We start from the raw sequence: 55,950 nt of genomic DNA on the forward strand, positions 1-55,950 counted from the left end.
CAGGAGGACGGCGCCTTCAAGTCCGACCGCGCCACGCTCGGCGCGGGCGTCACCATCGGCGTGGGGGCCCTCGTCCACTACGGCACCACGATCGGCGACCGGGCACAGCTCGCCCCCGACTCCTTCCTGATGAAGGGCGAGGAAGTTCCCCCTGAGACACGGTGGGAGGGAAATCCCGCCCAGGAAGCAGATACCCTCCGCGAACGGCAGACCGACGGGCTGATCCGCGGCTGACCGTCCAGGCCGTGTTTCAGCGGCCAGGGCAGAGGTGGAAGCCGATGCAGGCACTGGTGATCAACCAGCCCCTGAGGACCGCGCCGAAACGAGGTTCGCCAAGCTTGCGATGTCGCCGCCTTCAGCCGAGCGGGGCGGTCAGCCGCCAGCCCTCTTGAAGCAGCCGGTCGATTGCCTCCAGGGCGAGTCGTAGCCGGGTCGAGCGGTCGCCGCGCACTTCCTGCCAGGGCACACCGCGCCCGGACAGCACCTTGCGGAACCGCTCGGTCATCCAGGGCCGCAACTCCTCACCGTCGCGCAGGCCGTCGTCGTGGAACGGCACATCCTCATGGTCGGTGAGCAGATACAGCGCCCTGGGCGGCATGGCGTTGGCGAGACCGTGCACCGCCTCGGTGGCCCGGCCGACGTAGCGCTCCTGCCAGACGGTGGTGGCCAGCGCGTCGGTGTCGCACACCAATACCGGCCCGCCGGTTCGGGCGGCGCGTTCCTCCTCGGCCGTTTGACGGGCCGCGACGGCCTCGAAATCGGCGTCACTCCACTCCAGGTCGAAAACGGTGGGCTCCGGCAGGCCGCGGCGGGCGGCCAGCGCGCGGGCCACCGCGAGCTTGGCGACGGTCAGTTCGCGCCCGTACTCGGGAACCCAACGGGTGAGCGAATGGGGACCGCCACGCTTGCGCAGTGCCTCCGCGAGATCGCGGGAGAGCGTGGTGGTGCCGGTGGATTCGGCGCCGAGTACCACCACCCGCCGGGCGAACCAGGCCCGCACCGGCGGCTCCAGCGCGTCCCAGCGGCCCACCGGATCGCTGCGGACCGCGGTGGCGGAGACCGCGAACGTCTCTCGCGCCGCGTCCAGGCGGACGTCCGCCGCGCTGAACCGGCGCGCCAGTTCGGCGCCGTACGGCTCTGAGGTGAACACCGCGTCCACCGGGATGGCCGTATGCGCTCCGGCGGCCACCGCCTCACGCATCAGGGCGACGTGCCCTGCCCAGGCGTTGTCGCTGTCGTAGTCCACCGGGATGTTGTCGACGACACCGGCGATGGCCACCTGGGGTCGGCCCGCGTACGCCTCGCGCAGCCAGCCGACCCGGTCGGCCAGTGGTATCGACTCCACGTCGGCTGCCATCACCACGACCGTGACGCGCCGACAGCTGTCCGCCGCGGTGCGCACCAGGAAGTGGTGGCCGGCGTGAGGGGGATAGAACTTGCCGATGACCAGTCCGTGGTCGAAGGGGGCGGTCACGCGCGCACCAGGTCCGCTGCGGCGGTCGACCGGCCGGCGGCCAGCTCACGGTGCCAGCTGCGCAGTCCGATCAGGCACATCGTCAAGAAGAGGACGTAGACGATGCCGGTCAGGTAGAGCGCCTTGGCGAAGTACAGCGGGATGTAGACCACGTCCGCGGCGATCCAGAAGTACCAGTTCTCGTAGCACTTGGTGTTGAGCAGCCACTGGGCGACCAGCGACAGTGCGGTGGTGAGGGCGTCCCAGAACGGTGCGATGTCCTGGGCGCGGGTCAAGACCACCGTCAGACCCCAGGTCGCGGGGACGGCGAGCAGCAGCAGGAAGGCGACGGTGCGCGTGGAGGCATGGCCCATCGGGCGGGGAGAGCGGCGCTCGCCGCCACGCAGCCAGGTCCACCAGCCGACGGCCGCCAGCATCAGGTAGACGACCTGCAACAGGGCGTCGGCGTACAACTGGGCGCTCCAGAACAGGACCAGAAAGAAGAGGTTGTTGGCGATGCCGACGGGAAAGTTGGCGATTCGCGCCCTGACGGTCAGCCAGACGCAGGCAGCACCAGTGGCGAAGCCGAGCAGCTCCGCCCAGGTCACCGCATCGCGGCCGAAGTCGAACAACACGGTGTTCAGGGGCGCGACGATGTCGCCCAGGACGTCGCTGACAGCCATGGAGAGCTCCTTGCCCAGTAAATGTCAGCATGACGATAAATGGTGGCAGCGTCGCGTGCCAAGCCCTTCTGATGGGTCCGCTCGCCACCGGCGAGCTTGATGTCGGTGCCGCCGCGTCCTCCCCTTGTACCGGATGTTTGACACAAGATTCCAGCTGAGGCATCTTGTGCTTGCTGCTTGATACAAGATGATCCGAGGGGGACTCTCTGTGCTCGATACCGCCCCGTTCCAGCGCTGTTTTCTCGACCACGCGAACTACTACGCCCGCTGGTCCGGACTGGCCATCGGCATCGTGGCCGCACAGGCGCTGTCCACACTGGGGCACGTCGAGTTCGAGCAGCGCGTCGTGTTCTGCATCACGGCCTTCGGCCTGTGCGCGGTGGCCGGCGTCCTTCTTGCCGACGCGCTGACCCTGCTCCCGCAGGACGCGGTACGCACCGCGAGTCTCGCCCCGCGCCTGGTCAGAGATCATGTGCCACCCCGCATGGGCCCTCTGATCGCCCTTCAGGGAGTCTCGCTCGCCGTCCTGCTGGCCATCACCGCCGCCACGGCCTCCGTCGACCCTCACCGTATCTTCAGCACGGGTAAGGTCATCGCCGTCTCCTGCAACGGGATGCCGGCAAGCCTGGGCCCCTGGCCAGGGATGTACTACAGCCTTCCGACGTTCGGCGCCCTGGCCATAGCCACCCCGACCTGCGTGTGGGCCCTGCGCCGCATCGCACACGGACCGGGCGGGGCGCAGCAGCGTCGCGACCGCGCGTGGGCCGTCACCGGGGCGTGGGGCCTGCTGGTGTCGAGCCAGCAGCTGTACGCAGTGCTGATGATCTCCATCTCACTCACGGAGACGGGCTGCGCCGGTGCGATGGGCGCGCTCACCTTCTGGGTGTTCTATCCCTTGGCCCTGCTGAACCTGTTCACCGTCATCTGGTCCCTGATCACCGTGGTGGCCCCCCGGGCCGTAGACGACGATGCGGCGAAGGGATCCCTCGACGATGAATGAGCCCGCCGTCCGCGTCGACACTGCCAGCCAGGTACCGCCGTACGCGCAGATCCGTGCGCAACTCGGCGCGCTGATCGTCACCGGCCGGCTGGCCGAGGGCGACCGGCTGCCGACCGTGCGCCAACTGGCCACGGACCTCGGCCTCGCACCAGGCACCGTGGCGCGCGCCTACCGCGAACTGGAGGCCGCCGGGTTGATCCGCACCCGCCGCGGGGCGGGCTCCCGGGTCGCGGTACCCCCAGCCGACCCGGCCCGCCCATTCGCCTCTGTACTAGCCACTCTTGCCCGCGATTTCACCTCCTCCGCCCGCGCACTGGGCGCCGATACCGAGGCCATCATGGCCGCCGTCCGCGAAGCCCTCGGGCCGGACCGCTCCTAGCTACTTGCCCCTGGACAGCGGCCGGCGGAGCAGGCGTAGATGCCATCAAGGTCGGCATCGAGGCCTTCAGCGCATGCCGTGCCCTCGACCGGGCCAACTCCGCGGTCCAGTACGCCGAAGACGCCGCCAAAGTCGCGGCTTTACTGTTCGCGCTCGCGGCGACTGACCTTGTCCACGAGAAGCGCATCACCTGGACGCGCGATTGGGCAGCAGCACCCGAAGCACCGCGGGAATCGCCCGGTTCATCGCCGGCGGCAGCGTGGGCCCCTGCCGAGTTGGCAGCGGCCCACGGCGTGGACAGCAGAGGAGTGCCGGGACCTGCCGTTGACGATCGGCACCCTGGCCGAGATGGCTTGGCGTCTGCTGATGACCTGGCGGCTCGGCCCTACTTCAGGTGCCGGGTGAAGAACTGGGCCGCGGCGTCCCCCGCGAACTGCGGGACGCCGGCGTGCCCGCCCATATTGGCGTGGAGGGACTTCTCCTTGGAGCCGAAGGCGTCGAACAGGTCCAGGGACGCCTGCCGATGGTTGCCTTCGTCGTCCCACTGCAGCAGGACGTGCAGCGGAATGGTGACCTGGCGGGCTTCCTCGAACATGGCGCGTGGTACGAAACTCCCGGCGAAAAGACCCGCGGCCACGATCAGCGGCTCGACCACCGCAAGTCGAACACCGATGGAGATCACTCCCCCCGAGTACCCGACCGGGCCGCCGATCTCGGGCAGCAACAGGAGGGCGTCGAGGGCGGCTTGCCATTCCGGGACCGCTTTGTCGACGAGCGGGAGGACGAGAGCGTCGATGATCTCGTCGCTGACCGGCTCGCCCGCTTCCATGGCCCGGCGCAGGTCGGCGCGGGCCTGCTCGGCGGCGGCCCATCGGGGTCGGTCGCCGCTGCCGGGAAGCTCGATGGTGGCCGCGGCGAAGCCATCCGCCGCGGCGCGCCGGGCCCGCGCCACCAGCCGGGGGTACATCTTGTGCAGTCCGAGCGGAGGGTGGCCGAGCAGGATCAGCGGCACCGGCGCGGATGCGGGTGTCCACAGGATGCCGGGGATCTCGCCGAGGGTGAATTCGCGTTCCAGGACGCCGTCGTCGAGGCGCCGTTCGGAAGTGAAGTGAAGGGCCATGGTCGTGCCTTTCGGGAGTGCGCTTGAACGGCGCTCCCGGACGACCTATCGCCCGACCGTGACCCCGAAGGAGAGCACCCATGTCGATTCGTTCACGGGTACCACCTCCTTGTTCTCTCGCACGGCCTCCGCGAAGGTAGCAGCGACCGTCGCGGTCCCGCCAACCTATTTCTGCGCGGGCTCCGGGGCCGGATGCCAAGGGGCCGGAACATCGCACAGAGCCACCGGGATGGTGCCAACTTGACGCGCCGGCCTTGAGCAGGCCGTGCTGTTCTTGCGCGCGGCCGAAGGGCCGCTCCTGGGCCGACCAGCTTGCTCCTGCGCCTGCGGGTGGTCCTGCGGCGTTGAGCGCTGGGCGCTGCTCCAGGTCCCGAGCCGGATTTCCCGTACCGTCCGGTCGTGAAAATGGAGGTGCCCACACCTGGGTGCTTGTTACCAAATGCGGACAGACCCGGGGGAACGCCACTCATCCCGGCGTCATCTCACGGGGTGCAGCGAAACAGTCGATGCGGCCGCCTCGCCTTGCGGGAGCGGGCGGAGGTGCCGCGTTCCGACAGGCCATGGGGGAGCTCATCATGACCACGCATCGTGTCCGCCGTACCGCTCGTTCCACCGCCCTGGCCGCCGTCACCGCCGCGCTGGCGCTGGGTCTGACACCCTGTGGTGGTGCCGGCGATGGCTCGAAGACGGCGGGCGCAGACCATGCCGCTGGTACCGCGCGGAGCCGGTCCGCGGCCACCGGGGACGGCACGGGCGGTGCGGAGCAGGCCCACCGTGGTGACACGAAGGTGGGGGCGCGCTCGGCGGCCGTCTTGGGCGGGAGGGACGGGACCGCGAGCAAGAGCGCAACGGCCGGCGCCCAGCAGTGCCGCGGAGACGAGATGCTGGTCACCGCGGTGCACCGGTTCGCCGGCCAGCAGGGCGACCACCTGCTGGTCACCGCGTCGAACGAGGGCACCAAGCCGTGCTGGGTCACCTCGTACCCGGCCGTGAAGCTCGGCGGGGACGTCGATGGCCCTGCACTGCCGCACTCGAAGAAGGACAATCCGGGTGGCGCCAAGCACATCACGCTCCGCCCCGGAGACAAGGCATACAGCGCGGTGAACCTCTTCGACTACGGCTCGAAGAACCACACGGCGCACTCGTTCGCCATCGCGCTGCGCGGCGCGGACGGTATCGTCGGCCCCTTCTACTCGGTCGACGCCAAGGGCCAGAAGCCGCAGTTCAGCTGGAACGAGGCCGATGTGCTGAACTGGAACACCGACAAGCCGTACGACTTCTGACGGTTCGTCGGTCAGTGATGCGTCACCACCTTCCAGCGCGACCGCGGTCACAAAGTCGCAAGGCTCGCTCGACGTGCCGCGCCGCCTGAGGGTCGCACCGGCGGGCGCCCCACCCAGGGCCGCCCGCCGGCTGGTGATGTGGATGGCCGGAAGGAGCGATGCGGCAGTGACGTGATCGCCTCGGGGCCTGGGCGAGTGGTTCCGGGGAGCGGTGCGGGAACGCCTGCCCGAGCAGCCGACCCGATGCACGAGGGTGTGCGCCGGTGCGAAATACTCTCCCGATGAGTTCACGTACTTCCCCGATCGGCCAGTCGATCACGATACGGAGGGCCGTCGCGCGGGATGCCAAGCGGCTAACGCGGCTCGTGCGTGGCTCAGGCGCCTACGAGGGCAAGTACGCATCCGCGGTCGCGGGCTATCGGGTCGGTCCCGATTACATCGAGGCCCACCGCGTCTTCGTAGCCGTCGGCGCGGACGAGCAGGGAGGCAGCCGGGTCATCGGGTTCTACTCGCTCGTCCTCGATCCACCGGAGCTCGACCTGCTGTTCGTCGCCGACGAGGCACAAGGACGGGGTGTTGGACGACTGCTCGTCGCGCACATGCAGTCCGAAGCCCGTGCCGCCGGGCTCGACCGTGTCCTGGTCGTGTCGCATCGTCCCGCCGAGGACTTCTATCACCGCGTCGGTGCGGTGCGGATCGGGACCGCGCTCGCGAGCCCGCCCGCCGTACTGTGGGATCGCCCTGAATTCGAGTTTCGCATTACGTCGGAGTGACGCGAATGACGCGAGTGACGCGGTGCACCGGTTCACAGGGCGGCTGACGCGCCGGCGAGCCGAACCTGCCCGTCCAGCTTCCCGCCGTCGCCGGTACCGCACCTGCGCGGCGGCGGGGCGCGGATGGCCCGGTGGAATAGGCGACCGGGAATCAGCGCTGACCAGGTATGGGCGAAGTATCCCGGTACGATCATGGCGGGCCCAGCCCGTCCCCCTTCTCGACCGCCCGCGCACGCCTCGCGGCCGACCGCGCCGACACCCTGGCTCGGGCGGCCGCACTGAGCCGCGACTTCGACGGGATCGTCGCGGCGAACGCCCTGGTCGCAGTGGACGACGAGCACGACCCCGAAGGGGGCACCACCGCCTTCGAGCGTGCCCACGTCGCCGCCCTGATGACTCAGACGCGCGAGCACCTGGAAGAACTGGACCGGGCACTCGAACGACTCGAACAGGGACAGTACGGGCGGTGCGAAGGCTGCGGCGAGACGATTCCCCCCGAACGCCTGGAGATCCGTCCAGCAGCGACCACCTGTGTCCGCTGCGCCCGGCCCGACCCACGCCGCGCTTGACGACAGCCGGTCAGTCGCCGCGGTACGCACCGCCATATCCTGACGGACCTGGACAAGCCCGCGTCAGGTCCCGGTTGCGTGTGGGCTGATCAGGAGCAGGGCGACGTCGTCGCTGCGGGGTGCGGATCGTTGAGCGCGGGCGATCAGACTGTCGGCCAGGGCGTCCATGGACTGGTTTCGGGTGCGCGCGAGCTGGTCGGCGAGGGCGGCGATCGCATCCTCGATGTCCGTGCCCGGAGCCTCGACCAGTCCGTCGGTGTACAGAGCGAGCACGGCGCCCGGCGGCAGCGGTAGCTCCGTCGTGGGGTAGTCGGCGGCGGGGTCGATGCCGAGAAGGAGCCCGGGCTGCGGCTGAAGAACCTCGGTGTGGCCGTCCGGGTGGCGCAGGATCGGCGGGAGGTGCCCTGCGGTGGCCATACAGGCGCGCCGGCGGGCGAGGTCGAGGGCGACGCAGAGGCAGCTGGTGAACAGGCCGGCATCGAGGTCGGTGAGCAGGCGGTTCGCTCCGGCGAGGACCTCGCCGGGCGGTGCGCCGGCACCGGCGTGGACGGCGGTGCGGACCTGACCCATGAGAGTGGCGGCCTTCACGTTGTGTCCCTGAACGTCACCGATGGCGGCGACGGCCGCCGTCCTACTGAGGCGGATGAGGTCGTAGAAGTCGCCCCCGACCTCTATCCCGTAGCTGGCGGGAAGGTAGCGGGCGGCCACATCGAGGCCGGGAATGCAGGGCAGCGTGCGAGGCAGCAGGCCGGCCTGGAGGTCGTGCGCGAGCTGCTGCTTGGCGTCGTAGAGACGGGCGCGGTCCAGTGCCTGTGCGATCAGTCCGGCGGTCGCGGTGAGGACGGAGCGCTCCTCGGAGGGGAAGGTGCGCGGCCGATCGAAGGCGAGGACCAGCGAGCCGACCGGGCGGCCGGAGACGATCAGCGGCAGAAACGCCCAGGCGGCCATCTCGTCCTGCCGGACGGCGGGCGGGTAGGCCCGTGCGAGGTCGGCGAAGGTGCCGAAGAAGCTCGGGACACCTGTCGTCAGGACATGCACCGCGGGGGCCTCCAAGGTGAGCGGGACCGCGTCGAAACGGTCCATGAGTTCCGCGGAGCAGCCGTCGTATCCGATGATCCGCAACCTGCCTTCCTCAGCGGCCATCAGAGCCAGGGCCTGACCACCGAAGGCGGGCAGCACCTGGTCGGCAACCCTGGCGACGACGTCCTGCACGCCGACCGCTTCGGTGAGCGTGGCGGCCAGGTGCATCAGCTGGTACAGGGCAGTGGCCCGGCCGGGGTCGGTGGCGGGTGCGGGTGCAGCAGCTCCGGAGGAGGCACGGCATCCGACGCGGGGGTCGGCACGATGCGCGCGCTGATGCCGGACGTGTCCGGATACAGGTGGAACTGCAGCCACTGGTCCGGGGGGCGCCGGGCGGTGAACGACGTCGGTAGGTGACTGAGCACCGCCGCCCGGTAGCGGTCCTCGGCGACCGGGGTGTCCAGCCACGCGAGCGCCTCCCATGGACGGGCCCCCAGCAGGTCGGCGATGTCTGCGCCGAGGAGCTCGGCCGCGGCGGTGGTGAGGAAGGTGATCCGGCCGTCCGTGTCGAGCGCGCAGCAGCCGCTGGGTAGGCGCTCGGTGAAATCGGCCGCGGCCTGGGCTTCGGCCGGGCCGAGGGTGCGCTTGTGCGGGACAGGCAGGATGCGTGGCTCGGGCCCCGCCAGTACGCGGCCACTCGCGGCGGCCTGCTGGAGGATCGGGCGCATGCTGCGACAGGTGTCGCTGATCACCTCACGCTCATGCGGGCTCAGAGTGCAAGCGTGCGCGCTGGACCAGTGCAGCACCAGGCCGCCCCACGCCGTCGAATCGATGCCGATCGGAGCGGCGGCCATGGTGAAGGGATGCGGCAGGACAAGTGCCAGCCGCGGGTAGCGGCGCGCCAACTCCTCCTGGCTGCCGATCCATACCAGACCTCGCTGCCGCACCGCATCACTCACCGGGGTCGCGGCGGCCAGTGGGACTCGTGCCCAGGGTGCAGCGATTCGTCTGGAGATTCCGCTCAGCACCGCGAGCTGCAGCACCTGCCCGTCCGGGGACAACACGTATACACCGCCGGCGTAGGCACCGGTCTCCCGCGCGCACTGGTCAAGGACGGATTCCAGTGCGTCAGAGCCGGACCCCGGGGAGCGAGCGTCAGCGGCTGTGTCGCACACGCTTCACCTCCCCGTGAGGCGCCAACCGGCGATCCGCATGTCCGTCCGCCGTTGCTGGACGCCATTGTCCGGGCTGGGACCCGGGAACGCGTCGAGCGCCCCACGGGTTCTGATCGGCGGGTTCCGTCCCCGCGCAGCCGCTGTGTGGCGATGGCGCCGGACAGCGTCGGCACCGGCAGCGACGAGAAGACGGTCCCAGGAGCCCAGTACCGGACCGGCCGTACCTGACGTCACCCATATACGGACAATACGTCCACTGCCGTCAGGCGACAGTGTGCCAATCTGACGAAGCTGGGGATTGCTCGTGCAAATCGTACAGATATGACTCCGGATCTCAGCTTGTTCTTCAACCTCACGAGCACCGCTCCGGACGTGCCGAACGGTGCCGTGACCTCACTTGACCTTGCCCCAACGGGAAGGGCGACAGTGTCCTGCATCAGCCACATGAGCGGGCGGTGTGTGCTCGCTGACCAGGCAGGACGAAGAGGGGGAGTTCGCGTGACCGCGACCTGCGTCATTCTCGACATCGGCGGCGTGCTGGAGATCACGCCGAAAACGGGATGGGGGCAACGCTGGGAAGAGCGGCTGGAGCTGCCGCCGGGCACTGTGGACGAGCGGATGCGCGACGTGTGGGGGGCTGGAAGCGTCGGGAGCATCAGCGAACGAGACGTGCACGAACAGGTGGCAGGCCGCCTGGGTCTGGACGCGCCCCAGGTCGAATCCTTCATGGCTGATCTGTGGACGGAATACCTGGGGACGCCGAACGAGGAACTCATCGCCCATGTGCGAGGGCTGCGGGGAAGCTGCAGGCTGGGCATCCTGAGCAACAGCTTCGTCGGTGCCCGGGAGCGGGAGTCGGCGCTGTACCACTTCGACGAACTCGTCGAGCAGATCGTCTACTCGCACGAGATCGGCATCGGCAAGCCTGACCTGCGAGCTTATGAGGCCGCATGCGCCAGCTTGGACGTGCGTCCAGAGAACTGTCTCTTCATCGACGATGTCGCAGTCAACATTGAAGCTGCCCAAGCGGCGGGCATGCAGGGGCATCTGTTCGAGGACAACGCCCGGACCATCACGCGCATCGCAGCTCATGTGGACGCCGGGCCCCTGGTCCCAGGGCGTGTCCCGCTCGGATGACGTCGGCCCGGCCGGCACTCAGCGGTTGTCGGCCAGGCATGGAAGCGGTTGATCATCCCGCTTCTGCGCGTTCGCCCCGGGCTCGCGTGCCGGCCAGGCGGTAGGAGTCGGTGCCGGTCTCGATGATCGTGCCGTTGAACTGGCAGCCTCGGTGCCCAGGGCGATGAGCATGTGGGACTTGCCGGTGCCGGAGTCGCCGATCAGGCGCTGCCTGTTCACCACCGCACCGCGCATCATGCGCTCATCCCCGAAGCTGTAGTGTCCGCGGTGATGAATGGCTCAGCAGGAGACCCTCAGCCGCCGTGGGATGCCGTGGCCGGGCTGGTGCGGGCGGCGCGGGCTGGTGACGCGTTGGCGATGGACGAGGTGCTGACCGTGGTGACGCCGTATGTGACTCGGCTGTGCCGGCCGATCGCCCTGTCTGATTGCGAGGACGCCGTCCAGGAGGCCCTCACCGCGGTCTTCGTCGGGATGCGGAGACTGCGCGATCCACAGGCCTTCTACGGATGGGTACGCACCGTAACCGTACGCGAGGCAGTGCGGGTGGCGCGGCGAACCGCCGTAGAGCGGGCTGTCGATCCCGACCAAGTCGCCCGCTTGAGCGGCCTCGTCAGCGTCGGTGAGGGCGAACTGTCGGCCCAAGTACGCGACGTGCTTGCGCGGATGCCTGTGCACCATCGCGCCGTGCTCGTCCTGCGCGAGCTTGAGGAGCTTGATGAGCGAACCGCGGCCGAGATGCTGGATGTCGCGCCGGGCACGGTCAAGTCGAGGCTGCACCGGGCCCGTTCAGCCTTCCGGAAGGCATGGCAACTATGAGCGTTGACGCCGTGACCCGGCTGCGGCTGATGGCCGCGGGCCTGCACACCACCCTGTACGCGGAGGAGCGGCTGGAGCTGCCGTACGACAAGGTGTGGGCGGCCGCCTCGGATCTGGCAGGCGAGCTGCCACACTTCCTGCCCCTGTTGCGTGAGTTCCGCGTCCCGCCCGGCGACGCCGACCGCAAGCGCGCCCTCGCGGTGGGCCCGCTGGGCTGCCGCAGCGCCTTCGAGGTGCGGCTGGCTCCCGGCTGGTGTCTGATGCAGTCGCGATTCGTCGTAGGGGGCATGGCCGCCGCACCGGAGGGCGACGGCACGCGCTTCGCCATGCTCGGCGCGGCGCGTCCCGCCGCCCTGCGGCCGATTCAGTGGGCGTACGCCTTCGAGGTCCGCCGCAGGCGGGCCTTCATCCGGAAGGTCGCACTGCGGGCGGCCTTGCGCCCCTAGCCGTTCAACGCTCCGTCGCGAACAGCTCCCTCATCGCCTCTGCGACCACGCGCGGACGCTCCCGAGGCAGAAAGTGGCCGACGCCCGGCACGATCCGCACGGTGAGATCGTCCGCGTGGCTCTCGCCCCCGGCCAGCATGGACGGCGGTATCACGTTGTCCCGCTCACCTCCGAGCATCACGGTCGGGACCGTCAGCCGCTGCGCGCGCCTCGTGCCGCGCAGCAGCGCCGGGAGCTCCCGGACCACGTACTGCCAGAACATGGCCTGCCCGGCATGTGCGCCGGCCTGGGCCGCGGCGCCGAACTCCGCGAGCTCGTCGGCCTGCCAGACCGACCGGTCGGCGACCTGGTGACGCAGCAGGAAGCGGGCGAAGGCCGGCCAGCGGCGCAGCACGGCGCGGCCGATCACGGGATACTCGATGAAGGCAGGTGTACCACTGCCGCCACACGTTCGGCAGGATGGCCCGCTGCCGGGCCCAGGGGTGCGCCATGTTGAGCGCCAGGTAACCGCTGAACCGCTCCGGTGCCCGCAGGCACAGCCGGAAACCGACGTGGGCACCCCAGTCGTGCCCGACCAGATGCACGCGATCAAGCCCGAGTACGTCCAGCAGCGCGAGCATGTCGTCTGCCAAGCCGTCGATGTCGTAGCCGCGCCGGGTCTGCTGCGACCAACCGAAGCCCCGCAGGTCAGGGCAGATCAGTCGTTGTCCGGTGGTCGACTGCACGGCGACCCGGTGCCAGGCGAACCAGTGCTGTGGGAAGCCGTGCAGCAGCAGGACCGGCGCCCCGGCCCCGTACTCGGCGATGTGCAGCCGGAAGCCGCGCACCTCCAGCCAGCTGTGCTTCGCGCCCTCAGCGTTCGGGAGTGGTCTGTCGACGGCGGTCGTCACCGACGTTGTGCTCGATGTCATGGGAAACACCTCTCACCTTCGGCGGGTCTCCGGAGGGCCCGCTTCGGCATGCCAGGAGGCGGGACGGAGCGAAAACGTTCCCCGCCAAGTGGGCCGGTCGTCGCAAGCGATCACGGCCGGTGTCGTTCGCCGGTCTCCTAAGCGCAGCGGAGGCGCGTCTTCAGGCGTCACACCGAGGCGGGAGCCGAGAATCCGGTCCGAGAACTCCTCGTCCAGCCCGTAGCACGTCCGGACGGTGACCCCTCCCGGTCGGTGTCGGGTCCCAACGGTTATCCTTGCTCACCGGCCGGGGCCTGCCGCCGCAGTCAGGGTGTCGAGCCCAGTTCCGATGCCGCACATCACCAGGCGATCTTGGAATGGATGCCTTCGCTCCATTGCTGCATCCCTATGGGCTCACCCTCTTCCAGGGCGCTTCGGGTCATGACGACTGGTGCGACCCGACGAGGGAACCGCGGAGGAGTCCGTCCCGCTTCTGGCCCCCGGCCCGTCGTCTTTGAAAGGTTCTCCTGCACCATGCCCTTGGCTCTGCTGGCCCTGGCGGTCGTCGCGTTCGGCATCGGCACGACCGAGTTCGCCACCATGGGGCTGCTGCCTCAGATCGCCGACGGAATCGGTGTGTCCGTACCGCACGCCGGCAACGTCGTGTCGGCGTACGCGCTCGGTGTCGTCGTCGGCGCTCCGCTGCTGACGGGCATATGCGCGCGTGTCCCGCACAAGCGGTTGCTGCTGCTCCTGACCGGGCTGTTCGTGATCGGCAACACGGCGTCGGCCGTCGCCCCGGGCTTCAGCACGCTTTTCGCCGCCCGTTTCCTTGCGGGCATGCCGCACGGCGCGCTCTTCGGCGTCGGCGCCGTCGTCGCCTCGCGGCTGGTCGCTGCGGACAGGGCGGCGCGCGCCGTCTCGAAGATGTTCCTCGGGCTCACCATCGCCAATATCGTCGGGGTTCCGGCCGCCACGGCCCTCGGCCAGCATCTGGGCTGGCGCTCCGCCTACGGCGCGGTCGCCGTCATCGGCCTCATCGCGCTGGCCGCGCTGGCCGCCTTCGTCCCGCACCAGCCGCGCGGGGAGCAGTCCGGCATCCGGCACGAGCTGCAAGCCATGGGCAACAAGCAGGTCGTCATCGGTCTGGCCACGGCCGTCGTGGGTTTCGGCGGCTTCTTCGCCGTGTACAGCTACCTCGTCCCGATGCTCACGCACCTGACCGGAATCTCCGACTCGTCGACGACCTGGGTGCTCGCCCTGTACGGCGTCGGTATGACGCTGGGCACCCTGATCGCCGGACCGCTCACAGACCGCGCACTGCGCCCGACGATGTACTGGGGGCTCATCCTGCTGGCCGCGGCCCTGGTGACGTTCTACTTCGCGGTACACGGCACCGTTCCCGCCCTGGTGACGATCACCTTCATCGGCGCGATGGGCTCCCTCATCACCACACCTGTCCAGATGTTGCTCATGGCCAAGGCCAAGAACGCCCCGACGATGGCGGCGGCCTCCAACCACTCGGCCTTCAACCTGGCCAACGCGGGTGGTGCCTGGCTCGGCGGCCTGGTCATCTCGGCCGGCTGGGGCTGGGCCGCGCCCAACCTGGTCGGCGCGGCGCTCGCCGTGGCAGGTCTGGCCCTCGCCTTCACGGGCGGTGTCATGGACCGGGGTCGGCGGCCCTCCGAAGTGATCACGCAGGCATCGCCGGTGGCCGCACAGGAGACACCGGTCCCCACCGCGGACTGACCGGGCGAACGGGACTCGGCGGCGTCTCCCGGCGGGGCGTCGCGTCCGGCAGGCGGGCGGGGCTGCTCGGACCGGCCGCGCCCCCGAGGCGACCGCGGTGTGGCGCTCCGGCGTAGCGGCGGTGCAGCCGGTCGTGCTCGCGGGCGGCGGCCGTTGCCATCGCCGCCCCTCCCGGCCCGTGGCACACCGTCGGCCGTGCCGGCACGGCCGTCTATTGGGTTGCGGATGGGTCTCGTGGCGCGGCAGTGTGCGCGCAGCCCTGGTTTCGCGGCGCCTGTAGCTCGGGAGGCAGTCTCGTGGTGGTCGTTCCCGCTCATCGTGTCGCACTTCTTGGGGGCGGCTGGGACGAGGATGGACTGCTCGACGACTGGCTGCTGAACCACGCGAGGGGCCTCCGGCCCAAGGTGTGCTTCGTTCCAACGGCCAGTGGGTGCAGGCCGATGAAACTCACGGTGTGACGGAGGAAGGTCTGTCGTGCCGGCTGCTCAAGGGAGCCACGTGACATGGCTGCTGACGTCACCGTCTCGATCCAGGACAGGGCTCTGCGACATGTCGCCGCCGCGTCCAAGGGAAAGCCGCTCCCTGCGGACCTACGGGTGACGATGCACTTTCATCCCGACCGAGCCGCGGGGAGCCGTCCCATCCTGGTCCAGATGGCTCACGACGGCGTCTACCGGTCACAGTTCGTCACAGGAACGAGTAACGGCGGGCTGACCGCGCGTCCAGGCGGAGACCGCTGGCGCTGGGAGAGCCGTATCTTCGCCGGCGCGTACGACGACGCCGCGCCTGACCAGCGTCCTGTCTACGGCGCGTTGAACCACCGCCGTGATCCGCACGGTGGTGCTCCCCGATTCGGCTCCTCCTTCTTCAGACTCAAGCCTGAAGCCCTCACGCGCGCCACATTCTGCTATCCGGACAGTTCCGCCGAGCCGTCTGCCTTCGGTGTCGCCGATCGATGTGCGCTTGTCGCGCTTGCCGAGGCAGCGGACACGGATCCCCTGGACGGTCACATCGAGGCACACATCCACGGGCCTGTTCGATTTGACGGTGACGTGGAGGCACTCGTGCTGGACCCCAGCTATCGCGGCACAGCGGTCGAATACGCGGCAGAACGCCTGCGGTGCCCCGTCGAGTGGCATCCCGGGTTTCGGCTGAGCGTGGCCGAACTGCGTCGGCGTCCGCACTATCGAGGCCAAGCGTATGTGGACCTGGGAGCCGAGATCGCTGCCCGCGGCTGGCTCACTCCCAGGGTCATAGGAGAAGCCGCCCACACAGGCCGGTACGCTCTGCAGGATCTCAAGAAGGTCTGGCACTGCCTGGCCCGGTTCGGGAAGCTCAGCGGCTCCTGAATGCCGTGCACACCAACAGCCCGCACTCACCCTCTCACCTGTGGAAGTCATCCGGAGACAGCGCATCCTGTGGATCTTGCGCTTCTTCTCCTTGTCTTCCTGCCGGTGTTGGATCGCTGCGATCACCGGCCAGGGCCACTCCGATGCCGCGGCTGAGCCGTGCCGTGTAGTTGTGCGTGAAGCTGCACAGGCAGGCCACGACGGTGCCCAGGACGATCTCCAGTGCGACGACCACGGTGGCAATGACCAGCGTCTGCGACAGCGACGGCCCCTCGCCCGGGGCCACGATGTACAGAACCATCGACGCGGTGAACACAGCACCGAGGACGCACACCCCCAAGCCCCCCAGCACGAGGAAGCTCATCAGCGTGACCGACCAGGGATTGGTCTCGGATATGCGTATGCGAGCGGACCAGCGTGGTGGAGCGTGGGGGACGGCCTGATCAGGGGCCGGCGCCGGCTGCGGCGACTCGAGTTCGGGTGCCGTTGGTCCGGGCGCCGTCGGTTCCGTCACGATGCGAGAGGCGATCCTCGGCGTCCGCTTAAGACTCACGCTGAGGGTCCTGCCGCGCTTGGTTGGGCTCATGTCCACTCCCTGGCTGCTCCCCACCTGCGACGTTATGTGCTGGGGTGCGGCCTCGCACCCCAGACGATGACGGTGAGTGAAGGGAAGCACGTCGACCGGTGAAGGCGTGTGCCGGCGCTCGTGGCCGCCGGGCCCCGTGCGCAGGCCGCCGCAGTTCGCCGCCGACCGGTCGCACGTCCGTACGACACAACATCACCCGTTCGGCCTTTACCTGCTCCGTCGCCAGATGCGGCGCCACGCGTTCGGGCGCGGTGCACGTGGCCAGCCCGCCGCCATGTACGCCCGTGATCGCGAGCATCGCTGGGGAGGCGTGCCGTGATCGTGATGGTGATATCCCTGCTCGCCCTGGTGGCATGGCTTCTCGTGATGTTCGGACTGTCCGCTCTGGAAGACCGCCGCCTGTTCCCGCCCCCACCACCCCTGCCAGAACAGGCGAACCCGGGCAGGTCGAATCAGGTGCCAGGCCGCCTGTCTGCTCCCGTTTCCAGGTCAGCTCTGCCGGCTAGTTGCCACGCCGTCCAGGAGCGCGCCGAGCACCGCCCTCTTCGCACTTCTGTACCTCCAGCCACGCGGTGCGGTGACCGCCTGACGGCGTCGGCGGCAAGACGCCACCAGTCCGGAACGTCACAACTACCGGTGTGTGGAAAGGGACAGCGGTGCTGTCGCCCGGAACTCGTCTTGCGTCTCAGCCCGCCGAGCGGTTGACCGCGGCACCCTGGCGCAGGGCGCGGGGGATCTCGGCGACCTCCTCGACGGTTGCGATCAGTGCCGCGATGAGCGCCTGTGGCGCGTCGCTGTTGACCTCGATGGCGTAGGAGATGCCGGTCGACTTCCAACTGGAGGTGTCGAAGCCGCCCTCCGCCCGCACCCGGACACCCCGCAGTTCCACCCCGTCGGCCTCGGCCTCGCGGTAGAGGTCGTTGAGCACGCACGCCGCCACCGCCAGGTTGAGCACGTGGCCACCTGTGAACGCCGATCGCACCCCGACGCCGCCGGGCGTCCACCGGTGCGGGAGCCGGACGTCGTCGCCGTCTTCCTTCAGAAACGACCCCGCGCTCGCCACCACCGCGAACCGCTCATCCATGACCTGCCTCCTGTGGCCGTTTCCCAGTCGCAGCCCAACCCGGATCCGTCCACGCATCATGGCGCAGATCGAAGTAATGAGGTGGGGACTTCAAATTCCCGGTGTCGGCGCCCCGACGCCGGTACGGCTCCCGCTGGTCTCTTCTTCGTCCCCGCGCCGGCTACTGTGACGCGGACGGCTACAAGAGCCCCGAGCAGACGCACACCTTCCTGCGTGAGTACATCGCCACACAGCCCCGCCCCCGTGCCAGCACGTGCGCCTTCGGTCTTCCGCGTAACCACGCCCCGACGGCGACTGGTTCTCCGACGCTCTGAGCGAGGACGACTCGGAGGGGGGACGCGCATCGCCGACGCCCCACCGCGTCGACCGGCGACGCCACGCCGGCGGACCCGGCCACGCCTCACGCGGGGGAGAGCGCGGGGCCGGGGCCCGCCGCCCGCTGCTGCTTGGTCGAGGCCATGCTGGTGGGCGAGTAGCTCGCGGCGTTTGGGTCGCAGTTCCTCTGGGGCGTCACTCACGATCGCGCCCGGCTCGCACTGGCACAGTACGCGTACCGGCCGCGAAGGGTCCCCGATGCCGTCCAGGTACTGGCGGAAGGGGGCATCTGAAGTGCGGATGATCCCGTGGACGGAAGTGCCATCTCCTATTCTCCTGGTCTGTTCGCGGCCCTGTCGCCCTCACGTTCGCGGCCCTCGCCGCGCCCCTGCTGGAAGGCGTCAGAGATGGTTTCCGCGGCGCCGGAGAGGGCCCCCTTGGTCTTGTCCTGGGTCCCGGACGGCGTGAGCCGGCCCGTGAGCTCGGTCAGTCCGGCGGGCTTGTGGGGCCCCGCTTCGAGGTCCATGCGGTTGCACGCCTCGGCGAAGCGAAGGTAGGTGTCAACGCTGGCGACCACGACCCGTACGTCGATCTTGAGAATCTCGATACCGACGAGCGAGACTCGCACGAACGCATCGATCACCAGCCCACGATCGAGAACGAGTTCCAGAACGTCGTAGAGGCCGCTGGAGCCGCCCCCGCCGCCTTGTTGTGTGGTCACAGTCATCGCGACCAGCCCCTTGCCGTCTGTCTCTGGGGGGTCCGTCGGCGGAGACGGCGGGGTACCGGCGCGTCGGCCTCGCTGTCCCTCGCTGCGACGAAGCTTCCGGATGCGAGTAGCCCCCACCACCTCCGACCAAACAGCAGTGCGAGATAGACGGGTGCCGGCACGCCGAGCCCTTGGGCCGGTGCACGGCTAATCCTCTGACGTGCGCGGGCATCGGAGTGGCCAGATGCCGGTGAGACACAGGTCCTACTGGCCAGTACTCGCCTGGTTCGGCGGCCCGGGAGTGCCCGGGTGCCCGAAGCGCAGCAGCTCGGTGGACTGGCTCGGTCAGTACGGCCGGGTCGTCTGGTCCAGGCGGACGACGACCATGGCGATGTCGTCGTTGGCGCCGCTGGTGAGGTTGAGGCGGGCGAGGAGGGCGTCGGCGAGGTGTTCCGCGCTGAACTCGGTGAAGGTGGCGAGTGTGTCGGTCAGGCGGTTGAGGCCGGCGTCGATGTCCTCGCCGCGGCGTTCGATCAGGCCGTCGGTGTAGAGGATGAGGGTGTCGCCGGGCGTGTAGGTCGCGGTGGCCTGGGGGCGGGGTACGTGTTCGGGGCGGGCGCCCAGCGGGGGATCGGTGGCTCGGTCGAGCAGCTCGCAGGTGCCGTCCGGGTGCAGCAGCACGGGAGGCGGGTGGCCGGCGCTGCTGTAGATGAGCAGGTGGCTGTGGCAGTCCACGAGGACCTCGACCGCGGTGGCGGCCAGTGCTCCCTCGACCGAGCGCGCATACAGCCCCAGGACCTCCAAAGCCTGGGCAGGGCCGTAGACGGCGCGGGTGGCGGCACTCAACGCACTGCGGAGCCTTCCCATGACGGTGGCGGCCATCAGCCCGTGGCCGACCACGTCGCCGACCGTGACAGTGAAGCGGTCCATGGGCAGGTCGACCGCGTCGTACCAGTCGCCGCACACGTTCAGTGATCCGGTCGCGGGCAGGTAGCGCACGGCGATGTCCGGGTGCCGGGCCAGGTCCGGGGAGTGGAGCATGGCCTCTTGCAGGGCGACGGCGACGCGCCGTTCACGGGCGTGGGCCTGCCGCAGTTCCTCGTTCAGCCGCTGCAGCTGCCTTGCCCGGGAGTACAGTTCGGCTTCCATGGCCGCTTCCCGGCCGGGGCTGACCGACGGCAGGTCCGCCGTGCGGCGGGCGCGGACGACTTCGGTCATGTCCTCGGACCGGTGGATGATCCAGGCGACCTCTCCGTCCGGGCCCAGAACGGGCACGTTGATCGCGGTCCACCACCGCTCCTTGAACGCCTCGGGGTTGCCGGCGATCGGGATGTCGTACTTCTGCAGCGCCATGTGATCCGTCTGGCGGCAGGACAGGACACGGTGCAGTGAGTCCTTCAGCGTCGCTACCCCGTCGGCTTCCGGGTCGGCGGGGTTGCTCGGGAAGGTGTCGAAGAGGTACCGCCCGATCAGCTCGCCACGGGTCCGCCCGGTCACCGCGCAGAAGGCCGCATTGGCGTCGGCGATCACCAGGTCCGTGCCAAGCACCAGGCACGGGCTCGGAAGGGCGGCGAACACCCCGGGGTAGTCGATCTTCGGTGTCACACGCATTCCCTGCCAATGGCTCGCTCCTAAATCTACGAAGGGTGCGGCTCCAGCGCTCGCCGAGCTCGCTGGTGGGCAGCGGGTGGCAGCTTCGTACGCTCGTCGCATCCACTGGCACGACCACCCAGACCTCCCCGGGCGCCACCGACGCCGGGGTGGCCGCGGCCGTCGACGCCGCCCACGCGGCCACCGCCTGGGGACGAAGCACCTCCGCGGCCGCGCGTGCCGCGGACCAGCAGCGGGGGTGGCGTCGGCCCCGGGCCGGCGGAGGGCGGTCACCCACGCTCGGGCCGCCTCTCGACGCCCCCGCGGCGCCGGATCTGCTGAGGTCAAGCCGAGCGGCCCGGGGTTGACAGTCCTTGCTTGCCTCAAGGGTCATCTCTGTCCCCGGGGGTACCCGAATCACCACGATGGTCCGTAACTTCCCGGTAGCGGGAGGCAGCGATGAGCGGCCCGGATGGTCCGCAGGAAGCCGTTGTCAGGGCTCTTGACACCCTCGCCGTGGGTGCTTACCTGGCGGACGAGCAGCGCCTGATCGTCGGCGTCAACACGTGTGGCGAGCAACTCCTGGCCCGCCCCGCTGCCGATCTGGTCGGCCGGGACGCCCACGACCTGTTGCACCGCAGCAGCCGCGGGGAGCCGATGCCGAGGGCCCAGTGCCGCATACGGGAGAGCATCCTCGGCGGGGGCGCCCAGCAGGGGGAGGACGAGTGGCTCGAGCGCGGCGACGGCACGCTGTTGCCGGTGGGATGGCTCGCCACTTCCTGTGACATCGGTGTCCGCTCGTCGGCCACGCTCGTTCTCTTCCACCCCACCGCGCGCCGAGGACGGCCCGTCCAGCGGTCCCCGAACGGCGAACGGCTCTCCGAACTGGAACGGCTCGCTCTGCTCGCCGAGACGACCACCTTGCTCACGTCGACGCTGGACATCCACGAGGGGCTGCGCCGCCTGATCAGCCTCGTGGTGCCTCGTATCGCCGACTGGGCGGTCATCGACCTGATCGGCGATCGTGACGAAGTCCGGCGCTCGCGGTCGCTCAGGCCGGGGGTGACACGGTGGTGTTTCGGGAGGATCTCCAGGGGCCCATGCCGCCGGTGCTGCAGGAGTCCCTGATGCCCCTGTCCCGCGCCCTGCGCGGAGTCGCGTCCTCTTTCGCCGGTCCCGAGACCTATCAGGGCCCGCCCGACTCCGGGATTGCCGTGGAGCAGCGGCGCCTGTTCGAGGTGACCGGTATGCACTCGGCCATCGTGGTGCCCCTGCGCAGCCTGCATGGGGTGATGGGTGCTCTCACCCTGGGCCGTGCCGACCAGCCCGAACGGTTCACCGTGATGGACACCGCCCTGCTGGAGGACATCGCCCGACGTGCCGGCCTCGCTCTGGAGAACGCCCGCCTCTACCAGCGCCAGCGCAAGGTCGCCGAGACCATGCAGCGCCATCTGCTGCCGAAGCTCCCGCGTTCACCCGGCCGCAGCATGACCGTCCGCTACCTTCCCGCGCCGGACGCCTCCCATGTCGGCGGCGACTGGTACGACGCGTTCAGCCTGACGGACGGCGCCACCGCCCTCGCTGTGGGGGACGTCGTCGGCCACGACCTGGAGGCCGCGGCCGGCATGGCTCAGCTGCGCAACATGCTTCGGGCGTACGCCGTGTCCCAGCAGAAGCCGCCGAGCAAGATCGTGGAGTGGCTCGACCAGGCGACGCTGGGCATCGCCGAGGTCTCCATGGCCACGCTCGTCTTCGCCCGCATGAGTGAGCACGCCGGCCGGTGCGAGCTGTCCTGGACCAACGCCGGTCATCCCCCTCCTCTGCTGGTCACCCGCGAGGGCGTGGCCCGCTATCTGACCGACGGCCACGGGATTCTCCTGGGCGTCACGCCCGAGCAGGTCCGCCCCGACGCGACGGTGGAACTGCCGCCCGGGGCAACCCTGCTCCTCTGTACCGACGGTCTGATCGAGTCCCCGGCCCGTAGTCTGGACGAGGGCATGGAGCGGCTGCGTCGGTACGCCGCGGCGCTGGCCCGCAACCCGTTGGAATCCTTCACCGACGACTTGTTGGCACGTGCGCGCCCGCCGGACAATGACGACGACGTGGCCCTGTTGGCCGTGCGGTACATGCCGGGCTGGTTTTCTTGACGCAGCCGCTCCCGCGAGAGAGCTCCGGCACGCTTCACCTGGCCCGCGCGGGCGGTTGCAAGCTGCGGCGACCGCGATCTGGGCGCGATACGTCGCCAAGGTGCCAGTGCATCGTCGTGGAGCGAGTGGGTCTCGGGGCAGCGCGATCGACTGACGCCACGCCACGGCACGGCACGGCACTCCACGCATACGAACCTGAGTCCCTCCGTCAGGCGGCGGCCGACACCATGGCCGCCGCCTGCAGCGTGAGAGCCCGTTCCACGACTCCCGTCGGCCGTGCCAGGGCATCGCGAACGGTCGCCCGTTGCGCCCATTGCCCACGCCGGCTCCCTCACACACCGCACCTCATGTGTCGCGGGGAGTGAGGAAGGGCTGTCGAGGACAGGGGCGCGGCATCCTGGAAGCAGAGTTACGACGTCAGGAGAGGAGGCGTGATGCGAACCAGCGACGAGATCTATCACCGGGTCCGCTGGGACCCGCGGTTCGACCCGGCCCGGTTCGTGCTGGGGATCAGCGAGCGCGGGGGCGCCTTCCAACGCATCCCCCTGACGTCCTTCGTACCCGGCGGCGACATCCCGTGGCACCGGGTGGTCTTCATCGAGGCGGACGGCTGGGTGGTCTGGGATCGAGCCACGGGCGTGGACAGCATCGACTCCTCGGGCGCAGGCCGGGTGCGGGACCACAACGGCTGACCCCGCTCGGCTCGCTGCTCGACGGAACTTCTCGTGGAGGCGTGGCGATTGCGCACCAGCCTGCCGGTGACGGCCGCAGACACGATGGTGTCCCCGTGCTGGTGGCTCTGCCCCCACTCGCAGGTCTGGGACGGGCGCTTCGGAATGCGTTCAAAGTGCAACGGTTCGATTTCTGTACACGCCAGGGGCTGACACAGGGGTCCTGCTGCGCGATAACGTGCGCGCTCGGCCTGATCATCGTACTGTCCGGGGACTGTTATGCCTGATCCTTCCATGCCGCCGGACGACCGGTCGGCTTCGCCCGTGACGCCCCGTGTGGCGACCGAGTCCCCGGCCGGGTCCTTGAGGCGGCGTCTGATGCTGTCGTCCGTGCTGCCGCCGGGTGTGGTCGCCGTGACCGGTGCGGCGGCCACCGTGCTGCTCCGCGATGGCCACGCGGACCAGGCGTACCAGGGCGCGGTGTTCGGCGGCGTGGTGCTCATCGGCACCATGGCGGCCGCGATCGCGGGCATCCGGGCTTCGGCGGAGGCACGAGCAGTCACCAAGCACTGGGCGGAACTGTCCCGCGCAGCCGACCGAAACCGTGCCGAGCTGGCCGAGCTGACCCGTGCCGTAGCCGATGGCAGGGCCGAACTGGAGTCGCTGTGCCGTCGGTTGCGGGCCGGGGAGCGGCCTGTGAGCCGCCGGCCGGAACTCCCGCCGCAGACCGGCCCGGACGAAGTCTCCCGCCTCGGATTCGAGATCGCTGTGGCCCGGCACGAGGCGGAGGCGGCCCTGCTGGAGACGGCCGCCTCCGCGATCGGTGCGGAACACCACTCCCGGCTGGAGCAGTTCGAGGTGTTCGCCAACCTGGCGCGCCGTCTGGAGTCCCTGGTGCACCGCGAGATCGGCCTGCTGGACAACCTGGAGAACGAGGTCGAGGACCCCGACCTGCTCAAGGGGCTGTTCCGGGTGGACCACCTGGCCACCCGGATCCGCCGCTACGCCGAGAACCTGGCCGTGCTCGGCGGCGCGAACACCCACCGCCAGTGGACCCGCCCCGTCAGCCTGACGGACGTGCTGCGTTCCGCCGTCGCCGAGATCGACCAGTACGCCCGGGTCAAGCTGGTCCCCCCCGTCGAGGGATCGGTCAGCGGCCACGCCGTGGTCGACGTCGTCCATCTGCTGGCCGAACTGCTGGAGAACGCGACGGTCTTCTCACCGCCCCAGACCACCGTGCACGTACGGGTGGAGCCCGTCGCCGCGGGGGTGGCGATCGAGGTCGAGGACCGGGGCCTGGGCATGTCCCCGGCCGAGCGCGGCCAGATGAACACCGTTTTGAGCGCACCCGACAAGGTTGCGCTCGGCGAACTGCTGCAGGACGGCAGGATCGGCCTGTACGTGGTCTCCGTCCTGGCTCAGCGGCACGACATCGCCGTGCAGTTGCTGAGCAACGTCTACGGCGGCACGCAGGCCGTCATGGTACTGCCCGAGGCACTGCTCGGCCCGCAGCCGGCAGCCCCCGCGCCGGCGCCCCACACCGTCCCGGCCCCTGACGCGGAGCCACACGACCGGACGGAGACCGAGGCGGTGGACCTCCGCGCTACGGAGACGACCGTCGTCACGGATCCGAGCGTGTCCGATACCGCACCCGAGCCCGCCCCGGTCCACTCCGACGGCGAGGACGACCGCCCGCGGCTGCCTCAGCGCCGCCGTCAGGACCACGAAGCCGAAGTGCCGCAGCCGGTCCGCGGCGCCGGTGCTGCCGAGGACATAGCACACGACCCCGGCCTGATGGCCGCATTCCAGACCGGACTACGCAGGGCCGAGGAAGCGGAGACGCCCTGATGGCCGAGGCCGCCCTGAACGCCCAAGGCCTGTGCAGCAAAACGTTTCTTTTGCCGAAGAGGAGTACATGATCGTGGCGAGCGAAGACCTTTCCTGGCTGTTGACGGGCCTGGTGAACCGGGTGCCGCACACCCGAAGCGCGTTGTTGCTGTCCTCGGACGGGCTGGTGAAGGCAGCGGAGGGGCTCGACAAGGACGCCGCGGACCAGTTGGCCGCGCTCGCCAGTGGGCTGTACTCGTTGGCGCGAAGCGCGGGCCGGCACTTCGACGACGGCGGTGACGTGCGACAGATCGTGACGGAGCTCAGCACCTCGCTGCTCTTCGTCTCGTCCGCCGGGCACGGCGCGGTGCTGGCGGTGCTGGCCGGACGCGATGCGGACGCGGCGGTACTGGGCTACGAGATGGGGATGATGGTGAAGAGCGTGCGTCCGCACCTGGCCACACCGCCCCGGCACCCGGTGGGGTGACCGATGACGCCGGTCCTCCCAGACGGACCGCAGCTCGACGAAGCGGCCGGGCGGCTGGTCCGTCCCTACACCGTGAGCGACGGCCGGACCAGGGCCACGTCCCACTTCACGCTGGTGACCACGGTGCGGGCCACCGGCGCCCAGACGCAGGGCGCTTTCGGCCTGGAGCACGCGCAGGTGCTGGCGCTGTGCGAACAGCCGGTGAGCGTTGCCGAGGTCGCGGCCCGGATGCAGGTGCCCGCCGCCGTGGTCAAGGTAGTGCTGTCCGATCTGGCCGAGGGAGGCGCGGTGGTCGCAGGTGATACGCGCCCGGCGCCCACGGGCGACTCCGCACGACCTGATCGAGACCTCCTGGAAGCGGTACGCGATGGCCTTCTCAAACGACTGTGATCCGCTGCCCGCCAAAGCCCTGCCGGTGGGCGTCAAGGTGCTGATCGCCGGCGGGTTCGGCGTGGGCAAGACCACCTTCGTCAACTCGCTCAGTGAGATCGAGCCGCTGAGCACCGAGGAGATGCTGACCGCCGTCAGCGCGGCCACGGACCGGCTGGACGGGGTGGAGAACAAGGCCACCACCACGGTGGCCCTGGACTTCGGCCGGATCACGCTCAGTGCGTCCCACGTCCTGTACCTGTTCGGCACTCCCGGGCAGGAGCGCTTCTGGTTCATGTGGGACGAACTCTCCGAGGGAGCGCTCGGGGCGGTGGTTCTCGCCGACACCCGCAGGCTGGAGCACTCCTTCGCGGCGGTGGACTTCTTCGAGCGCCGCGGCATCCCCTTCGTCGTCGCCGTCAACGAGTTCGACGGGGCCCACCGCTACGGCGGGGAGGAGGTGCGCACCGCGCTCGACCTCAGGCAGGAGGTGCCGGTGGTGCTGTGCGACGCCCGCGTCCAGAACTCGGGCATACGCGTACTGCTCGATCTGGTTCAGCATCTGATCACGACAAGGAGTTCCCATGGCAGCGACACCGACCAACCCACCGTCCGGGCCTGAGTCCGGGATCGCCCTGCGCCATCTGCTCCTCCCCCCGGAGGATCCACAGGTGCGTGCCCGATCCGAGCGGCTGCGCGAGCTGGGCATCGACGCTCGTCCGGATGCCGAACTCGACGCCTTCGCACGGGAGCTGGCACACCGCACCGGCGGCTGCTACGCCGGGGTCAACTTCTTCCTCGACGCCGACCACCAGTACTTCGCAGGGTTGTACAGCGCGGCGCAGGACACCACGGCTCACGTGGGGCCGCCGCTGCTGGAGGAGCCGGTGCCCGGCCGCGTCATGCCCCGCGACATCGACATGGGTATCTGCCCGCACGTGGTCAAGCGCCGCCGGGCGCTGGTGCTGGAGGACATCCGGGACTTCCCGCGGTTCGCCGGCAACCCGGTGGTCGACGCGATCGGCGTCCACTCCTATCTGGGCGCACCGCTGATAGACAGCACCGGCGTGGTGCTGGGCACGATCTGCGTGGTCGACCAGGATCCACAGCCGTGGGGGCGCGAAGGGCTGGAAACCATCAAAGCCATGGCTGCCGAACTGGTCGAGCGGCTGGAGGAGTCGGCGAACCGCCACAGCTGACCGGCACAGCCGGACGCGCACGCGGCCGCCCCGGAGCGGCGGTCCGGCTGGACGGCAAGATAGAGCTGATCGTTTCGGCCGAGGGCGCCCGCGGGTCCACCGAGTCGCGGGCCGACCTGCTGCGCGACTGCCGCCGACGAGGCATCCGCGACCCTCAATTGGCCATCGGCGTCGGTGCCATGGGCCTTCGCGCGGCGCTCCCCGACGGGCTCCGAGCAGCCAGACTGCACAGGTGCCGGCTTCACAAATCCCGCAACGTCGCAAACTGCCTGCCCAAGTCGGCCAACCCGGCGTGACAAAGGAGATGCACGAGGTCTCCGGCGACTGCTTCTCGCCCGCCGGAAGGTGGTTGCGGCCCGCCCGCACCCCTCGCACGCCAGATCGGGACCGGCTCGGCCGTCCCCACCCGTCCCGGGCGGCCGATGAGGGCCGCCCGGGACGTCGGGCTCAGGCGAGGTCGAACCGGTCGAGATTCATCACCTTGTTCCACGCCGCCACGAAGTCACGTACGAACTTCTCTCGCCCATCCTGGGACGCGTAGACCTCCGAGATGGCTCGGAGCTGGGCGTGCGCACCGAAGATCAGGTCGACGGCGGTGGCGGTCCACTTGACCTCGCCGGTGGCGCGATCCCGGCCTTCGAACACGTTCTCGTCCTCAGTGGACGCCTTCCACTCCGTGCCCATGTCGAGCAGGTTGACGAAGAAGTCGTTGGTCAGGATTCCGGGTCGGTGGGTGAGGACACCCTGGGGTGATCCCTTGAAGCCGGTGTCCAGGGCCCGCATGCCGCCGATCAGCGCCGTCATCTCGGGAGCGGTCAGCGTCAGCAGGTTGGCGCGGTCCAGCATGAGCGTCTCCGGCGACAGCTTCTCGCCCGACGGCAGGTAGTTGCGGAAGGCATCCGCCTTGGGCTCCAGCACGGCGAACGACGCCGCGTCGGTCTGCTCCTGCGAGGCGTCCGTGCGCCCCGGTGCGAACGGAACCGTTACGTCGCACCCGGCGTCCCTCGCGGCCTGCTCGACGGCCGCGCACCCGCCGAGGACGATCAGGTCGGCGAGGGAGACCCGCGTTCCACCCATGTCGGAGTGGTTGAAGTCCTGCTGCATCCGCTCGAGCGTGCGCAGTACCTCGGTCACCTCCGGGAGGTCGTTGAGCTCCCAGTCCTTCTGCGGCGCGAGCCGGATCCGTGCTCCGTTCGCCCCGCCGCGCTTGTCGGTGCCGCGGAAGCTCGCCGCCGACGCCCAGGCGGTGGTGACCAGCTGGGAGACGGAAAGGCCCGAGGACAGGATCCTGCTCTTCAAGGCGGCGATGTCCGCGTCCCCGACCAGTTCGTGCTCGACGTCGGGGACGGGGTCCTGCCACAGTTGCGGCTCGGGGATCCACGGGCCGAGGTAACGCGAGAGGGGTCCCATGTCGCGGTGCAGGAGTTTGTACCACGCCTTGGCGAACGCCACCGCGAGTTCGTCCGGGTTCTCGTGGAACCTCTTCGTGATCGGGCCGTAGACCGGGTCCACCTTCAGCGCGATGTCCGTCGTCAGCATCATGGGGGCGTGCCGCTTCGACGGATCATGGGCGTCGCGAACGGTGTTCCTCGCCGCGGGATCCGAGGGGGTCCACTGGTGGGCGCCGGCGGGGCTGCTCGTCAGCTCCCACTCGTACCCGTAGAGATTGTCCAGGTACCCGTTGTCCCACTTGGTCGGCTCGGTGGTCCATGCCCCCTCCAGACCACTGGTGAGCGCGTGGGGGCCCGTGCCGCTGCCGTAGGTGTTCCGCCAGCCGAGACCCTGCTGCTCGATGGGGGCCGCCTCGGGTTCCGGTCCGAGATAGCTCGGGTCGACCGCGCCATGACACTTGCCGAAAGTGTGGCCGCCGACGATGAGTGCGACTGTTTCCTCGTCATTCATCGCCATGCGCCCGAACGTCTCTCGAACGTCCCCGGCGGCAGCGATCGGGTCCGGGTTTCCGTTGGGCCCCTCCGGATTGACGTAGATCAGGCCCATCTGGACGGCGGCGAAGGGGCCCGTGAGTTCCCTGTCGCCGCTGTAGCGCTCATCTCCGAGCCACGTGTCCTCGGGCCCCCAGAAGATTTCCTCGGGCTCCCAGATGTCCTGTCGTCCGAAACCGAACCCGAACGTCTTGAACCCCATGGATTCCATGGCACAGTTTCCGGTGAAGACCAGGAGATCGGCCCATGAGATTTTCGGGCCGTACTTCTGTTTGACCGGCCAGAGCAGACGGCGCGCCTTGTCCAGGCTCGCGTTGTCCGGCCAGCTGTTGAGGGGGGCGAAGCGCTGTGCGCCGCTGCCGCCACCACCGCGGCCGTCCTCAATGCGGTACGTTCCTGCGGCATGCCAGCTCATTCGAATGAAGAGCGGCCCATAGTGACCGTAGTCGGCAGGCCACCAGTCCTGGGATGTCGTCATCACCTCGAAGACGTCACGCTTCAGAGCCTCGACGTCAAGGGCCGCGAACGCTTTCGCGTAGTCGAAGTCCTCGTCCATCGGATTGGATCGGGCCGAGTGCTGGTGAAGGACCTGAAGGTCCAGCTGATTCGGCCACCAGTCCCGGTTCGTCCTGGGCCGCTGCGTCGGCGTGGGCGTCGGTGAGGGGATTGCTGGATTCTCGCTTTCACTACCGGACATGCCCGTTCTTCTTCCTGTATGGGTGTTCCTTCTGCGGACTGCCGCGCTCGACGTCGTCGGCTGCGCTGGTGTCGAGCACGACGACCCGCGCAATCAGCGCGCCATGGTGCCCGTCGGCCGGAAATGTGTCGTACCGCGTCCGTATCGTTGCGCACCGCAGAGCACACCTTTGTTAAACACGCTGAGCACTCCGCATGACAGACGTAGGAGAAGGGGCGGCCTTTCATCTCCCGTACCGGTATCCGACGCGATACGTCAGCCCCCGGCCTTGCAGGGGTTGCCTGGCTGATGGCAGCCGTGAGGCGTCGCACGCCTCTCGGCCCGAGTGAGCGGTCGCCGTCAGCAGACCGAAGCGCACGGGCCGAGGTGACGCGAAGACGACTCCTCCCGACCGGTAGTCACAGCCTCCCTCAGCCACCGCGGTGGCGCACGGCGAGTCAGCAAGGGGAAACTCGGTCGGTGTTTCCTGAGAGCCCGGTCATTCGGAGGAAAGTGTGTGCCGCCTGTCGGCTTCAGGCAGCGCCTCGCTCCGTCCGCACGCCTGAGTGGCCGGGCAAGGCTGTTGACGGTGGCTAGTAGGGGGGCGCGTCATCGCCGAGCGCCGGTGAGCCACTCGTCGAAGGTGGTCGGCGCGATGCGGGCACCCTCGCCGGGCATGAGGACGTTGCCCGCCATCTCCGGCCCCAGTATCGATGACCACGTCGGGACCAGCTTGACCGTATGTCTGCGGGCATCGTTGGTGCGGCGGGCCATGTCCACCAGGTCCTGTGGCTCCGGGCCGGCGACATCGCGGTAACGCCCCTGTGGTGTGCCCGTGGCGATCTCGGCGAGGATGCCGGCCACGTCCGCGGGCGCGATCGGCTGGATGAGCAGCGGTGGGATCGGGGCGATGCCGTCCTGTTCGGTCCAGCCGGTCACCGTCGCGGCGAAGTCCTGGAACTGAGTGAAGGGAACGATCGTCCACGGCACGGGGCTCTGGGTCACGAGGCGCTCCTGCTCACGCTTGCCGGCGTAGTGTGCGTTGCCTTCGACACGGTCGATGCCGACTATCGAGAGCAGTACGTGGTGACGGACACCGGCTCGTTCCTCGGCGTCGAGCAGGTTGCGGGTGGCGGTGCCGAAGTACGCGACCGCATCGTCCCGGTCGGCCGCCTCGTGGCTCGTGGCGTCCACGACGACGTCGACGCCCGTCAGGGCGGCGTCGAGGTTGTCTCCAGTGATCAGGTCCACGCCCAGTGAGCGGCTGATGCGCACTACTTCATGTGCGGCCTGCTCCAGGGCGGCGGCGGTGCGGGCTCCGATGTTCCCGGTCGCTCCGGCGACGGCGATGCGCATGGTCGTTCCTCCTCTGTCGTTCGTGACGTCACTCAGCTTTCCCCGTTGTCGGCATCCGTGGGGTGGGCGCGCACAGGGGCAGGCCTCCGCGTGTTTGCCGCCCTCGCAATAGGAGTATATGCTCCTATTGGCGGCCCGCGCCGAGCCTTTTCCCCAGCCCGTTCCCCAGTCAGAAAGTTGTGCCATGACCATCTCCACTGGATCGGCCGCCGAGCGTGAGCGAACGCGAGACGCGGCGGTGGAGCAGACCCTGAGGACGCGGCAGAACGCTCGCCGGCCGCCCGTGAAGGCGTGGCTCCAGCCGGCCCTGATCTCCCTGATCGTCGTGGCCGCCTTCATCGCGTGCTACGTCGGTCTCCAGCGCGACCCGCAGCCCCACCAGGTGCCCATCGCCGTCACCGGGTCCAGCCTTCCGGGTGAGATACAGCAAGCCTTGGGGGACGCCGTCAAGGTTCACCCCAGCGCGGACGCCGCGACGGCGCGCCTCGCACTGGAGCGGCACGACGTCGTGGCCGCGCTCGGTACCGCATCACCCGGCCACCTGAGACTGGAGATCGCCGGAGCCGCCGGCGCGTCCACCACGTCGGCCGTGAGCACACTGGTCGACGCCTACGCCCGCGGTGCCGGCGCGCACGTGACCACCGCGGACGTCGTGCCGCTGGCGGCGCACGACGCTCGGGGCCTGGCCGGGTTCTATCTTGCCTTCGGCGTGAGCTTGGCCGGCTTCGTTCTGGGCTCCAACGTCCTGGGGCTGGCCGGCGTCATGCGTCTGCGCCACCGGTTCTTCCTGCTCATCGGAACCTCCACCGCCATCGGCGCCGTCGGGGCGCTCGTCGTCGGCCCCGTCCTGGGTGCCGTTCCGGCCCCGCTGGTACCGCTGATCCTCGTCCTGGCCCTGCTGGCCGTCGCCACCGCGTTCACCACCAAGCTCCTGGGTGTTCTGCTCGGCCCGATCGGGCTCCCGGTCACCACGTTGCTGCTGCTGACCGTCGGCAACGCCACGAGCGGCGCGGTCATCGGAGCCGACCTGCTGCCCGCCGGGGCCCGTGCGGTCTCCGCACTGCTGCCGCCCGGAGCAGCTGTGAGGGGCATCGCCGATCTCAGCTACTACAACGGCGCACACCTGGGTGGCCCCGTGATCACCCTGACCGTGTGGGCCGTCGTCGTCGGGCTCCTGCTGAGCCTGCGTCCCCGCCTGATACGACGTCGAGCAGCCGTCGCCTGACCGACGCCTAGTACCCCGCAGCCGTGATTGACGGGGCTCGGTGCCCGGCAACCGCAGGGCGACGGGCCCGCCGACGACTGCTCCAGGCCGCTGCGCACGAGCCCGTCATAGCAGCTCAGAGCCACCACGAGTCCGTTTCCGACCTGTCGCCGACAGCGCGGATGCCATCGAGTGCGGCGCGACCGCCGTGATGAGGAGACGCCGTAATGGAACACGAACGCACATCCGCCGACGCGGCACAGCGGCAGCGCAGTCTGCGGTTCTCGAAGCTGCCGGAGCCCATCCGGCTCGAGGACACGGTGGAAGAGCGGCCGGCCGTCGCGCACGATTCGATGAGCGGAGCCTGCAACCCGGATTGGTGGCTCATACGCATGGGCGGCCTGTGAGTTGCTGACCGAGCCGGCCCGAGCGGTCCCGTCCATCGACACCACTGCGACCGGGTACCGCTCCAGCCGGGGTCCTCATGAAAGCGCGGCGCTGAGCCGTCCCGCGTACGCTGCTCGATTCCGAGAGAGGCCATTGTGAAGTCACGGAAGATTTTTCTCCGGCTGACGTCCCTCGCAGCCGCCGGAGCGGTCGCGGTCGGGTGCTTCCTTCACGTCTTCTAGCCGAACCCCGCCAGGACTCGTCGCCGGAGCGCTTGATGCCGAAGGCGGCCTGGCGGGTCGTTGATGCGGAAGGCGGCCTGGCGGCTCGCGCCCCTGGTGCGCCGGTTTCGTCAGCCCTGGTGATTCACCTGGGTCGGGCTTGGAGAAGGCCGCCGGGCGAAGCCGAGCACCTGTCTCCTGAGCCGTCTACTCGGCCCAGGGATGGAACCCGGTGTCAAGGACGTCTTCCAGCGCGGCACGGAGCTGGGCTGCCTTGTCGCCGCCGAAGCTCTCCTCGAATTCGGACTGCACGTTACGCCAGTGGGGGAGGGCGGCTGTCATCCGGGCGAGGCCGCTGGGGGTGAGGGTGACCACACGAGCGCGGCGGTCTGTCGGCGACGGTTCGACGGTGACCAGACCCTGGCGAGCCAGTGGTTTGAGGTTGCTGGCCAAGGTGGTGCGGTCCATGGCGATCATCTCGGCGAGGCTGCTGATGGTGATCTGTTCGTGGGTGCTCAGCTTCTGGAGGATGCTGAACTGCGTGGCGCGCAGGCCCGTCGGGGCGAGTGCCTTGTCGTAGGTCGCGCTGAGGTACCGGGCTGCCTTGCGCAACGCCAGGTTGTTGCAGGAGCTAGCGGTGCCCCTCTCGGTGCCGGCCATGCTCTCCTCCAGATACGGGAACAAAGTACGAGTATATGCACCCAACGTCTGGAGGTCCCACGGCATCGGCACCCAGCAGGGCGTGCGGCAGCGCTGCGGTGGCGCCGAGGGCTGCGGTCGGCCATGCCCGGTACAGCAGCGCCTCGACTACCAGGGCGCCAGCGAGTCATCGGCGCGGGACAGTGCCTGTCCGGTTGGCCGCGACGACCGTTTCGCCGGGGCGTAGGCTCAAAAGACGCCGACGCCGTCGGGGGTGCGGCAGCCGGGCCGTCAGAGGGCGAGCCGTCGCATCGCGCGGAGTCGCAGCCTCCGGAGTCATGGCCCCGAAGTCCGAATCACGGCACTGGGAGCCTCCGCTCGTAAGTGCCGCCCGGACCCCCGTGCGGTCCGCCCCCCTTCCCGAGAGGGAGGAGCACCCTTGCGGCGCGCCAATTAGGAGCATATGCTCCTAAACCTGGATCGGGTGTCACCAAGAACCCTCTCCGCACCTCCCGCGACACCCAGGGAAGCGCCGCCGCGACGGCCGCGCCCCCGGATCCGGCCGCGGATGTGATTGCGATCTTGCCTCGTCACGAAGAAGGGAGACATACCTATGGCTGCCAGTCACCTCGCCCTCATCACAGGCGCGGGCGGCGTGGGTCGTGCTGTCGTCGAGAAGCTGCGTGCACAGGACGTACCGGTGCGGGTCATGGTCCGTCGGGAGGACGACCGTGCCGCACAATTGCGGGAACTCGGGGCCGAGGTCGTCCTGGGCGACCTCACGCGACCCGAGACCGTCGCGGTCGCTTTGGAGGGCGCTCGGAGCATGTACTTCGCCATGCCCGTCTCGCCGGACCACCTGCTTGCGGCAACCGCCGTGGCGAGCGTTGCGCGCGAGTACGGCAAGCTGGACGCACTTGTGGACATGTCGCAGATGACCGTGTCGCAGATGACCGCCACCAGCACAGCGGAGTCCCGTCAGCAGCGGCTGCACTGGCTGGCGGAGCAGGTGTTCAACTGGTCGGGTCTGCCGGTGGTCCACATCCGGCCCACGTCGTTCCTGGACAATCCGCTGTTCACCACGCTTCCGGCGCAGACGATCCGCAAAAGGGGCACGATCGAGCTGCCGTTCGGAACCGGTCGCACCTCACCGATCGCCGTTGACGACGTCGCCAGAGTGATCACCACCGTGTTGCGCGACCCCGCCTCGCACGCGGGTCACGTCTACGAGCTGACCGGCCCGCGCACGGTCGACATGACCGAGATGGCCGAGGCCTTCGCCAAGGCGCTGGGCCGGCCGGTCGAGTACGTGGACGTCCCCCTGGAACAGTGGCGCAACGAGGTGCTTTCCACGATCGGCCTGCCGTCCCACATCGAGCAGCACATCGTCACCATGTGCCGCCTGCATCAGCAGAACCGGTACGACCGGGCTTCGGACGACGTCGAGCGACTGACAGGGGCCCCCGCCGAGACGATCGAGGAATTCGTCGCGGCACGCAAGGACTTCTACCTTGCCTGACTTTGCCCCGGACGCTCGCCGCACGTGGGGCGGCAAGCGCCAGAAGGCCACGAGCCTGCCCCCGGACACGGGTTGCCGCGCCACTCGCAGCCGCTCAGCGAGCGAAGAGCTGGCCGGACCGCCCCCAAGTCCCGTACACGCCCCCGTCCATGTCCCGTGCAGGGGGCACAGGGGACGGGGCACGGATTATGGAAGTGATCAAGGAAATGCACCTGAAACTAGAGCTTTTCGTCCTGCCGGTCTCGGACGTCGACCGCTCCAGGGCCTTCTATGAGAAGGCCGGATTCCGGCTCGACCTCGCCAAGGACATCACCGACGACTACCGCGTGGTCCACCTCACGCCGCCTGGGTCCGAGTCCATCGATCATCTTCGGAAAGGGCCTCACAACGGCTGCGCCCGGTTCGGTTCAAGGTCTGTACCTCGTCGTCGAAGACATAGAAGACGCCCGCGCGGACCTGGTCGGCCGTGGAATCGAGGTGAGCGAGGTGTTCCACGACGACAAGGGCATCTTCTTCCACGGCCACGATGCCGGAGAAGTCATCCACAACGGTCAGGGCCAGGCGCGAGTCACTGGACCGCACCCCGAGCGTGCCAGCTACGGCTCCTACGCCACTTTCAGCGACCCGGACGGCAACGGCTGGGTGCTCCAGGAGATCGCGCAGAGGTTTCCCGGCCGCTGACCGCCCTGTTTCGGCATACAGGCCGAGGGCGCGGCCCTCTGGCCGGCCGACGTTTCGATCCGGCCGACGCAATCGACGAGCGGGACGAGCCAGGTCACGATCAGCCTCGCTGCTTGGACCTCTCCCACATCGGCCTGCGCAAGCGCCTGATGGACTCGCGCGGCCACTACAGCCGCCCTGACACAACACACTCATGAGCACTCCAAGAGGCACACCATGCGCAAGATGCACCTAAGCCCACTCGTCTCGGTCGCCGCGGCCGCCGTGGCCCTCATCGGTACTCAACTGGCATCAGCCAGTACCGGCAGCGCACAGGACGCACACCAGCACACGGAAATCATCCAGTTGGTCGCCAAGCAGACGCAGTTCCAGACGGTCGACAGTGGCCGGAAGGGAAACAGCCTCGGCGATCAGATGGTCATCGCCGAAGACCTGTACCAGAACGGAAAAAAGGTCGGCGACCACGCCGTGGTGTGCACGTACGTGCACGTCGGTCCGGACGCACTCCAGTGTCTGGGCACCTTCGCTCTGCCTCAGGGGCAGATCACCGGACAGGCACTGCTCCACCTGCCCTCCCGCTCCGCCGTCGACGTCGCCGTCACCGGCGGATCAGGCACCTACAACGGTGCCGAAGGCTACGTCCACACCGTTCCCGCCGGAACCACGGAAAGACACCTCACCTTCCACATCACCCGCTGACCACGCGGCCTACTGCGAAGACATCGAAGGACGCACGACATGACGAGCACGGAACGCAGCGACACCGATCGCCAGGGCCTGAGCTACTACCCATGGTGGCTGGACAACCTCGCCGACGACGCCACCCTGGAGGGCGCCGCGATGAACGGCACGGCGCGCGGAGCGGAAGCGGTCCGGACCATCGTGGCAAAGGCCCGCGAACTGTACGAGTTCCAAGACTTCAGCTACGCCGACGTCTTCGGTGACAACGGCTTCCTGGAAATATACGACTCCTCGATCCAAGGCGAGCCACTGAAAGTCGTCGTCACCGTCACTCGCAACGCCGCGGGGCAGGCCCAGGATCTCGCAGTGCTCCACCGGCCCCGCAACTCGCTGCTGCTCTTCTCCCGGCTGATGCACGAGAAGTGTGCCGGCACCCCACTCGCCGCGCACTTCCTCTCCGACGACTCCAAAGCGTAATCACACGTTCGGCCCCGATGCCGTCGGTCCCGCAGCCACCTGCTCCTGCCGCCGTCCCGCGCCCCCAGGGCCTCGACGGCGACGATGGACCACCTCACCGACGCCATCGATCACACAGCCGGGAGCGAGGTCTCGCCCTCAGGCCAGGCAGGTGAGGGGGCGTCCGCCGTTGTAGGCGACCATGTCGCCGAGGGCGGCCGCGGCATCGATGGTCCGGCCGAGCGGGCCGTCCTCCAGCTCCGCGTATGCCCGGTGCAGGTTGCCGACGATGCGCTCGGCGTCGAGCAGCCCGGCGTACTCGCCCAGGTCGGTCTCGCGGGCGGTCTCCAGGGGCGTCAGCCCGGCGTCGCGGCCCGCCCGGGCGGTGCGCTGCACGAACCGCAGGTAGCCGAGCACCTCGTCGACCAGCTCGGGACCGGCGACCCCGCCGTGGCCGGGGACGATGGTCGTCGCGCCCAACGGCTTGACCACCTCTTCCAGCACCTTCACGGCACCGGCCACGGAGCCCTGCAACAGGAAGGGCGTGCCGCCGTTGAACAGCAGGTCGCCGCTGAACAGGACCCCCCGTTCGGGCAGCCAGACGATGGAGTCGTTGGTGGTGTGGGCGGGCGTGCCGACGTGGCGCACCTCGGCGCGCAGGTCGTCGGACCACACCGTGACGCCCTCCGTGTAGGTGAGGAAGGGCGGTTCGATCGTGACGTCACCCCACTTGACGTCGGTCCAGAACGCGGCCGCCGCGCCCGGCTCGCCCCACTGCAGAACGCTCGTCCGGGTCGCCTCGTGGCCGACGATGGTGGCGCCGTCGAACAGGTGGTTGCCGAAGGTGTGGTCGCCGTGGTGGTGAGTGTTGATCAGGGTCCGTACCGGCTGGGACGTGATGGTGCCGATCGCGTCCAGGTAGGCCCGCGTGCGCCGCACGGTCGAGCAGGCGTCCACGCTGATCACGCCGCGCCGCCCCACGAGGAATGCGGTGTTGTTGATCCACCAGCTGCCGTCGGGCTGTATGTACGCGAAGACGTTCTCGCTGACCTCCTCGACCCGGGGCGGGGGGAGGAGGTCTACGTCGTTGTGGACACTGCTCACTGCGAACTCCTGTCGTGAGGAAGGGAGTCTGCCGGAGCGGTCACGGAACTCCCACACCCGGCCGGGCTCGTCGAACTCCGCGGGGATCATCGCACCGAGGATCCACCGGCCGGTACCCCGATGTGAGGCGCCCGGCGGCCGGCGCCTCAGGGGCGCCGGGTGAAGTGGGTGACCGGGCGCTCCAGCCGTTCGCCGTCCACGGTGATGTCGACCGCCTCGTTGTAGAACGCGAGCAGCCCCCTGACCGCGCCCACCGCGGGCAGCGGATCGGCGTAGCTCCACAGTACGTCGGCCGGGACGTCGTCCCCGCCGCACCAGGACCAGTACGCGGCGGTGCCCTTGTAGGGGCAGCCTGTGCTGTGGTCGGTGGGCTCGAACAGGTCCAGGCGGACGTCCTCGCGGGGAAGGTAGTAGCGGGTGGGCAGGCCCGTCTCGAAGAGCAGGACCGGGCGGCGAGTGTCGGCGACCGGTGTGCCGCCGATCTCGACCCGGACGTGCCGGCTGCTGGGGAGGGCGTCGACCCGCTTGTGCGGGTCGCGGGGATGGACGAAGATTTCTTCTTCCTCCTCGTACCAGTGGTCCAGGCCGGTGCCGGTGCGCCGGGACCACTCGAAGGCGATGTGGCCCGCCAGGGCGTCCGAGGGGAAGGTCCAGGCGGCGTTCGCCCGCGACTCGCCGCCCGCCTCCAGGTCGTAGAAGACCGTCGATCCGGTGTGGGTGCCTGTGGGCGGGTTCCGCGCCGGACGCAGCAGGTCCTCGCGGACCTCGCCGCGCGGAAAGGCGTACAGCGGCACCGGTACGCCGGGTTCCCACACGAGGACGGGGTGGCGGCTGTCGACGACCGTGGCCCCGGCCGTACGGCCGCGCACCCAGCGGCCGCTGGGCTCCCAGAGGATGCCCTCGGGAGTGCGGTGCGGCGGCCCTGAGACGCTGTTCGTGGTCATGTCCGGTGCTCCTTCCGGCCCGTCGGCGGCGGCCGCCCGATATCCGGTCGTGCCTCGGCGCGCCTGCTGGAATGATCCCGTTGCGTGGTCACTACTCTGTGACCCTAAGACAACCATTCGGCCGGTGCGTTGACCGCGCGCCGGCCGGGGTCGCCGATGCCGGGGACCGCTCCCCGGGCTGCGGTGATCTTCCTGTCCAGGAGGACCCCCCGCATGTTCCGACGAATAGGCAACGCTGTCGTCCGACATCCCGTCTGGACGATCGTGGCCTGGCTGATCGCCGCGGTGGCGATCGTCGCCACCGCTCCCGGCCTGCCTTCGAACAGTGACGAGAGCAGTTTCCTGCCGAAGAGTTACGAGTCCATCAGAGCGGCGGATCTGCAGCAGAAGGCGTTCCCCAGCGCCTTCACGCCGTCCGCGATCGCGCTGTACCAGCGCACCGACGGCGGCCGGCTGACAGACGCCGACAAGCAGGACGTCGCCCGGATCACCACCGAGCTGGGCAAGAAGCACATCGACCAGGTGCAGAAGGTCGTCCCCGGCCAGCCGTCCAAGGACGGCAGGTACGACCTGACCCTGGTCCAGATGGACAGCAAGAAGGCCGGTCAGCCCGAACAGGCCGACGCGGCCAAGGTGTTGCGTGACGATGTCAAGCAACTCGCCAAGGGCACGCACCTGGAGGTCAAACTGGGCGGCTCCGCGGCCCAGGCACTCGACCAGCAGGACTCGTCCAAACGCGGACAGGCACTGATCGGCATCGGTACCTTCGTCATCATCCTGGTGACGCTGCTGATCATCTTCCGGGCGCCGATCCTCGCCATCCTGCCGCTGGTCCTCATCGGCCTGGTGTCCGCCGTCGCCAACGGGCTGATCGCCTACGCCACCAAGCTGTTCGACCTCCAGGCCAACAGCTCGATCTCGTCGATCCTGATCGTCGTGCTCTTCGGCGTGGGCACGGACTACTTCCTGTTCCTGATGTTCCGCTACCGCGAACGCCTGCGCGCCGGCGACGAACCCAAGCAGGCCATGGTCAACGCGGTCGACCGGGTCGGTGAGGCCATCGCCTCGGCAGCCGGGGCGGTCATCATCGCCTTCCTCGCGCTGGTGCTGTCCACGCTCGGCTTCCTCAAGCAGATGGGACCGGCGCTCGCCATCGCGGTCGCCGCCACGCTCGTCGCGGGCCTGACCCTGATCCCGGCCGTGGTCTCGCTCATCGGGCCGAAGGTCTTCTGGCCGTCCAAGTCCTGGCAGCGGGAACCGGAGAACGCCCGCTTCGCCGCCTTCGGGCGCGGGGTGCAGCGCCGCCCGGCGCTGACCGCCGGACTGTCCGGACTCGTCCTGGTCGTGCTGTCGCTGGGCATTCTCAACTTCAACGCCACCTTCGACCTCGCGTCCGGCTCCATGCCGAAGACCAAGGAATCCATGGTCGCCCAGGACGAGATGCAGAAGGCGTACTCGGCGGGCGCGGCCGCTCCCACCGACGTCTACCTCTCCAGCACCGACGGCAAGCCCCTGGACCAGGGCGCGTTCGGCTCCTACGCGCGCAAGCTCGGCGCCGTGGACGGGGTCGCGGACGCCCGGATGACGCAGGTCAACAAGGCGGGCACCACCGCGGACTTCACGGTCACGCTGAAGTACGAGGCGTCTACGGACAAGGCCATCGACGCCGTGGGCCGGGTGCGCGACGTCGCCCACGCCGACGCCCCCGACGGCACCGAGGCGCTGGTCGGCGGCATGTCCTCGATCTACAAGGACATCGACGCAGCGGTCAACCACGACTACCGCACGGTCTTCCCCGTCGCCGCGATCCTCATCATGATCATTCTTGGCCTGCTGCTGCGCAGTGTGGTCGCGCCCTGGTATCTGATGGCCTCCGTGGGATTGGGCTTCGGCGCCACCCTCGGTGCCACCGTGTGGATCTTCCAGAACGGCCAGGGGCATTCGGGCCTGATGTTCATGCTGCCGGTGATCATGTATCTCTTCGTGGTCGCCATCGGCACGGACTACAACATCCTCATGATCGCCCGGCTGCGCGAGGAGGCCCGCGAGGGCCGCGAGCCGCGCGAGGCCGCCGGCATGGCACTCCGGCACGCCGGGCCGACCGTAGCCGCGGCCGGCTTCATCCTGGCGGCCACCTTCGCCACGATGATGCTGGCGGGCAACGCGCTGCTCACGGAGATGGGTTTCGCCGTCTCCTTCGGCATCGCGGTCGCCGCCTTCGTGATGTCGATGTTCTTCACGCCCAGTCTCACCGCGCTCATCGGGCACGCGGCCTGGTGGCCGGGGCACGGTGACCGGGCCACCGAGACGGGGACGGGCTCCGCCGGCGCGGAGCCGGCCAACGGGGGCGAGGCCCGCGACAGCGTCGCCCACGATCCCGCGGGCCGCGGCAACTAGCGGCAGCGCGACGAGCGGCCCCGCCGGGCGGTGTCCGGCGGGGCCGCTCGTGTTCGTGCGGGGCCGGAGGTAGTAAGGATTCGGGCAGCACGGCGAAAAAGGCATTCCTCAACTGGGAAAACGAGGAGGGTACGGCGCCGCCTGACCGCTCTTTCGTCACCGATGACGTCCACGGGTACATGCCGCAGGAGCTGAAGTGCACCCAGGATGACGCGGGTAGCGTCACCTCGATCTTCGACGCCACCGCACGGGGCGGCACGGCGAAGACCGACCACCAGTGCTTCGCCTACGACGGCAATCGCCGCATGAGCGAGCCCTGGACCCCGAGACCGCGGATTGCATGGCCTCCGGCCGCACGATGTCGAATCTCGACGGGGCAGCCCCGTGCTGAACGTCGTACACGTACAACGACGCCGGCCAGCGCGAGACGGATACGCAGCACAATACGTCGGGCGACAAGGCCACGTCGTACGCCTACGACGACACCACTGAGACCAAACCGCACACCCTGAAAGACGACCGGCAACCGCGCCGGTACCTACCGCTACGACGCCGGCGGAAACACCACCTCCCGGCCCGGCCCGTCGGCCCAGCAGGCTCTGCTGTGGAACACCGAGGGAGACCTGTCCAAGCTCACGGAGAGCACGAATGAGGCGAGCTACCTCGACGACGCGAGCGGCGAGTTGCTGATCCGCCGGGCCAAGGGTGACGGCGACACGATCCTCTACATGGGCGCCGGCAAGAACTTCGCCTGACGACGAAGGGCACCACGAAAACCGCGTCCGGCACCAGCTAGGCACCCGCTACTACACCGCGAACGGCCAGACCACCGCGGTCCGCTCCGCCACCTCCGGTGTCTCCGGCACGAAACTCAGCTTCCTCGCCGCCGACCAGCACGGCACGTCCAGCGTCGCCATGGACGCGAGCACGTACGCGGTCACCAAGCGCTACAGCACCCCGTTCGGCGTCCCACGGGGCACCAAGCCGACGTCCTGGCCCGACGACAAAGCCTTCCTGGACAAGCCGGCCGACGACACCACCGGCCTGGCCCACGTCGGGGCACGCGAGTACGACCCCAAGATCGGCCAGTTCACCAGCGCCGACCCTCTCCTGGGCTTCGACCACCACCAAACCCAAGGCTTGCTTGGATGCGCCGCGGGTGCTGACAACACGTTCCTGCGGTAGGCCGCGTAGGAGCGTGCAGCGGCTGCTTGCCAGCCGGCGGCCGGACATCGCCTAAGCAGCACACGAATGGCGACGCGGATGAACCTGCGGCTGCGCTTCTCGCAGGTCAGGCCATCGTAGATCGGGATACACATACTCCGTGTGAGGGGAGTGTTGACGGTCCGACATATCTGCCTCGACCCATCTTGCTTGTCCCGAGCCGTTCCGGCATGGCCTGTAGTTTAAGATTCTATCATCCTCGTTCGGTCGAGACCTCCGATTTTGGGCTGCCCCCACAGTCGCTCGCCGTTCGCGTGTGCACCGCGCAAGGAGGGCTGGTTCCACACGGGTTCTACACAACCGCAGCTCTGTATGTCCGGTTAAGTCCTCATAGGCATGCAGAGTGGGCGCGTCCTGCGCACACCTTCATCACTTCGTCTTCACCATCCCCTTGCAATGTGTGCACAACTCATGTATTTCTCTTGATCGCGTCAGATGCTCATCACTGGACGGTCGGGACAACGGCCGCCGCTGCGGTCCCGTCGGGTCGCCCGCTGACGCTCTTCGTCGACTGCGCACCACCTCCCACCCGCGGGAGGACTCCCGCGGTCGGCTCTGCACGCTCGCAGCATCGATTGTCACCGGACGCCGCCCACGCCGCGCCGGTCCAGAAAGGGAGCTTCCATGACCGCGGTAGCGCCACGGAATTCCGCAGGAACGATTCAGCAGCTCTCGTCGGTGAACGCCGGCGACTTGCTCGGCGGAAGGCCGGACGTTGTACACAGCCGTGAGGCCAGGCTGCTCGTCGGTGCTCGACGAATCCTGGTAACTGGCGCTGGCGGATCGATCGGAAGCGAGCTGGTCCGCCAGCTGTGGCAGCTGTCTCCCGAGAGCGTCCACTTGGTCGACCATGACGAGTCAGCCCTGCATGCAGTCCAGTTGGACCTTCACGGTCATGGACTGCTGGACGACGAGACGATTGTTCTGGGTGACATACGCCAGGCGGATGCCATGCGGGAGCTCATGGCCCGGGTGCGGCCCCACATCGTCTTCCATGCTGCGGCCCACAAGCACCTCCCGCTGCTGCAGCGTTATCCCGCACAGGGTGTCCTCAGCAACGTCATCGGCACGGCCAACGTTGTCAGAGCCGCGGCTGAAGCGGGAGTCGACCGCTTCATCTTCGTCTCCACGGACAAGGCCGCCCGCCCCACCTCCGTCCTGGGCCTGACCAAGCGTCTCGGTGAGGTCATCGTGCAGGCGTACGCAGGCGGATCAATGCGGGTGGGATCTGTTCGATTTGGTAACGTTATCGGTAGTCGGGGATCCTTCCTGCACAGCCTGGCCTGGCAGGTCGGCAATGGCAGACCCGTCACTCTGACCAGCCCCGACGTCACCCGCTTCTTCATGACCATCCCGCAGGCCTCCAGCCTGGTCATCGAGGCCGCGACGATGGCCACCGCGGGCGAGACCTACATTCTCGACATGGGGCAGCCCGTGCGCATCGCGGACCTCGTCGACCGCTATGTCGCTGCTGTGCAGGCCCCCGGTGTAGAGATCACGTACACCGGTCTGCGCGAGGGCGAGAAGCTGCACGAGGAACTGTTGGATGAGAAGACCGAACAGCGCGAAATGACCGGTGACCCCCGCATCTGGTGTGTCCGCCCGCGCACGGCAGTCCGCCCCGATCTGCTGCGGCGGGTCGAGGAACTGCGCAACCTGGTGGGCACGGTGGAGAACGAACTCCTCGTGGCCGCCATGAGCAATCTCCTGCCCGACGCCGAGGCCGAGGGCGCGTCCTCGCTGGAGACGCGACCGTGAGTCTGAACCCCTGGATAGGCCTGGCCATCTCTGTCCTGACCCTGCCGCTCCTGTTCACCCTGGTGGACATGGTCGGCAGTGTGCGGGCCAGAAACGCCCGCGCCGACTACGCGCCGCCTGCACCGGTGGAGGACTTCGAAGTCCTGGTCCCCATCTACGGCAGCGTGCGCTACTTGGAGAACGTGGACTTCCTGCGCACGTACGGCAGCCGCGTCCTGCTGTGCACCACCACGACGGAGACGGACGAATTCAACCGGGAACTGGACGCCATCGCCCAGGCCAACGGCTTCCGCGTCTTCAGAGGCGAGGTCTCCCGCCCGAGCGAAGGCCGTTCCGGCAAGAGACAGACCGGCGGCACGATCCGGGACCGCGTCGTCCGCGACGCACTCGAATGGGTCCACGCCGAGTGGGTGGTGTGCCTGGACGCCGACACCACCACGGTCCGCCCCCTCAGCGAACTGGTGGGCGCACTCGCCGTCCGCAAACTCGACCTGGCCTCCATACGCCTGGTCCCGATGAACACCCGCCGGCTCCTCGGACGCATTCAGGCACACGAGTACCGCCTCGCCATGCAGTTGCGAAGAGTCGTCCCCTGGCTGGTGTCCGGTGCCTGCCATGCTGCCCGCACGGAGGCACACCGCCAGATCATGCGGCGCCACTCCCTGTTCTTTCAGGGCAACGACGTGGAACTCGGCATCCTCGCCAACGCTTTGGGCTACCGGGTCGGCCATGTGCCGTTCGAGGTGCCCACCATCGTTCCGGACAACTTCAAGCCCTGGTGGCGCCAGCGTCTGGCCTGGGCCGGCGGTGAAGTACGGCTCTACATCGTGAACTTTCGGTTCGCCCGCAGGCACCCGCTGGTCTGGGCCTACGGCGCCGCGACGTTCCTGCTGGCGCCACTGCGCTGGATCACCGCTGCTGAGCTGGTCAACGACCTCGGATGCACCATGTCCACCGTGGTCCTTGGCGTCGTGATGCTGGCCTACCTTCTGCTTGCCTTCTACGTGCACTGGAACACCAGAGATTCGGTCATCTGGCTCATGCCGTTCTACGGAGCGGTTTCCAGCCTGCTGATCTCACCGCTCGGAATCTTCTGGTATGTCAAGATGGCTCGCGCAGACCGGAACGCGGGTATCATCCGCCCGAGACGCCCTCACAGGGCGCAGGAGCTGGCCCAGAGCACACGCTGAGCGACAAGGCGACGGAGCAGTTCAGGGCGGCACCCTTGAAGGTCATGGCATGAGCACTCGCTCCGCCGGTGGCTCGGCGATCAGTGACGCTGCACCCGTCAGCTCGCCGGCTGCAACTCAATCGTGGGAAGGGTACTGAGCGGCCACGGTGGGCACGTCGAAGGGCGTCGCAGCGGCCACCGTGGCGCATCAATTGCTCTTCGGGCGGATCGGGGACATGGACAGGGAAACCTAGCCCTCCGAAAGAGCCCTCTCGTACCGCCCTCGTGGCCGATCAGCTGGTCCGGCGTCAGATCCCGACCGCGCCGAACGCACCAACTCCTGGCTCCACGGCTTCCGCCGCTTATGCGTCCGCTGGGAACGACGTGAAGACATCTACGAGACCTACCTCCACGAACGGACAGCCCTGCGTGACGACTGCGTACAGCGAACCCTCGACCCAGCGCATGCCCGGGCGGCCTGGACGATCCGGCTCACCAGCCACAGCGACCGCTCCGCCACGGTCTCCTGCAGCACCGCGGCGTGCCGCATGCCCTCCCGCTCCAAAGACCTTGCCGCGCTGCGCGCGTTCGCCGTCCAGCATGCCGCGGCACACGCCAGGGCCGCCACTATCCGTGACCGTGGCTGGCCAGTAAGGCTCCACCGCTGAGATCACACCAGCCACGCTGAGATCATCTCACCCGCCCCCTCGTTGCGGGGCAGGCCTTGGAGCGGGTGCTCAGCCGCGGCGATCCTCCACGCAGACGCACCACGTCGACCCCGACGAGATGGGATAGCGGCATGGCGCGACGCGAAACGAGAAGTGGCTTTGCTGGCGGCGCCGGACGGCTGGCGCACCAGCATCCTCACGACGGAGGGAGAGCCGGCTGGGCGACCCGACGTCGGCCGGGCCGACGCCGGGTGCGGCCGGTGTCATCGCTGCTGCTGAGTCCCGTCAATGGCGTTAGCGATGGGCGGCGGCCCCAGAGTCAAAGGCTTGTTGAATCCCGAGTACTCGAACGTTTGCGGTAGTTCACCGCCCTTGATGGACGTCCGCAGGTAGTAGGGCTCTCCCTCGGCCGCCACCACGAGGGTGCGTGCCGTGGCACCGTCCCCTCCCGTGAGTGTCACGCCGCGGGTGCGGTTGACCTCGGTATCAGCGCCTCGTGTGAGGCCACTGTCCGAGGAGTCCTTCGGGAACAACGCGGCGGCGTCGCAGAAGGGGAACGCCTTGTTCGCGCCCGTGCCTCCGGCCGGCTTTCTGAGCCAGCGCCCATCCAGCCAATCGACGAAAGCGTCCACCTGCTGAGGGGTCGCGCCCGCTTCTTCACCGACGAGTGCATGCCAGAATCTGCGGTCACCCGTCATGTAGGTGTAGCCGCCGTACCATCGGACTTGGCCGGTTCCGCCTTTGACGCCGATGGTGCCCAGGCAGTTTCCCTTCCCCGCGACTGCCACATTGAGGGTCATCTTCTTGCCCCCGACAGTCCCGGTGCCTTTGACCTGGAAGGACCTCAGCTTTGTCATCGCCAGCCGGGACTTCGCGGCGATCTCAGCCGGGGCCAAGTTCTTGAGCGGCGTCGTGGGGGAAGCTGATGCGGAGACGGAGTCGCGCGCTACCTTGGCGTCAGCCTTCGTGTCCTCGCCACAGGCAGTGAGCGTGACCGCCGCCGTCACAGACAGGGCCACCACCCCCAGAAGGCTGCGTTTGGCCACCTTGACTCCCCTCAGGATCGATCGAATCGATCAACTGACTCAAGAGCCACGCAAAGGGATGCACCGACCGGCATGTGATCCGCCTCACCCTCATCGCGGCACGCCGGCACGCATGAGACGGCCCTCGTGCCAGAGCAAGCCGGGCGTGGCAGCGTGGACTGTTTCCGGTCAGTCCCGGGCGCTGGGCACAGAGCCCCGATTCCCGGTTCGTACAGCCCTTCGAGCAGGCCTGCTCCGTCCGGCGCGTCCCGCGGTGCGGGACGCGTTGTGTGGTGCTCGTCGGCTTGCTTCCGCGTGCCGGAACGGGCCCGCTGGCCCGGCGGCCGGGCAGCGTGGGCGCACGATGGCGTGATCAGCTCGCAGATGCTGCCGTCGGGTCTTCACTTCCAGCCGTGGTCGCGTCACTCTGCTGGGCTTGCCGGCGGACCTCCGCGAGGCGATAGCGCAGTTGGATCTCGATCACGCGCTCTCCCACCGGCATCCACGGTGCGTTCATCAGCCGGTACATGGGGAACGAGGCGACAGCGACAGCACCCGCTCCAACGACCAACAGGCAGGCGCTTGCGATTCCAGGGTGCGCTGAGCGCTTAGGCTCCCCAAGCCACGCCAGACAGATGATCGTGACCGCCGCCTGTGCCACCATGATCGCCGCCCAGAGGAAGCCAGCCGCCCATCGGACAGCCACTTTCATCATTCCGAGTCCGATGCCTACGGCGTGGGCCTCCACGACCCTTCTTATCGTCGCTCGACGGTCGTCGACGGAGAGATCCAGCAACGGCAGGAGCTCCGGTTCGAGTTCCTGTACCAAGTGGGTGACCCACCCCTGAATGGCTCTCTGGTAGGCGGTGACCTCCAGGGCTGCGGCGATCAGAATCACGGGAGCTACGGCGGCGGTTGTCGTGGCGAACGGCTCAGTCATCTGCACGCCGCTGATCCTGCTCTTCATCACCGGATGGACCAGGGGCCTTTACGAAAGGGTGACCGTTCGGGCCGCGGGTCGATCGCGGCCCCGCGGAGGACCGATATGGGCCGCCCTGCTCGGCCCGCTGCATCGGCGGCACTCTTCGAAGGCCGTTCTCACGCATTCTTTTGTGTAGAAGGAGCGGGGCTCCACGGCTCTGCTCGCGGTGGCGGTCGTACGCCTACCGGTACGCCAACGGCAGCGCACAACGGCGACTGTCGGCGTTGCCGGACGCCCCGAGCGAGGAGCTCTTGTCACTCCAGGCCACACGCCCTGGGGGAACGCTCAAGATCACGTATCCCAGTCCGCGTAGTCTCCGATTGCCACGTCGCCGCAGAAAGTCGCCCAAAACCCGTCGTACGCGGGAGCGGTGCCGTCGATGGCGGAGACGAGTGAGCGCAGTTCTTCCGCCACTTCCTCGCACCTGTCCTCGCCGTCCTCTGTGTAGAAGGGGAAGCGCACGAACTGGGGCGGGGGCTGGCTCACAAGAGGATCCTCCCCCCGGCGGACTGCCTTGCACCACCGCCAAGCCGCGAGGCGGGCTGTTCCTACCGGGCAGCCAGAGCGGGTTGAATGCCGTGGTGAGCGACTACTGGACACCCGCGCATCAAGCGGTCGAGCAGGAGGACGCGCAGGCACTGGCGCGGTTGCTGGCCGCCGGCTCCGATCCCGACGAGGCCTTCGGCAACACGACGCTGCTGACGCACGCGATCGATGTCGAGGGCGATGGATCCCTGCAGAGCGGGCGGCCGTTGACTGTGGTCACCACGGCGGTGCTGCTGGCCTTCGGGGCTGATCCGCAGCTCGTAGACCCGGACGGCCACACCCCTCTGGACATGGCGCATCACTACGGCCACGACCTGGCGGTGAAACTGCTGCAGACCCACATCAGCAGACGAGCCGCCGACAGCAGATGAGGGTGCGGCCGATGCTGATGAAGGCGAGGAAGCGCTCGGCCTTGCGCTCATAGCGGCGAGTCAGGCGGAGGCAGCCGACGAGCCAGAACATGGTGCGCACACAGGACGCAGCACGCAACTGCGCTGCGTCCCCCCGCCGATCAGGCCGCCACCGTTCTGGCTCGTTGCGCCGCTTCCATCGCGTCGATCCCGCCCGCGGGGAGGACAGGACAAGTCACCAAGCCGGCAGGTGGTGGGAGCGAGGCGTCTGAGCCCGGCGACAGCCGATCGCATCGCGAAGGATCCGGCCCGACCCGCCGGCCGGGCCCGAAGTCGGCTGCACCGCCGAATGTGGCATGCCGTGTGGGTGCTTACACCCCGGTGATTTAGGAGAGTGTCGACGGGTCAACTTCCGTACCGGCCCGGGCACCGGCTATGCCTCCAAGGGCCTGCTCTACAAGGCCTACACGGTCGTCGCCTGCTGCGGGGTGCGCAAGGGCACTGCCGCCCATCCGCAGGCCTGGATGCACGTCAGGCTCAGCCACCTTTCCAGGAGCGGTCTGGCATCCGGAACGTGGGGCTGGGCCCGTGACGGGTTCGCCGTGTCCAGGTGACCACAGGTGCCAACGCCACGGCGGCCGCGCTGAACCGGGATGGCCCTGCCCTTACGCCCGCGCACCGGCACCGCGGCGGCACCCGCTCCGGGGGTGCCGCCGCGCGCCACGGTAGGCAGTAGCCCCTGCGGGGCTTTGCGTCTATTGGCTTCGTGTGAGTCGGGTTGCGTGGGGAGTTTGGCGGTAGAGGACTGTTCGGCCGGTTCGGGTGCGGGTGATGAGGCCGGCTCGGTGGAGTACGCCGAGGTGGTAGGAGACGGTGGCGGGGCTGAGGTAGTGGCGTGCCGCGAGTTGTTGGGTGGTGGCTGGTTGGGTGAGGGCGGTGAGGAGTGCTGCGCGGGTGGGGCCGAGCAGCTGGGCTGTTTGGGTGGTGGGTGCTGTGGGGGTGATGGTGTCGGTGATGGTCTTGTCGCGCACGGGGTGGACGAGCATCGGGGGTCTGGCGCCGTCATGTGTGGGGTCCACGGCCACGGCTGGTTGAGGTGCGACGAGGGATGGCACGACGATCACCTGGGGCACGGGCAGCGCGATCTGGTACCGGCTTTCGACATGCAGGGTGCCGTCGGCCCATCGGATGTGGGGGTGCAGGGAGTTGAAGAGTGTGGCCGCGCCGTGTCGGGCCAGCACGCCGGCGCATCGGTCGACTTCTGCGTCGAGGGCGTTCTTGGCGGCGTCCCAGTGCGGGGCGAAGGCCAGCTCCCAGTAGCGCCGCATCTCGTCCGCGGCCTGCCGGGCCACGTGTGCACCGCCCCGTGCCATGGCCCGCCGCACTCCTGGCGGCAGCTCGGAGCCGGCGAGGCCGTTGCACGGCCGCCCGTCGCGCAGCGCTTGCAGTTCGCCCAGGACACGCTCGGGCGGGGTGCAGCGGACCCGCTGAAGCTCCTCCTCGACGCTGGGGGAGGGCTGGAGGGGATGCGGGCTGAGGAAGTCGGGCACGTACCCGCCTGTGTCCAGGGCCAGTTCGGACAGCAAGGGCAGCTGGGCCCGGCGCAGCACACGCCTGGCGCGAGCGACCCACGGGTCGACGTCGGGGGCCGGGCGAATGCCCCAGGGCAGCAGGGTCGCGACGACCTCGTGCAACGGTGAGATGGCGAAGCGGGAACGGGCGAGCCCGGCGGCGTCCACGGTGAGCTCGATCAACGAACCTCCCGACCGTCCGATCCCGTTGGCTCCGAGCCCCGTCCCTTCGAACCTGCTCGAATCATGGCACGGAACGTCGCGGCGGCATGCCGGATTGGCGCAGCCTGGTGGCCCGCCGCTTGATCGACCGACACAACCCTGCGTCAGGCCGGGCCCGGGGTGATTGGTGCAGCAGATCCTGCAGGACATCGTTGGGGAGGTGGATGGATGCGCGTCATGACACGTCTGCTCTGTCTGGGGGCTTCGGTGCTGCTTGCGGCGGCCGGCCAGGCCGTTCCCGCGGGCGCTCGGGACCTGCCCGAGGTCTACGTCGTCTCGCAAGATCCCGGCATCCTGCCGGAGGGAGTCGCGGTGGAGCAGGACGGCACCATGTATGTGACCTCCAAAGGCACCGGCCGACTGTTCAGGGGGCGCATCGGTGACGCCGAGCTGCGGCCTTTCGCCGCTCAGGGCATCGCCGATCGTCCGAGCGCGCTCGGGGTGCACACTGATGCCCGCCACCGCGTCTTCTCAGTGGGCGGCTCGATCCTCACGGTGCACGATCGAAGGGGGCGGCTGGTCGCCCGCCGCATGGCCGAGGACGGTCCCCTCGGCGCCGTGAACCTCAACGATCTCGTCATCACCGAAGACGCCGTGTACGTCACCGACTGGGCCAATCCCGTGATCCACCGAGCTGTACTGCATGCCGGTCGCCTGGGCCCGCTGCGGCCCTGGATCGACATCCGCGGTGCTGCTCCGTGGTTTCCGGCGCAGTACTGGCTGCTGAACGGCATCACGGCTGACCGCACCGGCAGGACGCTGCTCGTGGCGTCCAACGGCACGGAGGCGGTGTGGCGGGTGAACACCGATACGAAGGCCGTCGAGGAGGTGCAGCTCGGCGGGACGTCGTTCGGGGCGGACGGCATGCTGCTGCACGGCCGCCATCTGTACGCGGTGCTCAACTACGGTGCGCCGGCGGGGATTTACATCGCCCAGCTGAGTAAAGATCTCCGCACCGGGAGGGTGGAGCATCGGATCACCGGTGACCGGTTCGACCTACCGACCACCCTCGCACGTCACGGCTGTCGCCTCTACGTAGTCAACAGTCAGCTCGACGAGCCGCCGGGGCACCCGCCCTACACCGTCTCGGCCCTCTCCGATCCCACCTGCCGGTAGCCGGCGCCGCCTGGTACGAGGAGCCCCGCAGTCCGGATGAAGCCGGATGCGCGGGTCGGGCGGCGTGGGCAACGCAAGGCAGCCGGCCGGGACAAGCCGACGGCGGGCAGCCCGTCATGCGCAGGGTGAACCCGCGTCGGGGGTGGGCGTCGCCGGTCTGCAGTCGCGGCCGGCCGGCATGACCAACGGGATGGCTCTCGTACACAAGCCGGTTGAGAAGAGCCGCCCCGAGCAAGCAGAGCAACCCACAAGCAGAACCAACCAGAAACGACAGATAGGGAGAATAGTCTCTGATGAAGAGCACTCTTCGGTTGATCCTCGTCGCGACGGTCGCCACGTCGTCACTGGCGGCACTCGCACCCTCGGCCAACGCAGCCAACCGCGGCTACGCGATCTCCCGGGGCACGACGATGTACAGGGGCGACTATCTGCACCGGGACATGGGCGGCTGGGCCGTGGAGCTGATCATGCAGCCGGACGGGAACCTCGTTCTGAAGGCGACGAACGGGCATGTCTGCTGGGCGGCCGGCACGAACCCCAGCGGGTACAAGGCCGCTTACCAGAGCGACGGAAACTTCGTCGTCTACAACAGCAGCGGCCGGGCGTTGTGGGCGAGCAACACGGTCGGCGCCTCGTGGGACACCGGTCAGACGGTCAGCATCAACGCTCAAGGAACGCTGTACGTGGGTTACAAGAAGATCTCGACCTGCTGGAAGTGACGCCGCACTCGGGCAACGCGCGCACCTTTCAGTACCCGGTCGTCTGACGGCGACCTCGTGGATCCCTTGAACATCCGCTGCCGCGCCGGATCCGGCACTGCCCGGCCCGCAAGGCGGTGGCGTCACCACTCGGGGCTTGATGCCTCCAAAGAGGCCATCCCCGTTCTCATTGCGCCCGGCAACAGGCCGGACACCGCGCATGCCGCATCAGCGAAGGAGACGTACGTGATGAAGAGCGCATGGGGGAAGATCATCGCTGTGGGCGCTGGAGTGATGGCGCTCGCCGGCGTAGTGCCGGGAGCGGCCTCGGCCGCCCAGCAGGGCGCGACTCAGATATGCCAGCTTCCCGCGGCGACGTTGCACTACAAGTACTACACGTCCAGCGGTGCGATCGCTGACTGGCCCAAGAACTGCAGCGGCAGCTACTCGCTCAACTCTTCCGGCTACAGCATCCAGGCCGGCGGTTGGTCGGGGTACGTCTACTTCAGCGACGGGACGTCCAGCGATTTCTGCGACGGCCAAACCCGCTACCTGGGAGGTCGACGGGTCATAAGGATCTACATGGCCGAGGCGAAGATCGAGGAGTGCGTACGCCGCTGAGGCTTCGGCGACCGCAACAGCAGCGCGGCGGCATCGACTGATATCTGGCCTCGTCGCGGGTCGGCGAGGCCACCGGTTGGCCCGGTTCGGTGCGTGAGCGGGTGGGTCCCGTAGCGCCGGACCGGGGGGCGTCAGTAGTCGGCACGAGTTGCATCACCAGGCGTTTGCCTAACCCCGGTGAGATGCCTTACTGGAGGTGGCTGGCGATGCGGTCCGCCGATTGAGCTTCAGGTGCCGCCGAGGGTAACAGGGCCGGGCAGCATCGTCCCTCGTCAGCGCGGACAACTGACGTGGCCCAGACCGTGATGGTCTGGGCCACGTCTGCTGTTGTGCCGTCGCGGCCTAACCGTGGACAGTGACATGAGGTGGCCAGGGGATTCGGCCCTGTCGGAGTGCGCGGCCACATGATGCTCCGACCACGCGTTGCCGACATGGAAGGTGTTGGCGTCCTGCAAGACATTGGACCGCTGATGGCGTGTCCGCCGCGTGCGTCCACGCGGGTGCGCGGACCTACGCCTTCTGCGCGTCGCACCGGGTCTATGCGGCCCAGGCACGCTCGAGCAGGGCACCGAACGGGGCCGGCTCTCGCCCGATCACCTCGGCAAGCGTCGGGTCGACGGCGGTGAACTCGCCATTGCGCGCCGCTGCGAAGATGCTCAGCATCAGGTCGGCGATCGGGGCCGGGGCGCCGTGTGCCAGGGTCTGCTCGCGGAAGGCGTCGTCGGGGACGACGGTGCGGGTGAAGGGCCGTCCGGTGGCCTGGGACGCGATCTCGGCGACGGTGTCGAAGTCGAGCGCCGCCGCGCCGGTGAGCGGCGGCGTGGGCCCCTCGAAGCGGCCCTCCTCGGCGAGGATCGCGGCGGTGGCATCGGCGAGGTCGTCGTGACCGGTCCAGGCCACGGGGCCGTCGGTGGGTAGGGCGATGTCGCCGGTGTGGCGGGCGGACTCCAGGAACTGCAGGGCGCTGGCGGCGTAGAAGCCGTTGCGCAGCGCGGTCCAGGGCAGGCCGGTGGCGAGCAGCAGGTCCTCGGTTCGGGCGTGGTCGCGGCACGCCTGGAAGCGGGAGTCGTGGGCGGCACCCATTTGGCTGGTGTAGAGGATGCGGCCGACGCCGGCCTTCACGGCGGCGTCGATGGCGGTGCGGTGGCCGGTGACGCACTCCTCGCCGATGCGGTCGAGGGAGACGAGGAGCAACTGTTCGGCCCCCTCGAAGGCATGCACGAGCGAGGCGGGGTCGTCGAAGCTGCCCTGCCGGACACGGACGCCGCGCTCGGCGAGGTCCTGGGCCTTGCGGGGGTCGCGGACGCTGACGCCGACGCGGTCGGCGGGGACGCGCTCCAAGAGGCGTTCGACGGTGCGGCGGCCGAGCTTTCCGGTGGCTCCGGTGACGATGATCACGGGTTCTCCCGACGCTGTTTCCAGTGGAATCATTTTTACGTTAACACCGGAATATCGCTGGAATCAAATCTTCGATATCATCGATTCGTGACTACGCGCGACACCACGGACAGCCCTCGTCGCCGCATCGTCGAGGCGGCCGTCGGGCTACTGGAGAACGGCGGCCCGGACGCGGTGAGCACCCGGGCGGTCGCCGCCGCGGCCGGGATGCAGCCGCCGGCGATCTACCGCCTCTTCGGCGACAAGGAGGGTCTCCTCGAGGCCGTCGCGGAGCACGGCTACGCACAGTTCCTGGAGAGCAAGCGCGCGCAGCTCGATCCCGAACCACAGGACGCGGTGGCGGACCTGCGCCGCGGCTGGGACATGGTGGTGGAGTTCGGAATCTCCCGCCCCGAGCTGTTCGCGGTGATGGACAGAGCCACCGGCCGGGGGGCGGACATGGCACACCGCGCGGGCCTGGAGATCCTCCATGGCCGGGTGCGCCGACTGGCGGCCGGGGGATGGCTGCGGGTCGACGAGGACCTGGCTGCCCAGATCATCCAGGCCACCGGCCGAGGCGCGGTCACCACCTGGCACTCCACCCCGGCAGACCGCCGCAATCCGGCGCTGCTGACCGCCCTCCGCGAGGCGATGGTCGCCGCCATCACCCGCGCCGAACCGATGGTTCCCGCCGCGGAGACCGGCCCCGCCGCGGCGGCCCGGGCGCTGCGCGCCGCTCTCGCCGACGACGCCGATGTCCTGAGCGACGCCGAGCAGCACCTGCTGCGCGAGTGGCTCACCCGCCTCGCGGCGGACCGTGGCGCTCCGCATGCCTGATCGCGCGTCAGGAGCCCTCGTGCAGGCGCGAGCGCCGATTCGATGGCTCGTGCGGCGTTCCGAGCCTGTAGGAAGCGAGCGTGCGACACAGCTGAGTGGGAGTTGCGCACCAGGAATGTGGGCGACTTCAGCAGCTCGTCCAGCACGAGGTCCTGGACGAGGACGTCGTCTGTGTCTCCTCGCTCGAGCACGTCGGCCTCGACTGCCCGGGCCGCTGCGGCTTCGCAGCCCGCGCCCGCCGCGCGGGTGCCTGCGGCCCCTGCGCGGCCCGGCGACCGTCCACCTCGACGAGGATGACGACACAGCGCAGTGAGCGGCTGTCCGTCAGGCGGAGCCGGGCGGCAATGCGCCGAGAACGGCAGCGAGGCTGTGCGGATCGCGTCGGGCGATGTTGTGGCCGACGGGGATCTCGTGAACCCGCCAGCCCGAGTCGTTGCGCAACCGTTCCGTCAGGGTCACGAACGGGCTGCCCGGCCACGCGCCACCACTGATGAACGTTCTGCCGAGCGCGCGGCCGGGGTTGTCACCCAGCCTGATCGACTGGACGAAGCTCGCCAGTGGGTGCGGCCGCGCGCGAGGGCCGAGTCCTTCGGGGACCGCAACCCATCGACCGTCGGCGCGGGCGCCGGCTATGAACAACTCCCGGAAGCGGTCGCTGGTCAAAGACCAGCACGAATCCCCGTCGTCGGGGACGTAGGCGTCGATGAAGACGAGCTGATCGAGGCGGTCGCCGAGCAGATCGGCTACGCC

General features: G+C 68.9%; 51 protein-coding genes and 8 pseudogenes (2 of these 59 running past the window's edge). 35 read left to right on the plus strand and 24 right to left on the minus strand.

Features of this window, described 5'->3' with window-relative positions:
* Positions 1–234 carry the end of a Pls/PosA family non-ribosomal peptide synthetase gene (locus ABZ478_RS22730; RefSeq protein ID WP_359552242.1) on the plus strand. 2,598 nt of this gene lie to the left of the window's left edge, so the window shows 234 of its 2,832 coding nt (coding positions 2,599–2,832); the start codon falls outside the window, past its left edge; the stop codon is at positions 232–234.
* A gap of 121 nt (positions 235–355) precedes the next feature.
* Here the strand turns inward: ABZ478_RS22730 and ABZ478_RS22735 are convergent, their stop codons facing one another.
* Positions 356–1,474: an AAA family ATPase gene (locus ABZ478_RS22735; RefSeq protein ID WP_359552244.1), complete on the minus strand. Its 1,119-nt coding sequence runs from the start codon at positions 1,472–1,474 to the stop codon at positions 356–358.
* Positions 1,471–2,136 carry a nicotinamide riboside transporter PnuC gene (gene pnuC / locus ABZ478_RS22740; protein ID WP_359552246.1) on the minus strand — a complete coding sequence of 222 codons (666 nt, stop codon included), beginning with the start codon at positions 2,134–2,136 and terminating at the stop codon, positions 1,471–1,473. The genes ABZ478_RS22735 and pnuC overlap by 4 nt, the downstream gene beginning before the upstream one ends.
* 208 nt (positions 2,137–2,344) lie before the next feature.
* Here pnuC and ABZ478_RS22745 point away from each other — a divergent pair, with 208 nt between their 5' ends.
* Together ABZ478_RS22745 and ABZ478_RS22750 are read left to right on the plus strand one after the other, a co-directional pair.
* Positions 2,345–3,136, plus strand: coding sequence for a hypothetical protein (locus ABZ478_RS22745; protein WP_359552248.1), 792 nt, complete (start codon positions 2,345–2,347; stop codon positions 3,134–3,136).
* Positions 3,129–3,515: a GntR family transcriptional regulator gene (locus tag ABZ478_RS22750; protein ID WP_359552249.1), complete on the plus strand. Its 387-nt coding sequence runs from the start codon at positions 3,129–3,131 to the stop codon at positions 3,513–3,515. The genes ABZ478_RS22745 and ABZ478_RS22750 overlap by 8 nt, the downstream gene beginning before the upstream one ends.
* A gap of 385 nt (positions 3,516–3,900) precedes the next feature.
* Here the strand turns inward: ABZ478_RS22750 and ABZ478_RS22755 are convergent, their stop codons facing one another.
* Positions 3,901–4,635 (minus strand): alpha/beta hydrolase, encoded by a 735-nt coding sequence (locus ABZ478_RS22755; RefSeq protein ID WP_359552251.1) that lies wholly within the window; start codon positions 4,633–4,635, stop codon positions 3,901–3,903.
* A 575-nt stretch (positions 4,636–5,210) separates the two neighbouring features.
* Between ABZ478_RS22755 and ABZ478_RS22760 the strand changes: the two genes are divergently transcribed.
* From ABZ478_RS22760 to ABZ478_RS22770, 3 genes are all read left to right on the plus strand, one after another.
* A complete protein-coding gene (locus ABZ478_RS22760; protein WP_359552253.1) occupies positions 5,211–5,918 on the plus strand; it encodes a DUF4232 domain-containing protein in 708 nt (235 codons plus the stop codon).
* Positions 5,919–6,199: 281 nt separating this feature from the next.
* The gene (locus tag ABZ478_RS22765; protein ID WP_359552255.1) at positions 6,200–6,691 is read left to right on the plus strand and encodes a GNAT family N-acetyltransferase; all 492 of its coding nucleotides are present in this window, start codon (positions 6,200–6,202) and stop codon (positions 6,689–6,691) included.
* Positions 6,692–6,858: 167 nt separating this feature from the next.
* Positions 6,859–7,260 (plus strand): TraR/DksA C4-type zinc finger protein, encoded by a 402-nt coding sequence (locus tag ABZ478_RS22770; protein ID WP_359552256.1) that lies wholly within the window; start codon positions 6,859–6,861, stop codon positions 7,258–7,260.
* A gap of 63 nt (positions 7,261–7,323) precedes the next feature.
* Here the strand turns inward: ABZ478_RS22770 and ABZ478_RS22775 are convergent.
* Positions 7,324–9,455, minus strand: a pseudogene (locus ABZ478_RS22775) (SpoIIE family protein phosphatase).
* Between the two features lie 498 nt (positions 9,456–9,953).
* Between ABZ478_RS22775 and ABZ478_RS22780 the strand changes: the two are divergent.
* On the plus strand, positions 9,954–10,592 hold the full coding sequence (locus tag ABZ478_RS22780; RefSeq protein ID WP_359552258.1) for an HAD family phosphatase: 639 nt from the start codon (positions 9,954–9,956) through the stop codon (positions 10,590–10,592).
* Between the two features lie 52 nt (positions 10,593–10,644).
* Here ABZ478_RS22780 and ABZ478_RS22785 read toward each other — a convergent pair.
* A pseudogene (locus tag ABZ478_RS22785) lies at positions 10,645–10,731 on the minus strand (AAA family ATPase); the annotation flags it as partial.
* A gap of 218 nt (positions 10,732–10,949) precedes the next feature.
* On the opposite strand from ABZ478_RS22785, the gene ABZ478_RS22790 reads away from it, so the two are divergent.
* Both ABZ478_RS22790 and ABZ478_RS22795 read left to right on the plus strand, forming a co-directional pair.
* Positions 10,950–11,408, plus strand: a complete 459-nt coding sequence (locus tag ABZ478_RS22790; protein ID WP_359552260.1) for a sigma-70 family RNA polymerase sigma factor — start codon at positions 10,950–10,952, stop codon at positions 11,406–11,408.
* Positions 11,405–11,854, plus strand: a complete 450-nt coding sequence (locus ABZ478_RS22795; protein ID WP_359552262.1) for a hypothetical protein — start codon at positions 11,405–11,407, stop codon at positions 11,852–11,854. The genes ABZ478_RS22790 and ABZ478_RS22795 overlap by 4 nt, the downstream gene beginning before the upstream one ends.
* 4 nt (positions 11,855–11,858) lie before the next feature.
* Here the strand turns inward: ABZ478_RS22795 and ABZ478_RS22800 are convergent, their stop codons facing one another.
* Together ABZ478_RS22800 and ABZ478_RS22805 are read right to left on the minus strand one after the other, a co-directional pair.
* Positions 11,859–12,035 carry a hypothetical protein gene (locus ABZ478_RS22800; RefSeq protein WP_359552263.1) on the minus strand — a complete coding sequence of 59 codons (177 nt, stop codon included), beginning with the start codon at positions 12,033–12,035 and terminating at the stop codon, positions 11,859–11,861.
* Positions 12,019–12,765 carry an alpha/beta fold hydrolase gene (locus ABZ478_RS22805; protein ID WP_359552264.1) on the minus strand — a complete coding sequence of 249 codons (747 nt, stop codon included), beginning with the start codon at positions 12,763–12,765 and terminating at the stop codon, positions 12,019–12,021. The genes ABZ478_RS22800 and ABZ478_RS22805 overlap by 17 nt, the downstream gene beginning before the upstream one ends.
* Before the next feature lie 513 nt (positions 12,766–13,278).
* On the opposite strand from ABZ478_RS22805, the gene ABZ478_RS22810 reads away from it, so the two are divergent.
* From ABZ478_RS22810 to ABZ478_RS22820, 3 genes and pseudogenes are all read left to right on the plus strand, one after another.
* A complete protein-coding gene (locus ABZ478_RS22810) occupies positions 13,279–14,493 on the plus strand; it encodes an MFS transporter (protein WP_359552266.1) in 1,215 nt (404 codons plus the stop codon).
* A gap of 299 nt (positions 14,494–14,792) precedes the next feature.
* A pseudogene (locus ABZ478_RS22815) lies at positions 14,793–14,924 on the plus strand (peptidase E); the annotation flags it as partial.
* A gap of 72 nt (positions 14,925–14,996) precedes the next feature.
* Positions 14,997–15,842, plus strand: coding sequence for a DUF3626 domain-containing protein (locus tag ABZ478_RS22820; RefSeq protein WP_359552268.1), 846 nt, complete (start codon positions 14,997–14,999; stop codon positions 15,840–15,842).
* 34 nt (positions 15,843–15,876) lie between these two features.
* On the opposite strand, the gene ABZ478_RS22825 is transcribed toward ABZ478_RS22820, so the two are convergent.
* The 5 genes from ABZ478_RS22825 to ABZ478_RS22845 form a co-directional block, all read right to left on the minus strand.
* Positions 15,877–16,206, minus strand: coding sequence for a hypothetical protein (locus ABZ478_RS22825; RefSeq protein ID WP_359552270.1), 330 nt, complete (start codon positions 16,204–16,206; stop codon positions 15,877–15,879).
* Between the two features lie 907 nt (positions 16,207–17,113).
* Entirely contained in the window at positions 17,114–17,512 is a 399-nt protein-coding gene (locus ABZ478_RS22830; RefSeq protein WP_359552271.1) for an OsmC family protein, read from the minus strand.
* 56 nt (positions 17,513–17,568) lie between these two features.
* Entirely contained in the window at positions 17,569–18,159 is a 591-nt protein-coding gene (locus ABZ478_RS22835; protein ID WP_359552358.1) for a GvpL/GvpF family gas vesicle protein, read from the minus strand.
* A complete protein-coding gene (gene gvpJ / locus ABZ478_RS22840) occupies positions 18,156–18,554 on the minus strand; it encodes a gas vesicle protein GvpJ (protein ID WP_359552273.1) in 399 nt (132 codons plus the stop codon). Before gvpJ ends, ABZ478_RS22835 begins: the two co-directional genes overlap by 4 nt.
* Positions 18,555–18,881: 327 nt before the next feature.
* The gene (locus ABZ478_RS22845; protein ID WP_359552275.1) at positions 18,882–20,141 is read right to left on the minus strand and encodes a SpoIIE family protein phosphatase; all 1,260 of its coding nucleotides are present in this window, start codon (positions 20,139–20,141) and stop codon (positions 18,882–18,884) included.
* A gap of 444 nt (positions 20,142–20,585) precedes the next feature.
* On the opposite strand from ABZ478_RS22845, the pseudogene ABZ478_RS22850 reads away from it, so the two are divergent.
* The 8 genes and pseudogenes from ABZ478_RS22850 to ABZ478_RS22885 all read left to right on the plus strand — a co-directional run.
* Positions 20,586–22,273 (plus strand): annotated as a pseudogene (locus ABZ478_RS22850) (SpoIIE family protein phosphatase).
* A 434-nt stretch (positions 22,274–22,707) separates the two neighbouring features.
* A pseudogene (locus ABZ478_RS22855) lies at positions 22,708–22,950 on the plus strand (DUF504 domain-containing protein); the annotation flags it as partial.
* A gap of 318 nt (positions 22,951–23,268) precedes the next feature.
* Positions 23,269–24,792 carry an ATP-binding protein gene (locus tag ABZ478_RS22860; protein WP_359552277.1) on the plus strand — a complete coding sequence of 508 codons (1,524 nt, stop codon included), beginning with the start codon at positions 23,269–23,271 and terminating at the stop codon, positions 24,790–24,792.
* A 67-nt stretch (positions 24,793–24,859) separates the two neighbouring features.
* A complete protein-coding gene (locus ABZ478_RS22865) occupies positions 24,860–25,258 on the plus strand; it encodes a roadblock/LC7 domain-containing protein (protein ID WP_020937545.1) in 399 nt (132 codons plus the stop codon).
* A gap of 3 nt (positions 25,259–25,261) precedes the next feature.
* Complete coding sequence (locus ABZ478_RS22870) at positions 25,262–25,648, plus strand: DUF742 domain-containing protein (RefSeq protein WP_359552278.1); 387 nt, start codon at positions 25,262–25,264, stop codon at positions 25,646–25,648.
* The gene (locus ABZ478_RS22875) at positions 25,626–26,249 is read left to right on the plus strand and encodes an ATP/GTP-binding protein (protein WP_359552280.1); all 624 of its coding nucleotides are present in this window, start codon (positions 25,626–25,628) and stop codon (positions 26,247–26,249) included. The genes ABZ478_RS22870 and ABZ478_RS22875 overlap by 23 nt, the downstream gene beginning before the upstream one ends.
* On the plus strand, positions 26,212–26,826 hold the full coding sequence (locus ABZ478_RS22880; RefSeq protein ID WP_359552282.1) for a GAF domain-containing protein: 615 nt from the start codon (positions 26,212–26,214) through the stop codon (positions 26,824–26,826). The genes ABZ478_RS22875 and ABZ478_RS22880 overlap by 38 nt, the downstream gene beginning before the upstream one ends.
* 41 nt (positions 26,827–26,867) lie before the next feature.
* Positions 26,868–27,116: pseudogene (locus ABZ478_RS22885) on the plus strand (transposase); the annotation flags it as partial.
* A 157-nt stretch (positions 27,117–27,273) separates the two neighbouring features.
* Here the strand turns inward: ABZ478_RS22885 and katG are convergent.
* Entirely contained in the window at positions 27,274–29,466 is a 2,193-nt protein-coding gene (katG, locus tag ABZ478_RS22890; RefSeq protein WP_359552284.1) for a catalase/peroxidase HPI, read from the minus strand.
* 588 nt (positions 29,467–30,054) lie between these two features.
* Complete coding sequence (locus ABZ478_RS22895; protein ID WP_359552286.1) at positions 30,055–30,801, minus strand: NAD(P)H-binding protein; 747 nt, start codon at positions 30,799–30,801, stop codon at positions 30,055–30,057.
* A gap of 184 nt (positions 30,802–30,985) precedes the next feature.
* Here ABZ478_RS22895 and ABZ478_RS22900 point away from each other — a divergent pair, with 184 nt between their 5' ends.
* Both ABZ478_RS22900 and ABZ478_RS22905 read left to right on the plus strand, forming a co-directional pair.
* Positions 30,986–32,026 carry a hypothetical protein gene (locus ABZ478_RS22900; protein ID WP_359552288.1) on the plus strand — a complete coding sequence of 347 codons (1,041 nt, stop codon included), beginning with the start codon at positions 30,986–30,988 and terminating at the stop codon, positions 32,024–32,026.
* 206 nt (positions 32,027–32,232) lie between these two features.
* Positions 32,233–32,412, plus strand: coding sequence for a hypothetical protein (locus ABZ478_RS22905; RefSeq protein WP_359552290.1), 180 nt, complete (start codon positions 32,233–32,235; stop codon positions 32,410–32,412).
* Between the two features lie 408 nt (positions 32,413–32,820).
* Here ABZ478_RS22905 and ABZ478_RS22910 read toward each other — a convergent pair whose 3' ends face one another.
* Positions 32,821–33,273: a MarR family winged helix-turn-helix transcriptional regulator gene (locus ABZ478_RS22910; protein WP_359552292.1), complete on the minus strand. Its 453-nt coding sequence runs from the start codon at positions 33,271–33,273 to the stop codon at positions 32,821–32,823.
* Positions 33,274–33,865: 592 nt separating this feature from the next.
* Here ABZ478_RS22910 and ABZ478_RS22915 point away from each other — a divergent pair.
* The 4 genes and pseudogenes from ABZ478_RS22915 (at position 33,866) to ABZ478_RS22930 (ending at position 36,610) form a co-directional block, all read left to right on the plus strand.
* Positions 33,866–34,771: an NmrA family NAD(P)-binding protein gene (locus ABZ478_RS22915; protein ID WP_359552294.1), complete on the plus strand. Its 906-nt coding sequence runs from the start codon at positions 33,866–33,868 to the stop codon at positions 34,769–34,771.
* Positions 34,772–34,977: 206 nt separating this feature from the next.
* A pseudogene (locus ABZ478_RS22920) lies at positions 34,978–35,452 on the plus strand (VOC family protein).
* 216 nt (positions 35,453–35,668) lie between these two features.
* Positions 35,669–36,151 (plus strand): hypothetical protein, encoded by a 483-nt coding sequence (locus tag ABZ478_RS22925; RefSeq protein ID WP_359552295.1) that lies wholly within the window; start codon positions 35,669–35,671, stop codon positions 36,149–36,151.
* A 39-nt stretch (positions 36,152–36,190) separates the two neighbouring features.
* A complete protein-coding gene (locus tag ABZ478_RS22930; protein WP_359552296.1) occupies positions 36,191–36,610 on the plus strand; it encodes a hypothetical protein in 420 nt (139 codons plus the stop codon).
* Between the two features lie 138 nt (positions 36,611–36,748).
* Here ABZ478_RS22930 and ABZ478_RS22935 read toward each other — a convergent pair whose 3' ends face one another.
* Positions 36,749–37,693 (minus strand): MBL fold metallo-hydrolase, encoded by a 945-nt coding sequence (locus tag ABZ478_RS22935; RefSeq protein WP_359552298.1) that lies wholly within the window; start codon positions 37,691–37,693, stop codon positions 36,749–36,751.
* A gap of 146 nt (positions 37,694–37,839) precedes the next feature.
* The gene (locus ABZ478_RS22940) at positions 37,840–38,637 is read right to left on the minus strand and encodes a DUF427 domain-containing protein (protein ID WP_359552299.1); all 798 of its coding nucleotides are present in this window, start codon (positions 38,635–38,637) and stop codon (positions 37,840–37,842) included.
* Positions 38,638–38,850: 213 nt separating this feature from the next.
* Between ABZ478_RS22940 and ABZ478_RS22945 the strand changes: the two genes are divergently transcribed.
* The 4 genes from ABZ478_RS22945 to ABZ478_RS22960 all read left to right on the plus strand — a co-directional run bounded on the left by ABZ478_RS22945 (position 38,851) and on the right by ABZ478_RS22960 (position 45,206).
* Complete coding sequence (locus ABZ478_RS22945) at positions 38,851–41,034, plus strand: MMPL family transporter (RefSeq protein ID WP_359552301.1); 2,184 nt, start codon at positions 38,851–38,853, stop codon at positions 41,032–41,034.
* Between the two features lie 705 nt (positions 41,035–41,739).
* The gene (locus tag ABZ478_RS22950) at positions 41,740–42,219 is read left to right on the plus strand and encodes an RHS repeat-associated core domain-containing protein (RefSeq protein ID WP_359552303.1); all 480 of its coding nucleotides are present in this window, start codon (positions 41,740–41,742) and stop codon (positions 42,217–42,219) included.
* A 663-nt stretch (positions 42,220–42,882) separates the two neighbouring features.
* On the plus strand, positions 42,883–44,016 hold the full coding sequence (locus tag ABZ478_RS22955; protein ID WP_359552305.1) for a polysaccharide biosynthesis protein: 1,134 nt from the start codon (positions 42,883–42,885) through the stop codon (positions 44,014–44,016).
* Positions 44,013–45,206, plus strand: coding sequence for a glycosyltransferase family 2 protein (locus ABZ478_RS22960; protein ID WP_359552307.1), 1,194 nt, complete (start codon positions 44,013–44,015; stop codon positions 45,204–45,206). The genes ABZ478_RS22955 and ABZ478_RS22960 overlap by 4 nt, the downstream gene beginning before the upstream one ends.
* Positions 45,207–46,118: 912 nt before the next feature.
* On the opposite strand, the gene ABZ478_RS22965 is transcribed toward ABZ478_RS22960, so the two are convergent.
* The 3 genes from ABZ478_RS22965 to ABZ478_RS22975 all read right to left on the minus strand — a co-directional run bounded on the left by ABZ478_RS22965 (position 46,119) and on the right by ABZ478_RS22975 (position 48,348).
* Positions 46,119–46,901: a hypothetical protein gene (locus ABZ478_RS22965; protein ID WP_359552309.1), complete on the minus strand. Its 783-nt coding sequence runs from the start codon at positions 46,899–46,901 to the stop codon at positions 46,119–46,121.
* A 352-nt stretch (positions 46,902–47,253) separates the two neighbouring features.
* Positions 47,254–47,847: a hypothetical protein gene (locus ABZ478_RS22970; protein ID WP_359552310.1), complete on the minus strand. Its 594-nt coding sequence runs from the start codon at positions 47,845–47,847 to the stop codon at positions 47,254–47,256.
* Between the two features lie 306 nt (positions 47,848–48,153).
* The gene (locus tag ABZ478_RS22975) at positions 48,154–48,348 is read right to left on the minus strand and encodes a hypothetical protein (RefSeq protein ID WP_359552312.1); all 195 of its coding nucleotides are present in this window, start codon (positions 48,346–48,348) and stop codon (positions 48,154–48,156) included.
* Between the two features lie 95 nt (positions 48,349–48,443).
* On the opposite strand from ABZ478_RS22975, the gene ABZ478_RS22980 reads away from it, so the two are divergent.
* Complete coding sequence (locus tag ABZ478_RS22980) at positions 48,444–48,779, plus strand: ankyrin repeat domain-containing protein (protein WP_359552314.1); 336 nt, start codon at positions 48,444–48,446, stop codon at positions 48,777–48,779.
* On the opposite strand, the pseudogene ABZ478_RS22985 reads toward ABZ478_RS22980, so the two are convergent.
* Together ABZ478_RS22985 and ABZ478_RS22990 are read right to left on the minus strand one after the other, a co-directional pair.
* Positions 48,751–48,876 (minus strand): annotated as a pseudogene (locus tag ABZ478_RS22985) (IS5/IS1182 family transposase); the annotation flags it as partial. The gene ABZ478_RS22980 and the pseudogene ABZ478_RS22985 overlap by 29 nt on opposite strands.
* Before the next feature lie 637 nt (positions 48,877–49,513).
* Positions 49,514–50,512: a winged helix-turn-helix domain-containing protein gene (locus ABZ478_RS22990; RefSeq protein WP_359552315.1), complete on the minus strand. Its 999-nt coding sequence runs from the start codon at positions 50,510–50,512 to the stop codon at positions 49,514–49,516.
* Between the two features lie 216 nt (positions 50,513–50,728).
* Here ABZ478_RS22990 and ABZ478_RS22995 point away from each other — a divergent pair, with 216 nt between their 5' ends.
* The 3 genes from ABZ478_RS22995 (at position 50,729) to ABZ478_RS23005 (ending at position 52,986) form a co-directional block, all read left to right on the plus strand.
* The gene (locus tag ABZ478_RS22995) at positions 50,729–51,667 is read left to right on the plus strand and encodes a hypothetical protein (protein ID WP_359552317.1); all 939 of its coding nucleotides are present in this window, start codon (positions 50,729–50,731) and stop codon (positions 51,665–51,667) included.
* Between the two features lie 293 nt (positions 51,668–51,960).
* A complete protein-coding gene (locus ABZ478_RS23000; protein ID WP_359552319.1) occupies positions 51,961–52,386 on the plus strand; it encodes a hypothetical protein in 426 nt (141 codons plus the stop codon).
* 225 nt (positions 52,387–52,611) lie between these two features.
* Positions 52,612–52,986: a hypothetical protein gene (locus tag ABZ478_RS23005; protein ID WP_359552321.1), complete on the plus strand. Its 375-nt coding sequence runs from the start codon at positions 52,612–52,614 to the stop codon at positions 52,984–52,986.
* A 537-nt stretch (positions 52,987–53,523) separates the two neighbouring features.
* Here ABZ478_RS23005 and ABZ478_RS23010 read toward each other — a convergent pair.
* Complete coding sequence (locus ABZ478_RS23010) at positions 53,524–54,384, minus strand: SDR family oxidoreductase (RefSeq protein WP_359552322.1); 861 nt, start codon at positions 54,382–54,384, stop codon at positions 53,524–53,526.
* Positions 54,385–54,471: 87 nt separating this feature from the next.
* Here ABZ478_RS23010 and ABZ478_RS23015 point away from each other — a divergent pair, with 87 nt between their 5' ends.
* Complete coding sequence (locus ABZ478_RS23015) at positions 54,472–55,200, plus strand: TetR/AcrR family transcriptional regulator (RefSeq protein WP_359552324.1); 729 nt, start codon at positions 54,472–54,474, stop codon at positions 55,198–55,200.
* 324 nt (positions 55,201–55,524) lie between these two features.
* On the opposite strand, the gene ABZ478_RS23020 is transcribed toward ABZ478_RS23015, so the two are convergent.
* Positions 55,525–55,950, minus strand: the 3' portion of a protein-coding gene (locus tag ABZ478_RS23020) for an alpha/beta fold hydrolase (RefSeq protein ID WP_359552326.1). It continues 252 nt past the right edge of the window; only the last 426 of its 678 coding nucleotides appear in the window; the start codon falls outside the window, past its right edge — the gene reads right to left on this strand; it ends in the stop codon at positions 55,525–55,527.

Source organism: Streptomyces sp. NPDC005706 (genome assembly GCF_040631045.1).
GTDB lineage: Bacteria > Actinomycetota > Actinomycetes > Streptomycetales > Streptomycetaceae > Streptomyces.

Excerpts from the sequence above, each read along its gene's own strand:
- ABZ478_RS22820 (WP_359552268.1), top strand. The coding sequence starts at position 14,997 with ATGGCTGCTGACGTCACCGTCTCGATCCAGGACAGGGCTCTGCGACAT.
- ABZ478_RS22925 (WP_359552295.1), top strand. The coding sequence starts at position 35,669 with ATGCGCAAGATGCACCTAAGCCCACTCGTCTCGGTCGCCGCGGCCGCC.
- ABZ478_RS22865 (WP_020937545.1), top strand. The coding sequence starts at position 24,860 with ATGATCGTGGCGAGCGAAGACCTTTCCTGGCTGTTGACGGGCCTGGTG.
- ABZ478_RS22900 (WP_359552288.1), top strand. The coding sequence starts at position 30,986 with ATGACCATCTCCACTGGATCGGCCGCCGAGCGTGAGCGAACGCGAGAC.
- ABZ478_RS22810 (WP_359552266.1), top strand. The coding sequence starts at position 13,279 with ATGCCCTTGGCTCTGCTGGCCCTGGCGGTCGTCGCGTTCGGCATCGGC.
- ABZ478_RS22830 (WP_359552271.1), bottom strand. The coding sequence starts at position 17,512 with ATGGATGAGCGGTTCGCGGTGGTGGCGAGCGCGGGGTCGTTTCTGAAG.
- ABZ478_RS22805 (WP_359552264.1), bottom strand. The coding sequence starts at position 12,765 with ATGACATCGAGCACAACGTCGGTGACGACCGCCGTCGACAGACCACTC.
- ABZ478_RS22870 (WP_359552278.1), top strand. The coding sequence starts at position 25,262 with ATGACGCCGGTCCTCCCAGACGGACCGCAGCTCGACGAAGCGGCCGGG.
- ABZ478_RS22930 (WP_359552296.1), top strand. The coding sequence starts at position 36,191 with ATGACGAGCACGGAACGCAGCGACACCGATCGCCAGGGCCTGAGCTAC.
- pnuC (WP_359552246.1), bottom strand. The coding sequence starts at position 2,136 with ATGGCTGTCAGCGACGTCCTGGGCGACATCGTCGCGCCCCTGAACACC.
- ABZ478_RS22765 (WP_359552255.1), top strand. The coding sequence starts at position 6,200 with ATGAGTTCACGTACTTCCCCGATCGGCCAGTCGATCACGATACGGAGG.
- ABZ478_RS22970 (WP_359552310.1), bottom strand. The coding sequence starts at position 47,847 with ATGAAGAGCAGGATCAGCGGCGTGCAGATGACTGAGCCGTTCGCCACG.
- ABZ478_RS22760 (WP_359552253.1), top strand. The coding sequence starts at position 5,211 with ATGACCACGCATCGTGTCCGCCGTACCGCTCGTTCCACCGCCCTGGCC.
- ABZ478_RS22945 (WP_359552301.1), top strand. The coding sequence starts at position 38,851 with ATGTTCCGACGAATAGGCAACGCTGTCGTCCGACATCCCGTCTGGACG.
- ABZ478_RS22905 (WP_359552290.1), top strand. The coding sequence starts at position 32,233 with ATGGAACACGAACGCACATCCGCCGACGCGGCACAGCGGCAGCGCAGT.
- ABZ478_RS22940 (WP_359552299.1), bottom strand. The coding sequence starts at position 38,637 with ATGACCACGAACAGCGTCTCAGGGCCGCCGCACCGCACTCCCGAGGGC.
- ABZ478_RS23000 (WP_359552319.1), top strand. The coding sequence starts at position 51,961 with ATGAAGAGCACTCTTCGGTTGATCCTCGTCGCGACGGTCGCCACGTCG.
- ABZ478_RS22795 (WP_359552262.1), top strand. The coding sequence starts at position 11,405 with ATGAGCGTTGACGCCGTGACCCGGCTGCGGCTGATGGCCGCGGGCCTG.
- ABZ478_RS22880 (WP_359552282.1), top strand. The coding sequence starts at position 26,212 with ATGGCAGCGACACCGACCAACCCACCGTCCGGGCCTGAGTCCGGGATC.
- ABZ478_RS22755 (WP_359552251.1), bottom strand. The coding sequence starts at position 4,635 with ATGGCCCTTCACTTCACTTCCGAACGGCGCCTCGACGACGGCGTCCTG.
- ABZ478_RS22825 (WP_359552270.1), bottom strand. The coding sequence starts at position 16,206 with ATGAGCTTCCTCGTGCTGGGGGGCTTGGGGGTGTGCGTCCTCGGTGCT.
- ABZ478_RS22915 (WP_359552294.1), top strand. The coding sequence starts at position 33,866 with ATGGCTGCCAGTCACCTCGCCCTCATCACAGGCGCGGGCGGCGTGGGT.
- ABZ478_RS22910 (WP_359552292.1), bottom strand. The coding sequence starts at position 33,273 with ATGGCCGGCACCGAGAGGGGCACCGCTAGCTCCTGCAACAACCTGGCG.
- ABZ478_RS22875 (WP_359552280.1), top strand. The coding sequence starts at position 25,626 with ATGGCCTTCTCAAACGACTGTGATCCGCTGCCCGCCAAAGCCCTGCCG.
- ABZ478_RS22955 (WP_359552305.1), top strand. The coding sequence starts at position 42,883 with ATGACCGCGGTAGCGCCACGGAATTCCGCAGGAACGATTCAGCAGCTC.
- katG (WP_359552284.1), bottom strand. The coding sequence starts at position 29,466 with ATGTCCGGTAGTGAAAGCGAGAATCCAGCAATCCCCTCACCGACGCCC.
- ABZ478_RS22770 (WP_359552256.1), top strand. The coding sequence starts at position 6,859 with ATGGGCGAAGTATCCCGGTACGATCATGGCGGGCCCAGCCCGTCCCCC.
- gvpJ (WP_359552273.1), bottom strand. The coding sequence starts at position 18,554 with ATGACTGTGACCACACAACAAGGCGGCGGGGGCGGCTCCAGCGGCCTC.
- ABZ478_RS22790 (WP_359552260.1), top strand. The coding sequence starts at position 10,950 with ATGGACGAGGTGCTGACCGTGGTGACGCCGTATGTGACTCGGCTGTGC.
- ABZ478_RS22995 (WP_359552317.1), top strand. The coding sequence starts at position 50,729 with ATGACACGTCTGCTCTGTCTGGGGGCTTCGGTGCTGCTTGCGGCGGCC.
- ABZ478_RS22750 (WP_359552249.1), top strand. The coding sequence starts at position 3,129 with ATGAATGAGCCCGCCGTCCGCGTCGACACTGCCAGCCAGGTACCGCCG.
- ABZ478_RS22895 (WP_359552286.1), bottom strand. The coding sequence starts at position 30,801 with ATGCGCATCGCCGTCGCCGGAGCGACCGGGAACATCGGAGCCCGCACC.